Raw genomic sequence first — 43,185 nt, 5'->3', positions numbered from 1 at the left:
CCTTACCCCTTTCCTGTTCCCATCCAGCGAAGCACCCGGCCCCCGGCTCGATCTGTACAAGGCGTTCGTTGCGCTGCTCCATGCGCAGATCGAATTGAACGCCTTCATCAAGCGATCGGCAGACGCTTTCAGCTACGACGACAGCATCCGCTTTGTGCGACAAGGCGAGCAACTGGAAATCGTCGAAGTGGATGCCCAGGCACGGGCCGCATGGCACCGCGATGGCAACAAGCTCGACCGCCTGCACCAGTACTGGCTTTATCGCGGCATGGATGCGCTGATGGCCTCCCCCGAGCTGTTGGCCCTGGTCAGCCCGGCCCATCTGGACGCTAACTTGCAGGCTTTCGCCAAGGCCATGGGTACTTGGCTGCGCCTGCAGGAGGTCCATGGCGTCGCCGAACACCCGCTACGACAAGCTCGCTGAACGATTTGCTTCCTTCGTCGCCCTGACTGCCTCCGTCATATGGCTCGCATGATTGTCAACAGACCCTAGACAACGGTTAAGCTTCCGCCACCGGTGGCAACCTGAGCACCGGCGCCGGGCGAGACGTGAGTACATCTCGCCTGTTACCGTAGGACCCGGCAAGCATCACTCGCCAACTGCACCAATCGCCAACCATACCTAGTGTAGTGATGCGTTCTTGAAGTGACTTATATTCGATCGTAACTTGTTGTCGTTATTGGATTTTGTATGGATTCATTAGCGTGCAACACCACACTAGCTGCGCCGGTTCCCCGTCGAAACGAGGAACCACATGCACTCTTCTACTACCCTGTGCGAGCCCGACTCGCATACCGCGGCTGGTGCTCCGGCCGCCGCGACAGCCCTTCCGGCACCCCTTGCCAACTTTCACGCTCTTCCCGATGACGGGTTCGTGCGCGTGCGCGTCGTCAGCACGCTTTTCGGGGTCAGCATCGCCACCGTGTGGAACTGGACCAAGAACGGCAGCCTGCCGGCCTCGGTCAAGCTCGGCCCTCGGATAACCGGCTCGCGCTCAACCTGTGGCGCCCGCCCGGGCGTGCGGCACCGGCGGACTGGCGGCTGCGCGTCGAACCGTTCCTGGATCTCGTGGCCTACCTGATTCCCTTGGAGGGAGAGCGTGATCGCTTTCTCGACTGGCTTGCTCAGTCGGGACAATCCCCTCATCACCGAGGATCTTTGAACATGGCTGCTTGCGCTGTGCGTGCGCAAGATGGAACTGCTGTCGGCGAAGTGGGCGGAGTTCGACCTGGCGCGCGGCGTGTGGTCGCTGCATCCTTCCCGCACCAAGACGAACCAGTCCATCTACATCCCGATGGCATGGGCTACCACCTCTCCGCTGGTCAATCCAGGGCGAACGCTTGCACGCCCGCGGCCTGCGCCGCCTTCTTGAGGTCTGCGTCCAGCGTCGCGAGCGGCAAACCGGTTCGCAGGGCCAACTCCAGATACGCCGCGTCGTAGGCCGACAGCTTGTAGCGTCGGGCCAAGTGCAGCGTGTCGCCCAAGGCGTGTGCTGCTGTGGCCGTATCCGTTGCGATGTTCAACCGTCCCAGGAGGACGATGAACTCTTGGGAACGGGCCTCGGTGAGCAGTCCTTTGGCTTCGCCCCTGGCGATGACATTGCCAGCCTCCAAAGCCCACAGCGATGGGACTAGCGCCTGCCGTTCCTGCAGTGCATCCAGCACGGTCTCGGCGTAAGCCACATCGGCAGGCTTGCCATCGGCCAGCAGCCAGCACATCGCCACCGAGTTGTCGAGCACGAAACTCATGCCCGGCCTTCGTTGATCAGCGCCTTGAGATCGATCCCCTTGGCAGGCGGTGCCGCGCGCATGAACTGGCGCATTGCCTCGACGGCCGTCACGGCATCCGCTTGCCTGGTACCTTCGGCTGGCACCAGGTCAGCAACCGGTTCGCCGCGCAGGGTGATCGTGTAGCGCTTGCCCGCCTGTACGCCGCGGAGCAACTCCGGTAGCTTGGTCTTGGCCTCATACGAGCCGATTTCAAGATTCATGGCATTCTCCGGTTAGATAAGACTAGTCTATAGACCGGTCCTAGTAGAATCAAGGATGGCGTTTCGTCCGCATAGAATCGGCCTTCAGCCGTTCGCCGAAGGCGGCCCCAGTAATACAACGACCACACGACACGGGTAACCCCCTCCGATAACCCATGAGCGAATACCAATACTACGAATTCGCCGCCATCGACCGGCCACTCAGCCAGGCTGAAATGGCGGAACTGCGCGCCGTCTCCAGCCGGGCGCAGATCTCTCCATCAGGCTTCGTCAACCACTACGAGTGGGGCGACCTGAAGGCCGATCCGGCTGACTGGATGCGGCGCCATTTCGATGCCTTCGTCTACACCGCCTGCTGGTGCAGTTGCCGCCTGGCCCTGCGCGTGCCGCTGGAGGTGTTCCGCCGGGCGGAACTGGAGGCGTTCGTCGTTCGGCACGTACTTGATTTCGACAAGACCAGCGCTCACTGGATCATCCATTGGTCGCTGTACGAAAGTGAAGACTACGACCGCTTCGGCATGGACGACGGCAACGGCTGGATGCAGCGCCTGCTGCCGCTGCGCGACGAGTTGCTGCGCGGCGACCTGCGGCCGCTCTACTTGGGCTGGCTGGCCGGTGCCGGCGAATTGCCCGAGGACGAGGCAGAACCCGAGGTGCCGGCAGGCTTGTCGACCTTGTCCCCGGCGCAGCAGGCGCTGGCCGAGTTCCTGGAGATCGACCCGGACATGCTGACCGCGGCGGCGGCCGGCAGCGTACCGGGGCGGCCAGCCGCGGCAGGGGATGCAGAGGGGGACGATGCGCGTTTCGACGCCTGGCTGCAAACATGGCCGCGCGAGGCGATGCTGGACGTGCTGAAGCGGCTCGCGCAGGGACGGGGGCAGGAGGCCGAGCGCCACGTCAGGGGCCACCACGCCGCTTGGCTGAAGGCGCAACGGCTGCCCGCCGACCCCGGTGCGCGCAGGCGCAGCGTGGCCGAGCTGCGCGAGCTGGCCGAATCACTCTCCTCCGTGCGGCAGGAGCGCGAGGCGCGGCAACGCGCCGAAGAAGAGGCAGCGCGTCGCCGTGAGCGTGAAGAGGACTTGCGACGTCTGATGGCCGAAGCCGATCAGCGTTGGGAGGCCATCGATGCCCAGGCCCGGCGCGGCACGGCCTTGGGCTACGAGTATGCGGTGCGGGCGCTCACGGATCTGGCGGAAGCCTACACACTGACGTCCACCCCGAAGGAATTCGAACGCGCCCTGCGCCGCTTCCTGGTGCCCCACGCGAAGCGGGGTGCCCTGCTGCGCCGCTTGACGGCAGCGGGTTTGTGGTCGGGATGACGGCGGGCGGGGACGATGAGCTTGCCCGCTTGCGCGTCGAAAACGCGCGGCTGGTCGAACTGCTCGAAGCCCATGGCATCGCCTGGCGCCAGCCCGAAGCCGAGCAGCTTGCCGGCGCTCCATTGTCCACGGATGAAAAGGTCGCGCTGTTTCGCCGCTTGTTCCGGGGCCGCAGCGACGTCTATCCCGTGCGTTGGGAAAACAAGGCGGGCAAGAGCGGCTACGCGCCGGCCTGTGCCAACGAATGGCGTGCGGGGGTGTGCGGCAAGCCCCGCGTCAAATGCGCGGATTGCGGTCAGCGCTTGTTCGTCCCGCTGACGGATCGGACGGTCTATGACCACCTCGCCGGCCGCCATGTCATCGGCGTGTATCCGCTGCTGGCCGACGATAGTTGCCACTTTCTCGCGGTGGATTTCGACGCGGCCGAGTGGCGCAACGACGCGCAGGCCTTCGTCCGCACCTGCCAGGATCTGGACGTGCCCGTTGCACTGGAAATTTCGCGCTCGGGTAATGGTGCCCATGCGTGGATATTCTTCTCGTCGAACGTCCCCGCAAGGGATGCGCGGCGGCTCGGCACCGCCCTCATTAGCCACACCTGCGCGCGTACCCGGCAGTTGCAGCTCACGTCCTACGACCGGCTGTTCCCGAATCAGGACAGCCTGCCCAAAGGCGGCTTCGGCAACCTGATCGCCTTGCCGCTGCAAAAAGCGTCACGCGCACACGGTGGCAGCCTGTTCGTCGATGACGCGCTGCGGCCATATGCCGACCAGTGGGCCTTTCTGGCGTCGGTGGCGCCCATGGTGCCGCATGACATCGAGCCGGTGATCCTGTGGGCGACCGGAGGCTCTCACCCGTTGGATGTGACCTTCATTACCGAGGACGATCTGCTGGAGCCATGGAAAGGTCCGGCACCGGCCAGTCCGCGCTTGCCGGGTCCGATGCCGGCCGCGCTGACGGTGACCCTGGCCAATCTGCTCTACTTCGACAAGGCCCAGCTTCCCCAGGCGCTCGCCAACCGCTTGATCCGGCTGGCGGCCTTCCAGAACCCCGAATTCTACAGGGCGCAGGCGATGCGCCTGCCGGTCTGGGACAAGCCCCGGGTGATCGGCTGCGCCGAGAATTTCCCCCGGCACATCGCCCTGCCGCGTGGTTGCCTCGATGCTGCCAGGGCGTTGTTGCGCGAGAACGGCATCCGCTGTGACGTGCGGGACGAGCGAAACGGCGGACAGGTGCTGGAGGTCGGTCTCCCGGCGCCGGGCCGCCCCAAGCCGGGAGTCGCCCCCTCGGGGGGCAGCGAAGGGGCGCCAGCCGCAAGCGTGGGGGCAGTCGTATTCGCCGGCACGCTGCGATCTGATCAGGAGGAGGCTGTTGCCGCGATGCTGCGCCACGATACCGGCATCCTCTGTGCGCCGACCGCCTTCGGCAAGACCGTCACGGCCGCGGCGCTGATCGCCCACCGGGGCGTCAATACGCTGGTGCTGGTGCATCGCACCGAACTGCTCAGGCAGTGGCAGGCGCGGTTGCAGGCCTTTCTGGCGGGTGGGCGCGACATGGTCGGCACCATTGGCGGCGGCAAGAGCCGGCCCACCGGCAGGATCGACATCGCGGTCATGCAGTCCTTGTCCAGGCAGGAAGGCGTGGCGGTGGAGGACTACGGGCACGTCATCGTCGACGAATGCCATCACCTGTCGGCATTTTCCTTCGAGACCATCCTCAAGCGTGTCCGCGCCAGGTACGTGCTGGGCCTGACCGCCACCCCGATCCGGCGTGACGGACGGCAGCCGATCATCTTCATGCAGTGCGGTCCGATCCGACACACGGCGTCAAGGCCTGCGGGTGCCCCACAGATCCTGGAGGTGGTGCCCCGCTACCTGTCGGCTCCAATCAGCCTGGCCGCCGATACCGGCATCCAGGACGTCTTCAAGGAAATCGCCAATGATGGCGATCGCACGAAAGCCATCGCGGATGCGATCGCCGAGGCTTTTGCCCAGGGGCGCAAGATACTGGTGCTGACCGAGCGCACCGAACACCTGAATGCCCTCCATGCCGCCCTGGCGGGACGCATCCAGACGCTGTATGCGCTGCATGGCCGCATGTCTGAGAAGCAACGTGCCGCGCTGACCGCGGAACTGGACGCCATGGGCGCCGCCGTGCCCCGCGTGCTGCTGGCCACCGGCAGACTGGTCGGGGAAGGATTCGACCACCCGCCACTCGACACCCTGGTGCTGGCCATGCCGATCTCGTGGAAGGGCACGCTGCAGCAGTATCAGATCATCTCCAATGGACCAGGACCGGCAGGCGGCGGAAAGATCCGATCCAGCGCTGCCCGAAGCTCGGCATCGATGACGAGCTCCAGCGCGCCGAAGTTCTCCTCCACCCGACTGCGGCCCGTCGCCTTGGGGATGGCGATGACGCCTTCCTGATGGAGCAGCCAGGCCAGCGCCAGTTGGGCGGCGGTGGCTCCCCGCGATGCGGCAAGCGATGCAAGTTCCCGATTGCGCAGCAGCCGCGCCTGCTCCAGCGGCGAGTAGGCCATCACCGGCATGTCGTGGGTCTGGCACCAGGGCAGCAGATCCCATTCGATGCCGCGGCGGGACAGGTTGTAGAGCACCTGATCGACGGCGCAGCGTTCACCTTCCGGCTCGGCGAACAGGGCTTTCATGTCCCGCACGTCCAGGTTGCTGACGCCCCAGTGGCGGATCTTGCCGGCTGCCCGCAGGCGTTCGAAGGCTTCCACTGTTTCATCGAGCGGGATCGAGCCGCTCCAGTGCAGCAGGTACAGATCCAGGCAATCCACGCGGAGCCGCTGCAGGCTGCGTTCGCAGGCGATGGGCATCGAGCGCCGGCCGGCGTTGTGCGGATAGACTTTGCTGACGAGAAAGACCTGGTCACGGCGGCCGCGAATGGCTTCGCCGATCAGGGTCTCGGCGGCGCCTTCGCCGTACATCTCGGCGGTGTCGATCAGCGTCATGCCGAGGCCGATCCCGTGCTGCAGCGAGGCGATCTCGTTGGCCCTGCGCGCCGGGTCTTCGCCCATCATCCAGGTTCCCATGCCCAGCGCGGGGACGTGCTCTCCGGAGGGTAGTGCAATGGTCTTCATGTCATTCATCCCATGATTGTCGGCTTGTCGTCGCATCGTAGATCAGTCGAGCCCGCAGAGGGCGGCCGACAGGCGGTGCGGGCGCTGCCCACGACCCTCCGTTCCGCCCGCGTTACAATCGCAGCCTTCGACCGCCCACCGGGCGGTGTTTTTTGCGAGTTTGCGAGCGTCCCCATGTCCGGAACCCTTTTCATCGTCACCGCGCCGTCCGGCGCCGGCAAGACCACGCTGGTGCACGGCCTGCTGCAGCGCGATGCGCGCGTGCAGCTGTCGATCTCGTACACCACGCGCGCGCCGCGCGCCGGCGAGCAGGACGGGCGGGAGTACCATTTCGTCGATGTGCCGGCTTTCCGCGCCTTGCGCGACCGCGGCGAGTTCCTCGAGTGGGCCGAGGTGCATGGCAACTACTACGCCACCTCCAAGGTCTGGCTGCGCGAGCAGATCGCCGCCGGGCGCGATACCTTGCTGGAGATCGACTGGCAGGGTGCCCAGCAGGTGCGCAAGGTCTTCCCGGAAGCGGTGGGGGTGTTCATCCTGCCGCCGTCGATGGAGGAACTCGAATCCCGCCTGCGCGGGCGCGGCACCGACAGCGACGAGGTCATCAGCCGGCGCCTGCTGGGCGCGCGTGGGGAAATGCGGCATGTGGCGGAATTCGACTACGTTATAATCAACGACGAAATCGATCAGGCGCTGGACGACTTGGTTGCCGTGGTACGCGCCTCGAGGCTGCGCCATTCCAACCAGCGCAAGCGCCATCCCGAATATTTCGACTTTTTGGAACAGGATTGAACATGGCCCGCATCACCGTCGAAGATTGCCTCAAGAGGATCCCCAACCGCTTCCAGCTCACGCTGGCGGCCACTTACCGTGCGCGCCAGCTGACCATCGGCAGCACGCCGCAGATCGAGCTCGACCCGTCCGACAAGGACAAGCCCACCGTGATCGCGCTGCGCGAAGTCGCCGCCGGCAAGGTCGGGCTGGAGATGCTGAACCGCGGCCAGGCCTGAGCCGGGTCGTGAGGGGCTAGACATGGACGAGAGCGAGCGGGGCGCCCCTCAGGAACCTTTCCGCCCGCCGCCGTCGTGCGTGCTGTCGCTCGACTTCCAGGGACTGAAGACCAAGCTGCTGACCTACCTGCGTGCCGAGGACGTGGGTCGCGTGGAAGCAGCCTATCACTTCGCCGCCGATGCCCATGCCGGGCAGTTCCGCGTCAGCGGCGAGCCCTACGTCAGCCATCCGGTCGCGGTGGCCTCGTTGGTGGCCGACTGGCACCTCGATCCGCAGGCGCTGATCGCCGCGCTCCTCCACGACGTGATGGAGGACACCCACATCCCCAAGGCGGAGATCGCCGAACGCTTCGGCAAGGTGTCGGCCGAGCTGGTCGACGGCCTGTCCAAGCTCGACAAGATCGAGTTCCGTTCGCACGAGGAAGCGCAGGCCGAGAACTTCCGCAAGATGCTGCTGGCGATGGCGAGCGACCTGCGCGTCATCCTGATCAAGCTCGCCGACCGCCTGCACAACATGCGCACGCTCGGCCACATGCGCCCGGCCAAGCGCCGCCGCATCGCCAACGAGACGCTCGAGATCTACGCGCCGATCGCCAACCGGCTCGGCCTCAACGACCTGTACCGCGAACTGCAGGAGCTGTCGTTCAGCAACAAGTACCCGCTGCGCTACCAGGTGCTGGCCAAGGCCATCCGCGCGGCGCGCGGCAACCGCCGCGAAGTGGTCGGCAAGGTCAGCACGGCGATCCAGGAGCGGCTGCCGCAATGGGGCATCACGGCCGAGGTCAGCGGCCGCGAGAAGCACCTCTACGGCATCTACCGCAAGATGGTCGAAAAGCACCTGTCGTTTTCACAGGTGCTGGACATCTACGGCTTTCGCGTCATCGTCGGCGAGGTGTCGAGCTGTTACCTCGCGCTGGGCGCGCTGCACTCGATGTACAAGCCGGTGCCGGGCAAGTTCAAGGACTACATCGCGATCCCCAAGGCCAACGGCTACCAGAGCCTGCACACGACGCTGATCGGCCCCTTCGGCACGCCGGTCGAAGTGCAGATCCGCACGCGCGAGATGCACCACATCGCCGAGGCCGGCGTGGCCTCGCACTGGCTGTACAAGGAAGACGAGAAGACGCTGACGGAGCTGCAGCAGAAGACGCATTCCTGGCTGCAGTCCCTGCTCGAGCTGCAATCCGCCTCGGGTGAGGCCACCGAGTTCCTGGAGCACGTCAAGATCGACCTGTTCCCGGGCGAGGTCTATGTGTTCTCGCCCAAGGGCACGATCTTCTCGATGCCCAAGGGCTCGACGCCGGTCGATTTCGCCTACGCGGTGCATACCGACATCGGCAACCGCTGCGTGGCCTGCCGCATCAACGGCGACCTGATGCCGCTGCGCAGCGAGCTGAACAATGGCGACCAGGTCGAGATCATCACCGCCGCCCACGCCAACCCCAACCCGGCCTGGCTGTCGTATGCGCGCACCGGCAAGGCGCGGGCGCAGATCCGCCATTTCATGAAGAACGCCCAGCAGGACGAGTCCGTCGCGCTGGGCGAGCGCCTGCTCAATCAGGCGTTGCGGCCGCATGGCCTGACCCTGGGCCAGATCTCGACTTTTGCCTGGGAGCGCTTCCTGCGCGACCGCGGCGTGCGCCACAAGAAGGAAATCTTCTCCGACCTCGGCCTGGGCAAGCGCCTGCCGGCGATCATCGCGCGCCGCCTGGCGCAGGCGCAGGACATGGAGTCGGGCCGGCCCGACGTGGTCAAGCCGAAGCCGGCGGGCGCGATCACGATCCGCGGCTCCGAAGGCATCGCGGTGCAGCTGGCGCGCTGCTGTCATCCGATCCCGGGCGATCCGATCATCGGCACGCTGCGCAAGGGCCAGGGGCTGGAAGTGCATACCCACGACTGCCCGAGCGTGGCCAAGCTGCGCGGCGACCGCGGGCGCTGGGTGGATGTGGAATGGGAGGCCGGCGACGACCGCCTGTTCGACGTCGGCATCCGCGTGCTGACGCGCAACGCGCGCGGCGTGCTGGCGCGGGTGGCCAGCGCCATCGCCGAGGAAGACTGCAACATCCAGAGCGTGCACATGGACAACGAGCAGGGTGCCTACACCGCGCTCAACTTCACCTTGCAGGTGCGTGACCGCATGCATCTGGCGCGCGTCATGCGCGCGGTGCGAAGGGTGCAGGAAGTGGTGCGCATCGGCCGCGTCAAGGGCGACGGCCGGGCGGTCTGAGTTCTGCGCATGGGGCGGTGCATCGCCGCAGCGGCGCGTTTTGCCGCCGGCTGCTAGAATTGCGGCCACTTCAGAAAAGGGGGCCGACGATGGCGATGTACGAATCCGATCACACCAAGTTCATGCGCGAATGGATGGCCAAGCATCCCGAAGAGCAGGCCGAGCAGAAGAAAGGCCGTGCCCTGTGGTGGGACAAGCCGCAATCGGTCGAGGAGCAGCAGCGCCTGCAGGAAGCGCGCGTGCCGGTGAAGCCCTACTACTACGACGCCAATCACTGAGCCGTCTCCCCTCGATGCCGGGCCGGGCGCCGAACGCATGAGCCTGCCGCGCCGCCTTGCCTTCATCGACGTCGAAAGCACCGGCGCCCATCCGGTACGCGACCGCATCACCGAGATCGCCATCCTCCGCGTCGAGGATGGCGTGCTCGTCGACCGCTGGGAAAGCCTGGTCGACCCGCAGACGCCCATCCCGCCGCTGATCCGGCAGATCACCGGCATCAGCGACGAAATGGTCGCCGGCGCGCCGTGCTTCGACGAACTCGCCGACCAGGTGCAGGCCTTGCTGGCCGGCCACGTGTTCGTCGCTCACAATGCCCGTTTCGATTTCGGTTTCATCAAGAATGCCTTCGCCCGCATCGGGCGCGATTTCGATGCGCCGGTGCTGTGTACCGTCAAGCTGTCGCGGGCGCTGTTTCCCGAGCATCACCGCCATGGGCTGGATGCGCTGATCGAGCGCCACGGCCTGCACTGCGGCGCCCGCCACCGGGCGATGGGCGACACCGAGGCGCTGTGGCAGTTCGTGCAGTTGGCGCAGGCGCGCTTCGAGCCCGAGGTGCTGCAGCACGCGGTCGAGCGCGCGATGAAGGCGCCGGCCTCCCCGCCCGGCCTGCCGGAAGGCTTGCTCGAAGCCTTGCCGGACGAACCCGGTCTCTATTTCCTGCATGCCGAAGCAGAAGCGCCACCGCCCGGACGCATCGACCGCCCGTTGTTCATCGGCCGTGCCGCCAGCCTGCGGGCAAGGGTCAAGGAGCATTTCGCCGGCAGCACGCGCAAGGGCAAGGACGCCGAGCTGCGCGAGCGGACCCGCCGTGTCGAGTGGATAGCGACGGCCGGCGAACTCGGCTCGTTGCTGCTCGAAGCCGAGCTCGTCAAGCGCCTGCGGCCACCGTCGAACCGCCTGCCCGAAGACGGTGGTGAAGCGTTTGCGCTACGTCTGATCGACAATCGCCGGCGCCCGCCGATCTACGAACGGGTGCCGGTCGCCGGCACTGACCCCGCCGCCTGGGCGGGCCTGCATGGCCTGTTCCGCAACAGGCGCGAGGCGGACAACCGCTTGCGCGAGCTGGCCTTGCTCTACCGTCTGTGCCCGCGTCGGCTCGGTCTGGAGCCGGGTACGGCCGGAGCCTGCTCGGCGTTTCAGGCGCGCCGCTGCGCCGGCGTCTGCGCCCGCCGGGAAACGGCGGCGGAACACGACGCCAGGCTGCTGGGGGGCCTGGCCTCGCTCGGCGTCAAGCCCTGGCCATGGCCGGGTGCGGTGGTGGTCGGTGAGCGCGACGCCCATTCGGGGCGCGAGGCCTGGCACGTCCTCGACCAGTGGTGCCACCTCGGCAGCGTGGCGCGGCGCGAGGAATTGCCGACGATAGGGAGGGCGCGCCGCTTCGACATCGACACCTGGCGCCTGCTCGGGCGCTGGTTCGCCGTGCCCGCGCATGTGGCGGCGGTCGAGCCGCTGCCGGCCTGTTAGCCTGGAGTGCAGGCTGCTTTTTTGCGTAGGAGCGGCTTCAGCCGCGAACAACCGCCTTTCGCGGCTGAAGCCGCTCCTACAGGGTGCGGTGTTTCCTGTGGGTGGCTGGTCAAAAAGCAGAGCGTGCTCAATGCGCCGCGGCGTGCCGCAACTGGCTGACCTTGTCCAGCACCAGGCCGCGGCGCCCCTGCGGGCGCACCAGGCCGTCGCGGACGAAGCGCGACAGCACGCGCGAGAAGGTCTCGGGGGTCAGGTTGAGCTGGGCGGCGATGGTCTGCTTGTCGGCGGCGAGATGGATTTCCGCGTGCTCGGCGCCCTGCGGCGCCAACTGGGCCAGATACTGCGCCACGCGCTGGGTGCTGCTGAGCTGGATGCAGAGCTGCATGTGCATCATCATCTCGTAGCTGGCGGCGGCGAGGCGGGTGGTCATGGCCTCGGCGAACGCGGGTTCGGCGGCCATCGCTTCACGCACCAGCGCCACCGGCACCTGCAGCAGCCGGGTATTGCGTCCGGCCTGGGCCATCGCCATGGCCGGGCGTCCCAGCAAGGCGGCTTCCTCGGCGAAGATGTCGCCCGCACCGACGATGCGGATGAGCTTCTCGCTGCCCGAAGGCGCGAGCAGCAGGCATTTCACTTCGCCATCGAGGACCACGTGCATACAGGAGGGAACATCCTGCGCCTGGAGGACGATTTCGCCCCGTTCCGCGCGCACCAGGCGCGAGGCGGAGACCAACTGGTGCAGGCGCGCGCCGCCGAGCAGATCGAAGGGCGCGATCTCGCGCAGGCTGGGGATGCTGGCGGGGGGCTTGGCTCGTGTCATCATCGGCTCCTGCTGACTGCAGCCAAGTCTAGTCAGGGAGGTAGATGCCTCCAAGGCTCGGTGGCGGTGGTGCAGGCGCGCGGCATACCTCCAAAGAGGTATCTGGGTGGCATGCAAGTGTCTGTAAACATTGGATGAAAAATTCGTGGCCCAGCCGATACCCGATACTTGCGGGTATAAAGGGGTAGGCCGGAAATCCGGGCCCGGGACCGGACCCGGCACGGATGGAGAGCCGGAACGCGGCCGGGACCGCAGGAAAAGCACAGCGGGCGTCGGCAGAGGGGACGCCGGAGGGACTGCATGAAATTCGCGATGCCGCGCCTGATCGTCAGGCATTCGATCCTGCTGCTGGTGGCGCTGGCCATGCTCGCGCTCGCGCTGATCAGCCTGGCCGGCATGAGCGCGTCGGCAATGGTCGCCGAGAGCGTGCAGGGCAGTGCCAGTGCGATCAACCACGCCGGCGCGCTGCGGCGGCTGACCCATCGGGCGGCGAGCCTGGTGATCGCGGGAGTGCCGAGCGGGACCTTGTCGCTGCCGCGGGTGGAGGCCGCCATTGCCGACTTCGAGCGCGTGCTGGAACACCCCGAACTGCAGCGCATCGTGCAGCGCGAGCCCGGCGGCCTGTTCGCCGCCACCTATCGCGGTGTCGAATCGGCGTGGCGGCTCAGCGTCAGATCCAGCCTGAAGGGCGTGGCGCAACTGGGGCCGGCGGCATCGGCCGGACAGATCGAGGCCCTGCTCGGCGACGTCGACCGTTTCGTCGACCAGCTCAATACGCTGGTGTTCGTGCTGGAGCAGGATACCGAGGCCCGCATCGGCGACCTGAGCGAGATCCTGGCCGGCGCCATCATCGCCACGCTGGTGGTCATCGCCGCGGCGCTGGTGGTGCTGCGCGCTTCGTTGCTGAAGCCGCTGGGCGGCCTGCTGGCGGCGACGCGGGCGGTCGCGCGCGGCGACTATTCGGCACGCGTGGAGCACGTCGGCCACGACGAGCTCGGCCGCGTGGGCGCGACCTTCAACCTGATGGCGGGCGAAATCTCCCGCCAGTACCAGACCCTGGAACAGCGCGTGGCCGAGAAGACGCTGGAACTGCAGCGCAGCAACCGCGCGCTGGAGCTGCTCTACCATGCCATTGCCCGCCTCTACCAGGCACCGACCGAGCCGGCGGTGTATGAGGCCACGCTGCGCGACATCGACCACGTCGCCGGCCTGAACGGCAGCTTCGCCTGTATCGAGCCCCGCCAGGGCGGGGCGGCAACGGTGATCGCCTCGACCATCGGCCCCTGTGCCGACCGCAGCGCGCGCGGAGACGAGGCCTGCAACGCCTGCCGCGCGCCTTCGACCGCTGGCGAGGCGGTCGAAGGCGAACGCAAGCTGCTGCGCTTTCCGCTGCGCGACCGCGAGCACCACTACGGCATGCTGCGCCTGGCCCTGCCGGCCGACGGCGGACTGGAAGACTGGCAGCGCCAGTTGGTGGAGGCGCTGTCGCGCCACATCGGCATGGCGCTCGGCGCGGCCCGCCGCAGCGAGCAGGAGCGCCTGCTGGCGCTGCAGGAAGAGCGTTCGGTGATCGCCCGCGAACTGCATGATTCGCTCGCGCAGGCGCTGTCCTACATGAAGATCCAGATGAGCCTGCTGCAGCGCGCGCTGGCCGACCCGGCGCGCCTGGCCGACGCGGACACCATCCTGGCCGACCTGCGCAGCGGGGTGAACGACGCCTACCGCCAGTTGCGTGAGCTGCTGGTGTCCTTCCGCCTCGAGCTGTCCGCAGACCTGAGCAGCCTGCTGCGTGCGGCAGTGGCCGAGTACGGCGAACGCTCGGGCATCGACATCGTGCTCGACATCCGCCTGGCCGACTGCAGCCTGACGCCCAACCAGGAAGTGCACGTGCTGCAGATCGTGCGCGAAGCGCTGTCGAACATGCTGCGCCACGCGCTGGCGCGGCATGCGCGCGTGGGCCTGGAGTGCGACGGCGCGGGCTGCGTCACGGTCTCGATCGAGGACGACGGCGTCGGCATCGACGACGGACCGATCGACGGCCGCGACCACCATGGCCTGTCGATCATGCGCGAACGTGCGCGCAGCCTCGGCGGCAACATCGAGATCGGCCGCCGCAGCGAAGGCGGCACCCGCGTCGGTGTCCGCTTCCAGGCTGCCGCCGTCGCGCCGGCTTCCACGCCGTCCGTTGCCATGCCGGCGCCTGCCATTTCGCCCGCGTTCGCGGCCACCGCATTGTTCCAGCAAGGAAACCGCCAATGAACGAACTGCCCGCCGAAACCGTCCTGATCGTCGATGACCATCCCCTGTTCCGCAAGGGGCTCGCCCAGCTGCTGCAGACGGTGCCGGGCTTCCGTCTGGTGGGCGAGGCGGCCGGCGGCGAGGACGGCATCGCGATGGCGCGCGCGCGGCAGCCGGACCTGGTGCTGCTCGATCTCAACATGCGCGACATGAACGGCCTGGAAGTACTGCGCCAGCTGCGCCAGCTGCGGCCGGAGCCGCGAGTGGTGATGATCACCGTGTCCGACCAGGGCGAGGACGTCGTCGCCGCGCTGCGCGGCGGCGCCGACGGCTACCTGCTGAAGGACATGGAGCCCGAGGCGATGCTGGAGGCGCTCGCCGACGTCGCCGCCGGCCGCGTCGTCATTCCGCCGCAGCTCAACCACCTGCTGGCCGCGGCGCTGCGCAGCGAGGCCCGGCCGCAGTCGCCCGACGCAGCCGGACTGACCGAGCAGGAAACGCGCATCCTGGAGAAGATCGCTGCCGGCCTGTCGAACAAGATGATCGGGCGCGAGCTCGACATCGCCGAAGGCACGGTCAAGGTTCACGTCAAGCACATCCTGCGCAAGCTCGACCTGCGCTCGCGCGTCGAAGCCGCGGTGTGGGCGGTGGCGCACCTGCGCACCTGACGGCCGGGCTGCCTCCTGCATTCGCGCCGTTCTTGACGGCGGTCAATGACCGCACTCCGGCTATGGGTTTGAATCGGCGGCATACATATGGCACGCAGTACATAGGGTGCCCGGAGGTTTCGTGCAAACGGCTTCACTTTCCCGTCGGAGTTTTCTGCGTGGCGGCATGCGCGCGGTGGCCCCCGCCGTCCGTCCCCCGTGGGCGCGGGCAGAGGCGGCCTTCCTCGCCGCCTGCACCCGTTGCGACGCCTGTATCGACGCTTGCCCGACAGCCATCCTGCTGCGGGCGGATGGCGGCTTTCCCGGTGTCGACTTTTCCGCCGGTGCCGGCGAATGCACGTTCTGCGGCGAATGCGTGGCGCACTGCGAGCCGCAGGCGCTGGTACGCAGCGCGGAAGGCGGCGCGCCCTGGGCGCTGAAGGCGGGCGTCGGCCGCGGCTGCCTCGCCGAGTCGGGTGTCGAATGCCGCGTCTGCGGCGAAAGCTGCCCGGTGGGGGCCATCCGCTTCCGTCCGCGCCTCGGCGGCGTGGCCTTGCCGCAACTGGACGCCGATGCCTGTACCGGCTGCGGTGCCTGCTTCGCGCCCTGTCCGACGCGGGCGATCGCGATGACGGTGGACAGGGTGGCGAACGAATTTCCGACAGAGAGCGAACGATGAAGATTGCAAGTCTGGTGCTGCGGGCGCTGCCCGCGGATTTTCCGGAAATCAAGGCGGCGCTGGCACGGATCCCGGGGGTCGAGATCCACGGCTCTTCCGAGGAGGTCGGCCGCATCGTGGTCACGGTCGAGGATGGTGAGGGCTGGTCGGTCACCGATTCGATCCTCGCGGTGAACCTCGCGCCCAAGGTGCAGGCGGTGACGCTGGCTTACGAATATACCGATGACGGTCTGGAATTGACGGAGGAATGAAATGAGCATGAATCGGCGTGATTTCATCAAGAGCAATGCGGTCGCCGCGGCCGCAGCGACCGCCGGCATCGGCATTCCGGTGGTCACCCAGGCACAGGGTGCGGCCAGCGCCGGCACCAAGGTGCGTTGGGACAAGGCCGCCTGCCGCTTCTGCGGCACCGGCTGTTCGGTGCTGGTCGGCGTGCAGAACGGCCGCATCGTCGCCACCCAGGGCGACCCGGACTCGCCGGTCAACCGTGGCCTGAACTGCATCAAGGGCTACTTCCTGTCCAAGATCATGTACGGCGAGGACCGCCTGACCCAGCCGCTGCTGCGGATGAAGAACGGCAAGTACGACAAGAACGGCGAGTTCACGCCGGTGTCGTGGGACCAGGCCTTCGACGTCATGGAACAGAAGTGGAAGGCCGCGCTGAAGGAGCACGGCCCGGAGTCGATCGCGATGTTCGGCTCGGGCCAATGGACGATCTGGGAGGGCTACGCCGCCTCCAAGCTGATGAAGGCGGGCTTCCGCAGCAACAACCTCGACCCCAATGCGCGCCACTGCATGGCCTCGGCGGTGGTCGGCTTCATGCGCACCTTCGGCATCGACGAGCCGATGGGCTGCTACGACGACATCGAGAACACCGACAGCTTCGTGCTGTGGGGCTCGAACATGGCCGAGATGCACCCCATCCTGTGGAGCCGCATCACCGACCGCCGCCTGTCCAGGGAAGGCTGCGAAGTCCATGTGCTGTCGACCTTCGAGCACCGCTCCTACGAGCTGGCCGACAACCCGATGATCTTCGTGCCGCAGACCGACCTGGCGATCCTGAACTACATCTGCAACCACATCATCCAGACCAATCGGGTCAACACCGAGTTCGTCAATCGCAACGTCAAGTTCAAGATCGGCGAAGGCGACATCGGCTACGGCTTGCGCCCCAACCATCCGCTCGAGGCCAAGGCCACCAGCAACGGCTATCCGGGCGCCGACGGCAAGCCCAAGGGCGACACCGGCGCGGCGCGCGACTGCAGCTTCGAGGACTTCGCCGCCTTCGTCGCCGAATACACGCTGGAAAAGGTGTCGAAGCTGTCCGGCGTGCCGGAAGACCGCCTGCTCAAGCTCGCCGAGCAGTACGCCGACCCGAACCGCAAGGTGGTCTCGTTCTGGACCATGGGTTTCAACCAGCACACCCGCGGCACCTGGGTGAACAACATGATCTACAACGTCCACCTGCTGGTGGGCAAGATCTCCGAGCCCGGCAACAGCCCGTTCTCGCTCACCGGCCAGCCCTCGGCCTGCGGCACCGCGCGCGAAGTCGGTACTTTCGCCCACCGCCTGCCGGCCGACATGGTCGTCACCAACCCGGCGCATCGCGCGCATACCGAAGAGCTGTGGCAACTGCCGGAAGGCACGATTCCGTCCAAGGTCGGCTATCACGCCGTGGCCCAGAGCCGGGCGCTGAAGGACGGCAAGATCAAGTGTTACTGGACCACGACCACCAACAACATGCAGGCCGGTCCGAACATCAATGACGAGATCTACCCGGGCTGGCGCAATCCGGAAGCCTTCGTCGTGGTGTCGGACGTCTATCCGACCGTCTCCGCGCTGTCGGCGGACCTGATCCTGCCCTGCGCGATGTGGGCCGAGAAGGAAGGCGCTTTCGGCAACGCCGAGCGCCGCACCCAGTTCTGGCGCCAGCAGGTGTCGGCGCCGGGCGAGGCCAAGTCCGACCTGTGGCAGTACATCCAGTTCGCCAAACGCTTCAAGATCGAGGAAGTGTGGCCGGCCGAACTGATCGACAAGAAGCCGGAATACAAGGGCAAGACCCTGTACGACGTGCTCTACGCCAACGGCCAGGTCAACAAGTTCCCGCTGTCCGACGTCGAGAAGGCCAACGCCCACGCGATCCCGGGCTACATGAACGACGAATCGAAGGAGCTCGGCTTCTACCTGCAGAAGGGGCTGTTCGAGGAATACGCCGCCTTCGGCCGCGGCCATGCCCACGACCTCGCCGACTTCGACGTCTATCACAAGACGCGCGGCCTGCGCTGGCCGGTGGTGGACAACAAGGAAACCCTGTGGCGCTTCCGTGAAGGCTACGACCCCTACGTCAAGGCCGGCGAAGGCGTGAAGTTCTACGGCCACAAGGACAACAAGGCCGTCGTCTTCGCGCTGCCCTACCAGGATCCGCCCGAGATGCCGGATGCCGAGTACGACATGTGGCTGTGCACCGGCCGCGTGCTGGAACACTGGCACACCGGCTCGATGACCCGCCGCGTGCCCGAGCTGCACCGCTCGGTGCCCGAAGCCCAGGTCTTCATGCACCCGGACGACGCCCACAAGCGCGGCCTGCAGCGCGGCATGGTGGTCAAGGTCGCATCGCGCCGCGGCGAAATGACGGCCCGCCTCGAAACCCGCGGCCGCAACAAGCCGCCGGTCGGGCTGATCTTCGTGCCCTTCTTCGACGAGGCCAGGCTGGTCAACAAGCTCACGCTCGACGCCACCTGCCCGCTGTCGAAGGAAACCGACTTCAAGAAGTGCGCAGTCAAGGTGATGAAGGCCTGATCCACAGGAGGTGCGAGCGCCGTAGCCCGGCCGGCCGGGGGGTGGTGCCGGGCGCGGGCTCGCAACGACCATGAACGACACTGTAAAATCGACCACGCGTGCCGCAGCAGGCGCGCCGTCGCCACGCCGCCGCTTCCTCAAGGATGCGGCGGGCGTTGCCGGCGGCGCGGGCCTGCTCGCGCTCGGCGCGGGCATCTACGCGAAGCAGGCGTCGGCCTTGCCGGCGACCGCGATCCGCCCCCCCGGCGCGCTCGCCGAAGCCGATTTCCTCGCCGCTTGCGTGCGCTGCGGCCTGTGCGTGCGCGACTGTCCCTACGACACGCTGAAGCTCGCCGAACTCGGCGACGGCGTGGCGACCGGCACACCGTATTTCCTGGCGCGGGACATCCCGTGCGAGATGTGCGAGGACATCCCCTGTGTCGTCGCCTGTCCGAGCGGTGCGCTCGACCGCGCACTCACCGACATCGGCGAGGCGAGGATGGGGCTGGCGGTGCTGATCGACCAGGAGAACTGTCTCAACTTCCTCGGCCTGCGCTGCGACGTGTGCTACCGCGTGTGCCCGGTCATCGACAAGGCGATCACGCTCGAGCGCATGCACAACCCGCGCTCGGACCGCCACGCGATGCTGCTGCCGACGGTGCATTCCGAGCACTGCACCGGCTGCGGCAAGTGCGAGAAATCCTGTGTGCTGCCGGGCGAGTCGGCGATCAAGGTGCTGCCGATCAAGCTCGCGCAGGGCTCAAGGGCCGAGCACTACCTGCGCGGCTGGGAAGAGAAGGACGCCGCCGGCGAATCGCTGATCGGCGAGCAGCTCGAACTGCCGGTGCGCGGCCTGGAAGACAAGGCCTACGGCGACACCCGCGTGCGGCCGGGCGAAGGCCCGCAGGCGCCAGCGGTGCCCGACTATGCGCCTGCCCGTCCGCCGGGCGGCGGCCTCGATTCGGGGTGGAAGCCATGAACGCGCAGACGACGACCGGCCAGACGGCCAGTGCTCGGCCGGAACGCAAGGTTCCGCCCACCAGCGTGCGCGGCGCGGCGATGCGCGGTGTGGTGGCGCGGCCCGGGCACGAGGCGATCGAAGCCAAGGGCTGGCTGCGTGCGCACAAGTGGCTGCTGCTGCGGCGCGCCTCGCAACTGGGCATCCTGGCGCTGTTCCTGGCCGGACCCTGGTTCGGCTGGTGGATCGTCAAGGGCAACCTGTCGTCGAGCCTGACGCTCGGCGTGCTGCCGCTGACCGACCCCTTCCTGATCGCGCAGCAGCTCGCCGCGGGCCAGTGGCCCTACCGCGAGGCGCTGCTGGGGGGCGGCATCGTGCTCGCCTTCTATCTGCTGCTCGGCGGCCGGCTGTTCTGCTCCTGGGTGTGCCCGGTGAATCTCGTCACCGATGCCGCCGCCTGGCTGCGCCGCCGCCTCGGCCTGAAAGGCGGCAAGGCGCCGGCGGGCAGCACCCGCCATTGGCTGTTCGGCTTCGTGCTGGTGATCGCCGCGGTGACCGGTTCGCTGGCCTGGGAGTGGGTGAATCCGGTGTCGATGCTGCATCGCGGGCTGATCTTCGGCTTCGGCCTGGCCTGGGGCATCGTCGGCGGCATCTTCCTGTACGACCTGCTGATCGCGCCGCGCGGCTGGTGCGGCCACCTGTGCCCGCAAGGCGCATTCTATGCCCTGCTGGGGAGGGTTTCCCTCGTCAAGGTGTCGGCGGACAAGCGCCGCGACTGCAACGACTGCATGGACTGCTTCGCGGTCTGCCCCGAACCCCAGGTCATCCGTCCGGCGCTGAAAGGCGTCGGCCAGGACCATCCCCTGATTCTGGATGCCGAGTGCACCACCTGCGGACGCTGCGTGGATGTGTGCGGCAAAGACGTTTTCCGTATTACGACCCGATTCAACAGGAGCGAGTCATGAAGAAAATCACACGCAATCTGGTACTCGCGCTCGTCGCGGCCGTCGGCTTCGGCACGGTGATGCCGTCAGTGGCCACTGCCCAGACGGTCAAGAGCATCCGCGGAGCCGACGTCGCGGAGCCCGAGCCGCAAGTCGGCCACTTCCGCCAATTGCCCGACCAGGCGCCGATCGACCGCGAATACGTACAGCAGCCGCCGCTGATCCCGCACAAGGTCGAAGGCTACGAAGTCACGATGAATTTCAACAAGTGCATGGATTGCCACGCCTGGAGCCGCTACAAGGAAACGAACGCGACCAAGGTCAGCCTGACCCATTTCAAGGACCGTGACGGCGGCGAACTGTCGAACATCTCGCCGCGCCGCTACTTCTGCATGCAGTGCCACGTGCCGCAGACCGACGCCAAGCCGCTGGTCGGCAACAGTTTCCAGCGCGCGGAAGGGCTGCGCTGACGCATCGACCAACGGGGATCGCCATGACCGACAACAACAAGAGCCTGATGCAGCGCATTCGCGGCGCCGGCTGGGCTGCCATCGCGCTGCTCTTCGCCGCTGGCGTGATCTTCTGGGGCGGCTTCAACTGGGCCCTGGAAATGACCAACACGGAGAAGTTCTGCATTTCCTGCCACGAGATGGAGGAAAACGTCTTCAAGGAGTACCGCAACACCATCCATTACCAGAACCGCACCGGCGTGCGCGCGACCTGCCCGGACTGCCACGTGCCGAAGGAATGGGGGCCGAAGATGATCCGCAAGATCAAGGCCTCGCGCGAAGTCTACGGCAAGATCATGGGCACCATCGATACGCCCGAGAAGTTCGCCGCCGAACGCCTGCGCCTGGCGCAGAACGAATGGGGGCGGATGAAGGCGAACAACTCGCAGGAATGCCGCAACTGCCACAACTACGAGTATTTCGACTACTCGGTGCAAGGCCGCCGCTCCAACCAGATGCACCAGACCGGCTTCGCCGCGGGCCAGACCTGCATCGATTGCCACAAGGGCATTGCCCACTCGCTGCCGCCGGTCGATCAGCACATCGGCCTCCCGCACGAAGGCGTGGCACCCGAAGTGCTGCACCCGCCGGTCCGGCAGGGGACGCCTGAATAAGGGGACCCGGCGAGGGCGGCCGGGATCCGGCCGCTCTGGATTCGGCAGGGAAGGGCACCGACAGCCGCTTCCGGCTCGAAGGAACGCAGCGCCATGGCGCTGCGTTTTTTCTTTGGTGCGCCCGGCAGGGCGCACCAACTTGGAGGCGCGTGCGGGGACTGCCGGGGTGCGGCCCGGAATGCCGCGGGGATGGATTCCATTGCCATCGGGGTGACATGGCGTCAAGTTGCGTTTTGCATAATTTGCCCTATGTTCCGCAAAAATGTTGCTCATAAACGACATTTCCGGCATCAAGAACATGTTCGGACGGCGCCATCACGGCCAAAGGCTCCCGGTTTCGTAGTAAAAGCCACGAAAGGCCGACACAGGCCGTTACAAAACAATAAGCCTGCACGTACAGGCCCGGAGGAGGCTCGTGATGACCGAGATAATCGCTGCCGAGGCGAGGTTCGAACACGAACGCATCGCCCATTGCCGTACCGAGATGGATGCCTTGCTGCAGTCGGGTCATCGCATCGAGGCGGATGCGTCGGTGCCGTTCGACATGCATCTGAAGCATTTCCGGCTCGGCATGCTGGAAATTTTCGAAGTGTGCGGCTCCGCGCACATGATGCAGGTGCAGGGCGTCAATGATGGCGCCGCTGTGCTGCTGAACGTGGCCGGCAGCGGCTCGTTGAGGCAGGGGCCGCGCGAGGCGCGTCTGCAGCCCGGGTCGCTGCACCTGCTCGACGACGCCGCTGCGTTCACGCTCCAGCTGCCCGAGGAGTTCTGCCATCTGGTGCTGCGCGTGCCGCGCCCCGCGCTGGAAGGAGTGATGCGCGACTGGCGGCCGCTGACGGTGTCCTGTATGGCGTCCTGTTGCGGTTCGGCGGCAGTGTTCGCCGGCACCCTGCGCGGTATCTTCGGCCAGCGCAAAACCCTGGCGCCCTCCGACTTCAAGACCTGCGCGGACGCCTTGCTCGGCCTGCTGGGCGGCATGCTGGCCAGCTTCGCCCGCCAGGTCGGCGACGAAACCTCGTCGGTCGAGGCCTGGCATCTCGAGCGGGTCAAGGCTTTCGCGCGCGCCCATCTGGCCGATGCCGAACTGGACGTCAAGCTGATCGCCGCCGAGGTCGGCCTGTCGGCGAGCTACATCCACCGCCTCTTCGCTCGCTGCACGATGACGCTGATGCAGTGGATCACCGCCGAGCGGCTCGATGCCTGCCATCGCGAGCTGTCCGCACCGGGCAAGCTCAAGCGGCCGGTCTACCTGATTGCGCAGGAATGGGGCTTCGCCAACCAGGCCCACTTCAGCCGCGCCTTCCGCGCCCGCTTCGGCGTCAGCCCGAGCGACGTCAGGAGCGGGCTGGCGCCCTGCTGCAGCGGCGCCGCGCCGTGCCCCCAGGGTATGGCCACCGATTGCGCAAACATCGGTTCACTTTCCGGCAAGGCACGTGCGCGTAAGGGAATTAGACTCGTGCCAAATTTGTAACGATCCAGTTACAGCCCGGAGTCGGCCGCGGACAGCCAGGCGCCCGACCCGAGGCAGAAGCCGAAGGAGGGTGTCCCGCGCGTGCTCGCCGCCAAGGCAGCGCCACGTCCGCTCGGGGTGGTGTTCTCCCTCTGTTTTCACCCGATGGGTGCCGCCGTTTCGCGGGCGGCTGCCGTGATGCGCCGGCATTGCAGGCGAGGAGACGAAGACATGAAAGTTCCCGGTGTATTTCCTGCCCTGCGGGCGATGCTGGCGGCAGTTTCGCTGCTTGCGGCGAGTGTGGCGAACGCGGCCAACGCCGCGGACGAACAGCCCGCTCGCCACGCCACCTATGTCGGCGAACAGGTCTGCGTGTCCTGTCACCAGGTCGAGGAATCCCACTTCGGCCATACCCTGCATGCCAAGATCTTCCGCCAGAACCCCAGGAACGATGTCGAGCGCCAGGTCTGCGAAGCCTGTCATGGCCCCGGCTCGCTGCACGCCGAGAACATGGCCGTCGAATCGGCCGATCCGGTGGCGCAGGGCGAGGAGGCCTGGGACAAGATCGTCGACAAGTCGCTGATCGTCGGCTTCACCAAGTCCTGGGGCACGCCGCTCGACAAGATGAACGGGCAGTGCCTGAGCTGCCATGAAGGCGGCCAGCGCATGCACTGGCCGGGCTCCGCCCACGATCTGAACAAGCTCGCCTGCAGCGACTGCCACAACCCGATGGCGCGTTTCTCGGGCACCAGCCTGCTGAAGAAGCAGAGCATCACCCAGGTCTGCGAAAGCTGCCATTCGCAGCAGCGCGCCGAGTTCCGCAAGCGTTCGCACATGCCGGTGCCCGAAGGCAAGATGAGCTGCGCCGACTGCCACAACCCGCACGGCACGGTCACCGCGCCGCTGCTCAAGGCCGATTCGGTCAATGACCTCTGCTACAGCTGCCACGCCGAAAAGCGCGGCCCCTTCATCTGGGAGCATGCGCCGGTGCGCGAGGCCTGCACCAACTGCCATACGCCGCACGGCAGCAACCACGACAAGCTGCTGCAGGTCGCCCGTCCCGCGCTGTGCCAGCAGTGCCATGCCAACACCAACCATCCGTCCGTGTTCTACAACGCCGGACAACTGGCCGGCAACGAAACCGGACTCAATTCCCGCGTCATGGGCCGCTCGTGCCAGAACTGCCATACGCAGGTCCACGGCAGCAACCACCCGGCGGGTGCCCGCTTCCAGCGCTGATCGGAGGGATACGACATGAACAACGTCAATGCGAATCGCGCGGCCGTCCGTTCCTCCATGCCGCCGCGGGTGCGGATGCTGAGTGTGCTGGTGGGTGGCGCGCTGGCGCTGATGGCAGCCGAGCGGGTGTGGGCGGATTCGGCAGTCGGTGGTGACACCACGCTGGGCAACGCGCTCAACCTCGCGCCGATCAACCCGGTGACGCATACCGGCGGCCATGACTTCGACGGCATGAATGGCGACCCCCATGCGGCGCGCACGCCGACCGGCCAGCTGTACGACCGGCCCAGGGTGCCGACCGACCGCATCCATGCCACCGATGGCGGCTGGCAATACCTCGGCTTCGTCGAGTTCGGCCTCACCCACGTCTCCGGCGATCACCGCGAGCAGGGCTTCAAGCGCTACAAGGACGTCGGCAATGGCGGCTACCTGAGTGCTTTCGGCGTGTCCGCCGAGAAGGCGGGTTCGGCCCATTATCTCGAAGTGGTCGGCGGCGGCGCCGGCCGCGACGACCAGTTCTACGGCGCCACTTTCGGCCGCTACAACGACTGGCGCGTCAAGGCCTTCTACAACGAAACCCCGCACGTGTTCACGACTTCGTTCCGCTCGCTGTGGGACGGCGCCGGCGGCAAGAACCTGACGCTGAAGCCCGATTCGGGCCTGACGCCCGGCGGCAGCGGCGACCAGGCGGCGGACAACCAGGCCATCACCGCGGCTGCCCAGGCCAACATGAACACCGAGCTCGGGCTGGTGCGCAAGAAGGGCGGCCTGCGCCTCGACATGACCCTCACCGACAAGCTGAAGCTGTTTGCCGGCTATTCGCTGGAAAAGCGCGAAGGATCGCGGCCTTTCGGCTCGGTGTGGGCGGGCGGCGGCGGCCAGATGCCGATGGAGCTGATCGAGCCGATCGACTACGAGACGCACGATTTCGTCGGCGGCCTGTACTACAACGACACCTTGAACAGCTTCAACCTGCAGGCTTCGGCTTCGCTGTTCCGCAACAACGCCGGCACGCTGAACTTCGAGACGCCGTTCCGGGTGAATGCGGCCAACACCGTCGCAGGTGCGACGCCCGGCATGTTCACCAGCGGGCGCTTCGACCTCTATCCGGACAACGAGGCCTACAACATCAAGGGCGAGTACGCGCGCAAGCTGCCGGAGCTGATGAACGGCCGCTTCACCGCGGTGGTGTCGATGGGCTCGTCGCGCCAGGACGACAAGCTGATGCCCTACACGAGCTATTCCGGCCTGAGCCCGAACATTTCGTCGTCGGCCAACTGGGACAGCCGGGATGCGCTCAGCCGCCAGTCGGCGGACGCCCGCATCGACACCCGGCTGATCGACCTCGGGCTGTCGCTGAACCCGACCAATCGGCTGAATCTCAAGGCCAAGGCGCGCTATTACGAAACCCGCAACCATACCGATTATCTGGCGTGCAACCCCAATGCCGAATACGACGACAGGGGCGACGGCACGCCGGGCGGCGTCAGCGCCTTCGGCTGCACCGGCGTGTGGGGGCGGCTGATCAACGACGGCAGCGCGTCGTCCATGTACAACCCGGCCGCGCCGAGCGGCAACGTCGTGATCCGCAGCGTGCCCTACGACTACCGCAAGCTGAACACCGGCCTGTCCGCCGACTGGCGCCTGGACAAGGCCAGCATCAACGCCGCCTACGAGCGTGAAACCTACTCGCGCGACCACCGCGAACGCGACAAGACCTGGGAAGACAAGTACAAGCTCGGCTACGTCAATCGCAGCATCGAGGACACCACGATCCGGCTGTCCTTCGCCCACGACCGCCGCCGCGGCAGCAGCTACCACACGCACCATCCGTATGCGAACTTCCTCAGCGGAGCGCTCGCGCCGATGCCGGAAACCGGCAACGTGCAGTCCTGGGTGCTGCACATGAACAATGGCATGCGCAAGTACGACCTCGCCGACCGTACCCAGAACACGCTCAATGCCCGCCTCAACTACATGCCGCGCGAAGACCTGGACATCGGCCTGTCGGCCCAGTTGAAGGAAATCCGCTACCCGAGTTCGGACTACGGCCGCGACGGCAAGCACCGGCAGAACTGGTTCAACGTCGATGTCGACTGGCAGTACAGCCCGGTCAGCAATTTCTACGCCTTCTATTCCTTCCAGCGCGGCACGCTGGGCCAGACCGGCGTGCCGAGCGGCGGCGGCTCGGGCTGCATCATCGGCGCGAACACCAGCATGGGCGTGATCACGCCGGAGAACGCGGAGGACATCTGCCAGAACCCGAATTCCGGCGCGGTGTTCGTCGCCGCCAATTTCTGGGAACTGGACCACAAGGACCGCAGCGACACGCTGGGCCTGGGCCTGCGCCACGACTTCGGCAGATTCAAGGTCGACTTCAGCTACACCTACGCCAAGGGCAGGACCGAGATGAAGTACTCGCTGCCGGCGAACCTGGCGCCGGCGGCAGCGGCGGCGGCCGGTAGCGGCTTCCCGAACCTGAGCACCAGCCAGAACATCTTCGAGGCCAACCTGCTGATGCCGGTGAACAAGACCGTCACCGCCCGCCTGCTGCTGCGCCACGAATACGGCAAGTACCGCGACTGGCACTACAGTGGCCTGCAGTCCGATCCGGTGGCGGTCAACGCGCCCGGTACCGGGGCGCCGACCGCGGTCATCCTGGACGCCGGGCCGCAGAACTACCGTGCCAGCCTGATCGGCCTGCTGCTGCAGGTCAGGCTGTGAGCCGGAACATCTTTCCAGCCGGTCGAGATCGCCACCACAGCGCGGTACAGGAGGCAAAGTGAGAATGAAACCTTCGAGAATGATCCTGGCGGCGGCCTGCGCAGGCCTGCTGCTCACCGCCGCCACCGCATCCGCCGAGGTGATCGGCGACATCGAGCGCGGCAAGGCGCTGGCGGGCGAGATCTGCGTCGCCTGTCACGGCGCGGACGGCAACAGCCCGGTGCCGATGTTCCCGAAGCTCGCCGGCCAGCACGCCGACTACGCGCTGAAGCAGTTGCAGGAGTTCGCCAGCGGGCGGCGGCAGAGCGACATCATGAAGCCGATCGTCGAAGGTCTGAGCACCCGCGACATGGCCGACGTGGCGGTGTTCTTCGCCGCGCAGCAGCCTTTGCCGGGCCAGGTGGACGATCCGTCGATGCTCGATGCCGGGCGCCGCGTCTTCAACGAGGGCAACCCGGACCAGGGCGTGCCGGCCTGTGCCGGCTGCCACGGCGCGAACGGCATCGGCAATGCGCGCTACCCGCGGCTCGCCGGCCAGTATCCGGCCTACGTGCTCGACCAGATGGCGCAGTTCGCCGACGGCCGCCGCAGCAACGACAAGCGCTTGATGCAGACCATCGCCAGCCGCCTCGGCGAGACCGAGACCCGTGCCGTCGCCGAGTACATCGCCAGCCTGGAGGGCAGCAAATGAGATACGCATTGTCCGCCATGAGCCTGCTGCTCGTGGCCTGTGGCTCGACCGTCGCGCAGACCGGCAGCGCGCCGCGCGCGCCGGGGATCGAATCCAGCGGCTACGTGTGGAACCAGCCCGATCCCGACAAGGACGCCGCGCTCGCGCATCGTCCCGACATCGAAAAGGGCAAGATTGCCTACGAAGTCTGCCAGGGCTGCCACCAGCCCGATGGCGCCGGGCGCGCCGATGCCATCTATCCCAGCCTGGCCGGCCAGCATGCCTCGGTGCTGATCAAGCAGATGATGGACGTGCGCGCGGGCCGCCGCGACAACCCGAAGATGCATCCCTTCGTCGGCGAATGGGTGGTGTCGGTCGAGGACGTGGCCAACATCGCCGCCTATCTCAGCCAGTTGCCGATCTCGCTCGACAACGGCAAGGGCAGCGGCAACCGCCTGGCGCGCGGCCGCGAGCTCTATGACAACGACTGCGCAAGCTGCCACGGCGACAACGGCGAAGGCCGGGCGGCGGAGTTCTATCCGCTGGTGGCGCATCAGCACTATGCCTACCTGTACAAGGAGGCGGTGATGATCCGCGACGGCGAGCGGCGCAACGCCAACCCGAAGATGGTCGTCGTCATCCGCGACTACAGCAACGAGGACCTGAAGGCGGTCAGCGACTACATGTCGAGGCTGGCGCTGCCGGCGGCGGCTGGACGCTAGTTCCGGAACCATCGCGAAAGGATTTGCGCTTCAGGCGGCGCCGCGCGTTCCGTGGCGCCGCTTGTTGTGGTTCAATCCTGCACCATGCTCGAAGTAGATGATCTCGCCTGCCTGAAAGGCGATCGCCTGTTGTTCCGCGGCCTCGCTTTTCGCCTGCAGGCGGGCGAACTGCTGCGCGTCGCCGGCCCCAACGGCGTTGGCAAGACCAGCCTGCTGCGGCTGGTCACCGGACTGGCGCTGGCCGAGGCTGGCGAGGTGCGCTGGCAGGGCTGTCCGATCCGCCGCGATCGCGAAGCTTTCCATCGCGAACTGCTCTATCTCGGCCACGCGCCTTCGATCAACGACTTGCTGAGCCCGCTCGAGAATCTGCGCTTCGCCTGTGCCGCCGCGGGCGACGGCAGCGACGAGGAAGCTTGTACCCAGGCCTTGGTGCGCATCGGCCTGGCGAACCAGCTCGACCTGCCGGCCCGCGTGCTGTCGCAGGGCCAGCGCCGCCGAGTGGGCCTGGCGCGCTTGTTCCTGTCGGCGCGTCGCGCGCTGTGGGTGCTCGACGAGCCTTTCACCGCGCTCGACGTCAAGGCGGTGGCCGATCTGGCGCAGGCCTTGTCGGACCATTGTGCCGGCGGTGGCATGGTGATGCTGACCACGCACCAGGATGCGCCGTTCGCGGTGGCGCCGCGCGTGCTCGACGTCGGAGCCTACGCATGCTGAGCACCTTTCTCGCCGTGCTGCGGCGCGACCTGCTGCTGGCCTGGCGCGGCCGCGCCGACGTGCTGGTCACGCTCGCTTTCTTCGTCATCGTCGTCTGCCTGTTTCCCTTCGGCGTCGGCGCCGAGCCGAACCAGTTGAGGGCGATCGCGCCCGGCGTGCTGTGGGTCGCCGCGCTGCTCGCCTGCCTGCTGTCGCTGCACCGATTGTTCGCGCAGGACCATGCCGACGGAACCCTCGAGCAGCTTCTCCTGTCTAGTGAGCCTGCCGCACTGTGGGTGGCGGCCAAGGTGCTGGCCTTCTGGCTCAGCACCGGCCTGCCGGTGGTGGCGGTGGCGCCCGGTCTGGCGCTGTTGCTTGACCTTGAGCAAGGCGCCTTGCCGGTGCTGGTCTTAAGTTTGGCCCTGGGGACGCCGATCCTGGGTCTGCTCGGCGCCGTCGGTGCCGCGCTGACGCTGGGCCTGCGTGGCGGCGGCATGCTGCTGGCGCTGCTGGTGCTGCCGCTGTTCGTGCCGGTGCTGATCTTCGGTGCCGGCGCGGTCGAGGCGGAGGCCTCGGGCACCGGCGCCGCGGCCCATCTGCTGCTGCTGGGCGGTGGCCTGGCGGGTGCGCTGGCGCTGGCGCCGTGGGCCTGCGCGGCGGCACTGAGGATTTCGACGGATTGACGATGAACCCCGCACCGGCGGCAGCGCGGCCGGTGGAACGTACCAACAACGAGTGCGACGCATGAATTCTCCAGAGCGCAGCCGCAGCCTTTTCCGTTTCGCGGCGCCGCACAACTTCTATCCGCTGGCAGGCCGCCTCGCGCCCTGGTTCGCCACGGCCGCGCTGGTGCTGACCGTGGCCGGGTTGTGGCTCGGCTTCTTCGTCGCTCCCACCGACGCCACCCAGGGCGAGGTCTACCGCGTGATCTTCATCCACGTGCCGGCCGCCTGGATGTCGATGTTCGTTTATCTGGTGATGGCCTTCTGGTCCGCCGTCGGCCTGGTCATGAACACCCGCCTGTCCTTCATCATGAGCCAGGCGCTGGCGCCGACCGGGGCGATGTTCTGTTTCGTCGCGCTGTGGACCGGCGCGCTGTGGGGCAAGCCGACCTGGGGCGCCTACTGGGTGTGGGATGCGCGCCTGACTTCGCAGCTGCTGCTGCTGTTCCTGTACTTCGGCTTCATCGCGCTGACGCGGGCGATCGAGGACCCGCGCCGCGCCGATCGTGCCGGCGCCATCATTGCCCTGGTCGGTGCGGTGAATGTGCCGATCATCTATTTCTCGGTGCAGTGGTGGAACACCCTGCACCAGGGTGCCTCGGTCAGCCTGAACAAGGCGCCGTCGATGGCGACGACCATGCTGCTCGGCATGCTGGTGATGGCGATCGCCGCCTGGATGTACACCATCGCGGTGGTGCTATGGCGGGCACGGTCGATGATTCTCGAACGCGAACGCCACACCGAGTGGGTGGGCGCGGTGCTCGAGCGCGAAGCGCAAGGGGGGCGTGCCTGATGCAGTGGGAGAGCTGGTCCGCGTTCTGGAACATGGGTGGCGCGGCGTATTTCGTCTGGGGCAGCTACGGTGTCACGTTCGCATTGATGGCGCTGGAACTCGTGCTGGTGCTGCGGCGTCGGAAGGACACCATCACACGGTTGCTGCGCTGGCGGCGCGCCGTCGGCAAGGATTCAGCAAGAGGTTCAGCAAAAGAGGGCGGCACGCCGGTGCCCGCCATGGAGTCGGAAACATGAAAGCCCGTAGCAAACGTCTGATGCTGGTCGGTGGTGGGGTGGCCCTGCTGGTCGCCGCCGTCGCCCTGGTGCTGAGCGCCTTCCAGCAGAATCTGGTGTTCTTCCATACGCCCAGCGAAGTGGCCGAGGGCAAGGCGCCGACCGGCAAGACCTTCCGCGTCGGCGGCATGGTCGAGGAAGGCTCGATCCGGCGCGAGGCCGACGGCCTGACCGTCAGTTTCGCCATCACCGACACCGCCAGGGTGATTCCGGTGAGCTACCGCGGCACGCTGCCCGACCTTTTCAAGGAAGGCAAGGGCGCGGTGGTGCAGGGCAAGCTGGAAGCCGATGGCACCTTCCGCGCCACCGAAGTGCTGGCCAAGCACGACGAGAACTACATGCCGCCGGAAGCGGCGCATGCAGTGGAGCAGGCCGCCAAGGCCGCGGAAACGGTGAGCCAGTGACATGATCCCCGAACTCGGACACTTCGCGCTCGTTCTCGCGCTCGTTCTCGCCCTGGTGCAGGCCATCGTGCCGATGATCGGCGCCAGCCGCAACCGCCTGGCATTGATGGCCGTCGGCCGGCCGGCGGCGCAGGGGCAGTTCTTCTTCATCCTGTTCAGCTACACCTGTTTGACCTGGGCCTTCATTCAGAGCGATTTCTCGGTGCAGCTGGCGGCGGCGAATTCGCACAGCGCCACGCCGCTGATGTACAAGATCACCGGCGTGTGGGGCAACCACGAAGGTTCGCTGCTGCTGTGGGCGATGTCGCTGTCGCTGTGGACGGTCGCCGTCACGGTGTTCTCGCGCAACCTGCCCGATGCCTTCGTCGCCCGCGTGCTGGGCGTGCTGGGCTGGGTCAGCACCGGCTTCCTGTCCTTCCTGCTGGTGACCTCGAACCCCTTCGAGCGCCTGCTGCCGGCGGTGGGCGAGGGCCGCGACCTGAACCCGCTGCTGCAGGATCCGGGCATGATCATCCACCCGCCGCTGCTCTACATGGGCTACGTGGGCTTCTCGGTGGCCTTCGCCTTCGCCATCGCCGCGCTGCTGAGCGGCCGGCTCGATGCCGCCTGGGCGCGCTGGTCGCGGCCGTGGACGACGGTGGCCTGGGTGTTCCTGACCGCCGGCATCGCGATCGGCTCGGGCTGGGCCTATTACGAACTGGGCTGGGGCGGCTGGTGGTTCTGGGACCCGGTCGAGAACGCTTCCTTCATGCCCTGGCTGCTCGGCACCGCGCTGATGCACTCGCTGGCGGTCACCGAGAAGCGCGGCGCCTTCCGCAGCTGGACGGTGCTGCTGGCGATCAGTGCGTTCTCGCTGTCGCTGCTCGGCACCTTCATCGTGCGTTCGGGCGTCATCACCAGCGTGCATGCCTTCGCCACCGATCCGAAGCGCGGCCTGTTCATCCTCGCGCTGCTGGTCATCGTCATCGGCGTGTCGCTGCTGCTGTACGCATGGCGGGCGCCGAGGCTCGGCGGCGGCGGCAGCTTCAGCCTGGTGTCGCGCGAGACCTCGCTGCTGGGCAACAACGTATTGCTGTCGGTGGCCTCGGCTTCGGTGCTGCTGGGCACGATGTATCCGCTGTTCCTCGACGCCCTGGGCATGGGCAAGATCTCGGTCGGGCCGCCGTACTTCGAGTCGGTGTTCATTCCGCTGATGACGCCGGTCGTGGTGCTGATGATGTTCGGCCCCTTCCTGCGCTGGAAGGATGACGACCTGGCCAAGGCGGTGCGCAAGGTGGCGCCTGCCTTCATCGCCAGCGTGCTCATCGGCCTGGGCACGGCCTACGCCGTCGACCACGTCACCTGGCGCACCGTGCTCGGCCTGTCGCTGGCGGCCTGGGTGGTGCTGGCCAGCATCCAGTTGCTGGCGGGGCGCATCACCGAGCGCGCCGGTGCCGCGATGGGCGCACGGCTGCGTTCGATCACCGCCGCGTGGTGGGGCATGTGGCTGGCGCACCTGGGCGTCGGCGTGTTCATCATCGGCGTGACCCTGGTCGGCAGCCTGGAATCGCACGTCGACGTCAGGATGCAGAACGGCCAGCACGCCGAGCTTGCCGGCTACACCTTCACCTTCCGCGGCGTACGGGACGCCGACGGCCCCAACTACGATGCGGCGCGCGCGACCATCGACGTCACCCGCGGCGAGCGCGCGATCGCCACGCTGACGCCGGAGAAGCGGCTGTATCTGGCGCAGGGCATGCCGATGACCGAGGCCTCGATCGACATCGGTCCCTTCCGCGACGTCTATGTGTCGCTCGGCGAACAGCTCGAGGACGGCTCCTGGATCGTCAGCGTGTACTACAAGCCCTTCATCAGCTGGATCTGGCTGGGCTGCATCATGATGGGCCTGGGTGGCGTGTTCGCCGCCGCCGACCGCCGTTATCGCCGCCTCGCCGCACGCGAGGCGACGGTGGCGGCCAACCAGCGCGTCGCCTGAGCGGCGCGGAAGTCTCCCGATGAAAGCAAAATTCCTCGTTCCCCTGATCCTGTTCTTCGCCCTCGCGGGTTTCCTCGCCTTCGGCCTCACGCTGAATCCGCGCGAAGTGCCTTCGCCGCTGATCGACAAGCCAGCACCGGCGTTCAGCCTCGCCCGGCTCGACGACCCTGCCCGGCCCTTTGCGCTGGAGGAAATGAAGGGCCAGGTGTGGCTGCTGAACGTGTGGGCGTCGTGGTGCGTCGCCTGCCGGCAGGAACACCCGGTGCTGGTGCGCATGGCGCAGCAGAAGCTCGTCCCGGTCGTCGGCCTCAACTACAAGGAAGTGCGCGGCGACGGCGCGATCAACGCACGCGGCATGGCGCTGGAAGCCGAGACCGCGCTGGCGATCGAGCGTGCGCAGCGCTGGCTCGACGACCATGGCGACCCCTACGTGCTGTCGGTGCTCGACATAGACGGCCGCGTCGGCATCGACTTCGGCGTGTACGGCGTGCCCGAGACTTTCCTGATCGACGGCGAAGGCCGCATCCGCTACAAGCACATCGGCCCGATCACGCCGGAGAGCCTGCAGCAGGTGATCATGCCCAAGATCGAGGAGGTGCGCCGTGCGGGCTGAAATGTTCGTGAAACCTCTCCGCCGGCTGGCCGTTGCCGTGCTGCTGGCGGCGGCATTGCCCGCCGCCGCGCAGCAGGCTGCGATGCCGCCGCAAAGCGCCGGGCCGGGTGCCGCGCCTACCGTGGCGGCCGATCCGCAGCTCGAAGCCGACGTGATGGAACTGTCGCACAAGCTGCGCTGCCTGGTGTGCCAGAATCAGTCGATCGCCGAATCCAACGCGCCGCTCGCGGTCGATCTGCGCGACCAGGTGCGCGAGCAACTCGCCGCCGGCCACAGCAAGAGCGACGTGGTCGATTATCTGGTGGCCCGCTATGGCGATTTCGTGCTCTACGACCCGCCGTTCAAGGCCACGACCCTGCTGCTGTGGGGCGGTCCGGTACTGCTGCTGGTGGGCGGTGCAGGCTGGCTGGCCTGGCGGCTGCGCCGGCGCCAGGGCGAACTTGCCGCCGTGCATGGCCTGAGCGAGGCCGAGCGCCGCCGTGCCCGCGAACTGCTTGCCGGTGATGCGAAGCAGTCCTCATCTGAATCTCCGGAGTCCCGTTCGTGACCGCCTTCATTCTTCTTGCCGGCCTGCTGGTGGCCGGTGCCCTGCTCTGGATCCTGCCGCCGCTGTTCCGCGCCGGCGGCCGCGCACAGCGCGAACAGGCGGAGCAGAGCCAACTGGTGCTGGCCGTGCTGCGCGAACAACTGGCCGAACTGGATGCCGATCTCGCCGCCGGCCGGATCGATGCCGCCACCCACGCAAAGAGCCGGGAGGAAGTCGAGCGGCGGGCGCTGGAAGAAGGCGAGGCTGCGGCCGAGCGGGCCCAGAGCGCCGACACCCGCGCCGAGCGCAGCTGGGCCGTGGCCCTGGCGCTGAGCGTGCCGGTGCTGGCGGTGGCCGGCTACCTGGCTTTCGGTGAGCCGGAGGGGCTGGATCCTGCCAATGTGGTTGAGCAGCAGGGTTTCTCCAAGGAGCAGATCGCCGACATGGTGGGCAAGCTGGAAGCCCGCCTGCAGCAGGAGCCGGACAACGCCGAAGGCTGGATGATGCTGGCCCGTACCTATACGGTGCTGCAGGACTTCCCGAAGGCGGTCGTGGCCTACGAGAAGCTGTCGAAACTGGAGCCGAACGAGCCGGATGTGTATGCCGACTGGGCCGATGTCGTCGCCGCGACGCAAGGCACGGTGGTGGGCGAGCCCGAAGAGCTGGCGGCGAAGGCACTGGCGATCGCGCCTGCACATCCCAAGGCGCTGGCGTTGGCCGGCACGGCCGCTTACCAGAAAGGCGATTACATGGCTGCCGCCGCGCACTGGGAGAAAATCCTGGAGCAGATTCCGCCGGGCGAGGACGTCGCCCGCGGCGTCCGCGCCAGCGTGAACGAGGCGCGGGCCAAGGCGGGCATGCCGCCGCAGGCCGAAGCTGCAGCCGCGCCGGCGGTGGATGGTGGCCGGCTGTCGCTGTCCGGCCGCCTCGAAGTGGACGCGGCGCTGCTCGATCAGTTGAAGCCGGACGACGTGGTGTTCGTGTTCGCCCGCAACGAAGGCGGCGGTCCGCCGCTGGCGGCGCTGCGCTTCAAGGCTGGCGAACTGCCGCGGGATTTCTCGTTCGACGGCGCGGCGATGATGATGGGCAATGATGGACCGCTGGCCGAGCGGGTCGTCGTCGGTGCCCGCGTTTCCAGGAGCGGCAATGCCACCGCGGACAGCGGCGATCTCGAAAGTTCGGCCCTGCCCGTCGCCGCGGATGCCAGCGGAATCATCGTGAAGATCGACCGCGTGCGGCCGTGATTGCTGTCCGGTGGGCAGCACTACTGCCCACCTGGTTGCGTCAGTCCTGGTAGCTGAAGCGCACCCGCTTGACGTTGCACAGCAGTTCGTAGGCGATGGTGCCCGCCGCTGCGGCGACGCGGTTGACCGGCACTTGCCGGCCCCACAGTTCCACCCGGCTGCCGATGCCTGCCGCGGGCAGATCGGTGAGATCCACCGTCAGCATGTCCATCGACACGCGGCCGATCAGGCGGCTCGGCTGGCCGTCGATGGCGACCGGCGTGCCGTCGGGCACGCTGCGCGGATAGCCGTCGGCATAGCCCATCGCCACCAGCCCCACGCGCGTGCGCCTTTCGGCGACGAAACGGCCGCCATAGCCGAGCGCGTCGCCGGCTTCGATCTCGCGTACCGCCATCACCGCGCTTTCCAGCCTCATCACCGGCTGCAGGCCGTTGGCCTCGCCGGGCATCGGATCGGCGCCGTAGAGCAGGATGCCCGGGCGCGCCCAGTCGCGGTGTGCCCGGGGCCAGCCCAGGATGGCTGCGGAGTTGGCCAGGCTGCGGGTGCCGGCCAGGCCCCGGGTGGCGGCTTCGAAGCATTCGAGCTGCTCGGCGGTGGAGACGACCTGCGGCTCGTCGGCGCGGGCGAAGTGCGTCATCAGCGTGATCTCCCGCACCTTGCCGCTCGCCTGCAGCCGTTGCCACGCAGCGGCGACGTCGGCGCCGACGAAGCCGGCGCGGTTCATGCCGCTGTTGACCTTCAGCCAGATATGCAGCGGCATTGCCAGCGGGGTGGTCTCGATCATGCGCAGCTGGGCTTCGTGGTGGACCACCACCCATAGTTCGTGGCGAACGGCATCCGCCAGCTCGAGCGCATCGAACACGCCTTCCAGCAGCAGGATCGGGGCGGTGATGCCGGCTGCGCGCAGCTCCAGCGCTTCGTCGAGGAAGGCCACCGCGAAGCCGTCGGCTTCTCCTGCCAGGGCATGGGCACAGCGCACCGCGCCATGGCCGTAGGCATTGGCCTTGACCACGGCGAGCGCCGACGTGCCATGGCGCGTGCGGGCGAGACGGTAGTTGTGGCGCAGAGCGGCGAGATCGATCAGGGCGCGGGCGGGGCGCATCGTTTCAATCCAGTGGAGGCGGGGCGCACATGGTGCGCCCAACTGCAGCGCGCCGCAATGCGGATGGTCTGCGATGCCTGCCTCAGGCCGGCGACAGGCTCAGGCCTTGTGCGCGTCGCACGGCTTCGCGGCCATAGCGGCGCAGGCCGAGGTCGTCATGGCGGATTGCCGGCTGCCGGCTGGTGATCAAGTCGGCGAGGAGCGCGCCGGCACCGCAGGACATCGTCCACCCCAGGGTGCCGTGGCCGGTGTTGATGAACAGCTCGGGGTAGGGCGTGGCGCCGATGATCGGGGTCGAGTCCGGCGTCATTGGCCGCAGGCCGGTCCAGAACTGCGCGCTGGCGATGTCGCCACCGTGCGGGAACAGGTCGGTCACCACTTTTTCGAGCGTTTCGCGGCGGCGCGGATTCAGGCGCAGGTCGAAACCGCCCAGCTCGGCCATGCCGCCGACGCGGATGCGCTCGTCGAAGCGCGTCACCGCGACCTTGTAGGTTTCATCGAGCACGGTCGATCGTGGGGCAGCATCGGGGTCGGCCAAGGGTAGGGTCAGGGAGTAGCCCTTGACCGGATAGACCGGCAGATCCAGGCCCAGGCCGGCGGCCATCTGGCGCGAATAGCTGCCCAGCGCGAGCACGTAGCGGTCTGCCGCCAGCACCTGGCCGTGCGCGCCGATGCGCACGCCGATCACGCCGCCGCCACCGGTCAGGATTTCGCGGATATCGACGCCGAAGCGGAATTCCACGCCGGCCTTTCGTGCCATGTCGGCGAGCCGGGTGGTGAACAGATGGCAGTCGCCGGTTTCGTCGTTCGGCAGCCGCAGGCCGCCTGCGAGCGGACTGCGGCTGCGGGCGAGCGCCGGTTCGGCGCCGATGAGCTCCGCGGCGCTCAGCAGCTCGAAAGGCACGCCGCATTCCTGCAGCACGGCAATGTCGCGCTGGGCTGCGTCCAGTTGAGCCTGGCTGCGGAACAACTGCAGGGTGCCGAGGCTGCGTTCCTCGTAATGGAGTCCGGTTTCGCTGCGCAGTGTGCGCAGGCAGTCGCGAGCGTACTCGGACAGCCTCATCATGCGTTCCTTGTTGAGCGCATAGCGGTCCGCGCTGCAATTGGTCAGCATCTGCAGCATCCAGCGCAACTGGAACAGGCTGCCGTCGGCACGGATGGCGAGCGGGGCGTGGCGCTGGAGCAGCCATTTGAGCGCCTTCAGCGGAATGCCGGGCGCCGCCCAGGGCGTCGAGTAGCCGGGCGATACCTGGCCGGCGTTGGCGAAGCTGGTTTCGAGCGCGGCGCCGGGCTGGCGTTCCAGCACGGTCACGCGAGCCCCGCGCTGGGCGAGATACCACGCCGTGGTGGTGCCGATGACGCCGCTTCCGAGTACGATCACATGCATGGCTGGCTCCTGCCCGATTGCCGTTGGATGTATGCAGTCTAGGCAAGTTCAAGCAGTGTTTTTCACTTATAAACATGTGATGAATGGTGAAATCAATCATTCATCCTGCTGTTTTTCGGCGAGGGTAGCGAAATGCGCGAGCTCGATCGCGTGGACCGGAAGATCATCGATCTATTGCAGAAGGAAGGGCGGCTGTCGATGACCGAGCTGGCCCAGCGCGTCGGCCTGTCGGCGACACCGTGCACCGAGCGTGTGCGCCGTCTCGAGCGCGAAGGCGTCATCACCGGCTATCACGCCCGTGTCGATCCGCGCGCCCTCGGCAGGCCCTTGCTGGTGTTCGTCGAACTGAAGCTGTCGGCGAAGTCGAACGACACTTTCGACCGCGTGAAGAAGGAACTGGCCTATGTACCGGAGGTGATGGAATGCCATCTGGTGTCGGGTGATTTCGACTACCTGATCAAGGCGCGCATTGCCGAAATGAGCGACTATCGCCGCCTGCTCGGCAACATCCTGCTCAAGCTGCCGTCGGCAGCCGAGTCGCGCAGCTACGTGGTGATGGAAGAGGTGAAGGAAAGCCTTTATCTGCCGCCCGAGCCGTGAGCGGGGTGGCAAGCTGTATCAGAGAAGGATAATGTTTCCCTTCCCAGGGACAGGGCGGCCCTGGATCGATGTGATCGGACGATTCGCCCCGGATACGGAACTGCCATGCGCTGCTCGACGTTTTTGTTTTCCCTTGGTGTATTGGTGCTGTCTGCCTGTGACAAGGCGCCCTTGCCAGAGGCAGAGAAGGCGCCGCCTTTCGTCAGGACGGCGCGAGTGGGGGCGGCGGCCGCGGCCGATCTCGGTCTGTCCGGCACGGTGCGGGCACGGGTGGAGTCGCCGCTGGCTTTCCAGGTCGGCGGGCGCATCGTCCGCCGTGCGGTCGATGCGGGCGAGCAGGTTAGGGCCGGACAGCTGCTGTTTCAGCTCGATACCCATGATCTCGAACAAGGCGTACGCGCGGCCGAAGCCGATCTGGCGGCGGCCGAGACGGCGCTGACCACGGCGGTTGCCGACCTGGCGCGTGCAAGGCAGTTGCGGGAGCGCAGCTTCACCAGCGAGCAGGCCACCGAGCGTTTCGAACTGGCCCGGCGCGAAGCGCAGACACGGCGGGAGGCGGCTGCGGCACACCTGGTGCAGGCGCGCAACGCCCTGGGTTATGCCCGCTTGCAGGCGCCGGCGGCGGGTGTGCTGGTCGATGTGGCGGGCGAGCCCGGCCAGGTCGTCGGCGTCGGCCAGCGCGTGGCGCTGCTGGCGCAGGCAGGCGAACGGGAGCTCGAAGTGCATTTTCCGGCAGGCGTGGCGCCGCCGGCTGAAGGCCTTGCCCTGCTGGACGGGGACATGAGCTTGTCGCTGGTCCTGCGTGAAACGGCCGGCGCGGTCGAACCCCAGGGCCGCACGCTGCGGGCGCGTTACACGGTGCAGGGGGCTCGGAATGAGTTGGTGCTGGGCGCCGTGCTGCGTGCGCGCTTCCATGTCGGACAGCAGACCGAAGGCGGTTTCGTCGTGCCGCTCGCGGCGCTCAATGAGCGTGGCGAGGGCGCGCGCGTCTGGCGCGTGCGCGACGGCATCGTCGAAGCCGTGCCGGTCGATGTGCTGCGCATCGGCGGCGAGCTGGCGCAGGTGCGTGGTGTGCTGGCGACGGGCGATTCCGTGGTGGCGCTGGGCACCCATCTGTTGACCGAAGGCATGAAGGTGCGGGAGCTGGCGCGATGAGCTTCCCCAACCTGTCCGCGCTCGCCGTGCGCGAGCGCTCGGTCACGCTGTTCTTTCTCATCCTGGCGGTGCTGGCGGGGGTCTATGCCTTCCTGTCGCTGGGGCGCGCCGAGGACCCGGCGTTCACCATGCGGGTGCTGGTGGTCAATGCGGTCTGGCCCGGCGCCACGCCGCAGGAGATGCAGGAGCAGGTGGTCGACCGGCTGGAAAAGCGCATCCAGGAGGTCGAGAACATCTATCGCATCATCACCACGGTGCGCCCGGGCATGGCCAACCTGCAGGTCGAGTTCCACGACTACACGCCGGCCGCGCAGGTGCCCGATCTCAAGTACGAAGTGCGCAAGCGCATGCAGGATGAGGCGGCCCGGCTGCCCGCGGGCGCCATCGGGCCGATCGTCAACGAGGATTTCGCCGACACCTATTTCAGCCTGATCGCCCTGACTGCGCCCGGCATGCCGATGCGCGAACTGACGCGGGAGGCCGAGGCGATCCGCGATCGCCTGCAGCACGTGCCCGGGGTGCACAAGGCGCTGGTGCTGGGTGAGCGTGCCGAGCGTGTGTTCCTCGAGTTCGACAATGCGACGCTGGCCAATCTGGGCCTGTCGCCACAAGCGGTGTTCGATGCCATCTCGGCCCACAACCGGCTGCTGCCGGCGGGCAGCATGGAGACCGAGGGGCCGCGCCTGAATCTTCGGCTCGATGCGGATCTGTCCGATCCAGCGCAGCTTGCCGCCGTGCCGCTGCGGGTGGGCGATCGGGTGTTCCGGCTCGGCGACATCGCCAGCGTGCAGCGCGGCTACGAGGATCCGCCGAGCTATCTGGTGCGTTCGCGGGGCGAGGATGCGCTGCTGCTCGGCACGGTCATGAACAAGGGTGAGAACGGCCTGGTGCTGGGCAGGCATCTCGCCGAATTCATCGAAGCCGAGCGGGCACGCCTGCCTTTGGGGCTGTCGCTGGAGGTGCTGACCAACCAGTCGGAAGCCATCGCCAGCGCGGTCAATCTGTTCCAGCTCAAGTTCCTGGTGGCGGTGGCCGTGGTCGTGGCCGTCAGCATGCTGGCCATTGGCTGGCGCGCAGGGTTGGTGGTCGGGATCGCGGTGCCGGTGACGCTGGGCATCACCTTCCTGACCATGAAGCTGATGGGCATCAATCTGGATCGGGTTTCGCTCGGTGCCTTGATCATCGGCCTGGGCCTGCTCGTGGACGATGCGATCATCGCCGTCGAAATGATGCTGGTTAAGATGGAGCAGGGCTGGAGCCGCATGCATGCGGCTGCGCATGCCTGGAACGTGACCGCGGCGCCGATGTTGTTCGGCACCCTGGTCACGGTGGCGGGCTTTCTGCCGATCGGCTTCGCGCGCTCGTCGGTGGGCGAATACGCCGGCAACATCTTCTGGGTGCTGGCAGTGTCCTTGCTGGTGTCGTGGCTGGTGGCGGTGGTGTTCGCGCCTTATCTGGGCGTGAAGATGCTGCCCGAGGTGGCGCACGAGCATCCGCATGGCGATGCGGACGTATATCAGACGCCGATGTTCCGGCGCTTGCGCCGCCTCATCGCCTGGTGCGTCAACTGGCGCAGGACGGTGGTGTTCACGACCGTGCTGCTGCTTGCGGCGGCGGTCGTCGGCATGATCACGCTCGTGCAGAAGCAGTTCTTTCCCAGTTCGGATCGGCCGGAGGTGCTGGTGAGCGTCTATCTGCCGCAAGGCAGCAGCATCGGCAACACCGATGCGGCAGTGCGCAAGCTGGAAGCGATCCTGGCGCCGATGCCCGAAGTGCGAACGCTGTCGAGCTACATCGGTGGCGGGGCGCCGCGCTTCTTTCTGTCTGCCAACCCCGAGCCGCAGGATCCGGCCTTTGCCAAGATCATCGCGGTGACGCAAGGCGTCGAGGCGCGGACCCGGGTGATGGCCGAACTGCAGCGGCGTATCGAAGAAGGCGAATTCCCCGAGGCGCGCGTACGGGTGTCCCGCCTGCTGTTCGGCCCGCCCGTCGTCTGGCCGGTGGCGTTCCGTGTGGTCGGGCCGGAGGCGCAGGCGTTGCGCCGTATCGCCCATCAGGTGCGCGAAGTCATGGCGTCCAACCCGCACGTGGTCGATCCGCATCTGGAATGGGATGAAAGAGTCCCGGTGCTGCACCTCGCCATGGACCAAGCGAGGTTGAGGCTGCTCGGCCTGACGCCGCAGGACGTCTCGCAGCAACTGCAGTTCCAGCTCGATGGCCTGCGCGTGACCCAGGTCCGCCAGGACGTGCGCACGGTGGATGTCGTCGCACGCGGCGCCAGCGGCGGGCAGCGGCTCGATGCCAATAGCCTGTCGGCACTCGAGATCCTCACGCCCGATGGGCGCAAGCTGCCTGCCGGGCAGCTGGGCGGCATCGAAGTCAGGTTCGAGGAGCCGGTGATCAAGCGCTACAACCGCGAGTTCGAGCTGACGGTGCAGGCCGAAATCGAGGGCGCGCAGCCGAACGACGTCACCGAGGCATTGTGGAAATCGCTGGCGCCGCTGCGCGCCGAGCTGCCGCAGGGCTATCGGCTGGATATTTCCGGTGCGGTCGAGCAGTCGGGCAAGGCCAATGCGTCCATCCAGAAGCTGCAGCCGGCGATGGTGGCCTTCATGCTGGTCTTCATCATGCTGCAGATGAGATCCTTTTCCGGCACTTTCATCGTTGTCGCCACTGCGCCGCTGGGCCTGATCGGCGCGGTGCTGGCGCTGCTGTTGTTCAATCAGCCCTTCGGCTTCGTTGCCCTGCTCGGCCTGACCGGGTTGGCGGGCATCCTGATGCGCAACACCCTGATCCTTACCCAGCAGGTTGCCGACAATCTGGAGGCAGGCATGGAAGCGTTCGACAGCGTCGTCGAAGCCGCGGTGCAGCGGGCCCGGCCGGTGATCCTTACCGCGCTGGCGGCAGCCTTCGCTTTCATTCCGCTGACGCTGGACACCTTCTGGGGTCCGCTGGCCTATGTGCTGATTGGCGGAGTGGCGGTGGGAACGGCGATCACGCTGTTGTTCGTGCCGTCGCTTTACGCGCTGTGGTTCAGGCTGTCGGTGGTGTCTGCGGCGTAGTGGCGGCGTGCCAGGGCTGCGTGCTGGGGGGGGGCGGGCGGATTGCTTGTTCATGGACTGGCGCGTTTTCTGTTTCATGGGCTGATCAATATTTCTGTTGATTTTTATCTTGACGGATTGTTTTTGGTGTCTATAATGCCGATCTTTCTCGCGGCGCCTGGGTTTGATTGCTGGGTGTAGCGGGGCTTTAGGCGGTATTGGGGGTGGGGTTTTTCCGGCGTTTTCCGTGCTTTTGTTTTTTTGGGAAGCGGTTCGGGT

40 protein-coding genes and 1 pseudogene are annotated in these 43,185 nt (G+C 67.1%); 35 read left to right on the top strand and 6 right to left on the bottom strand.

Features of this window, described 5'->3' with window-relative positions:
- Nucleotides 1-424, top strand: a 424-nt coding sequence (locus TBU01S_RS17895; RefSeq protein WP_217999657.1) for a hypothetical protein, incomplete at its 5' end; no start/stop codon positions are given.
- A 331-nt stretch (nucleotides 425-755) separates the two neighbouring features.
- Complete coding sequence (locus tag TBU01S_RS25150) at nucleotides 756-1,082, top strand: helix-turn-helix transcriptional regulator (RefSeq protein ID WP_157659194.1); 327 nt, start codon at nucleotides 756-758, stop codon at nucleotides 1,080-1,082.
- Nucleotides 1,083-1,323: 241 nt separating this feature from the next.
- Here TBU01S_RS25150 and TBU01S_RS17885 read toward each other — a convergent pair whose 3' ends face one another.
- Both TBU01S_RS17885 and TBU01S_RS17880 read right to left on the bottom strand, forming a co-directional pair.
- Nucleotides 1,324-1,749, bottom strand: coding sequence for a type II toxin-antitoxin system VapC family toxin (locus TBU01S_RS17885; protein ID WP_068638623.1), 426 nt, complete (start codon nucleotides 1,747-1,749; stop codon nucleotides 1,324-1,326).
- Nucleotides 1,746-1,991, bottom strand: a complete 246-nt coding sequence (locus TBU01S_RS17880; RefSeq protein ID WP_068638621.1) for a type II toxin-antitoxin system Phd/YefM family antitoxin — start codon at nucleotides 1,989-1,991, stop codon at nucleotides 1,746-1,748. Before TBU01S_RS17880 ends, TBU01S_RS17885 begins: the two co-directional genes overlap by 4 nt.
- 155 nt (nucleotides 1,992-2,146) lie before the next feature.
- On the opposite strand from TBU01S_RS17880, the gene TBU01S_RS17875 reads away from it, so the two are divergent.
- Complete coding sequence (locus tag TBU01S_RS17875; protein ID WP_068638619.1) at nucleotides 2,147-3,310, top strand: hypothetical protein; 1,164 nt, start codon at nucleotides 2,147-2,149, stop codon at nucleotides 3,308-3,310.
- 29 nt (nucleotides 3,311-3,339) lie between these two features.
- Nucleotides 3,340-5,733 (top strand): TOTE conflict system archaeo-eukaryotic primase domain-containing protein, encoded by a 2,394-nt coding sequence (locus TBU01S_RS25015; RefSeq protein ID WP_281178468.1) that lies wholly within the window; start codon nucleotides 3,340-3,342, stop codon nucleotides 5,731-5,733.
- On the opposite strand, the pseudogene TBU01S_RS23230 reads toward TBU01S_RS25015, so the two are convergent.
- Nucleotides 5,682-6,347: pseudogene (locus tag TBU01S_RS23230) on the bottom strand (aldo/keto reductase); the annotation flags it as partial. The gene TBU01S_RS25015 and the pseudogene TBU01S_RS23230 overlap by 52 nt on opposite strands.
- 237 nt (nucleotides 6,348-6,584) lie before the next feature.
- On the opposite strand from TBU01S_RS23230, the gene gmk reads away from it, so the two are divergent.
- The 5 genes from gmk to TBU01S_RS17840 all read left to right on the top strand — a co-directional run bounded on the left by gmk (nucleotide 6,585) and on the right by TBU01S_RS17840 (nucleotide 11,387).
- Nucleotides 6,585-7,199 (top strand): guanylate kinase, encoded by a 615-nt coding sequence (gmk, locus tag TBU01S_RS17860; RefSeq protein WP_068638613.1) that lies wholly within the window; start codon nucleotides 6,585-6,587, stop codon nucleotides 7,197-7,199.
- A gap of 2 nt (nucleotides 7,200-7,201) precedes the next feature.
- Nucleotides 7,202-7,417 carry a DNA-directed RNA polymerase subunit omega gene (gene rpoZ, locus TBU01S_RS17855; RefSeq protein WP_004337176.1) on the top strand — a complete coding sequence of 72 codons (216 nt, stop codon included), beginning with the start codon at nucleotides 7,202-7,204 and terminating at the stop codon, nucleotides 7,415-7,417.
- 22 nt (nucleotides 7,418-7,439) lie between these two features.
- Nucleotides 7,440-9,644, top strand: a complete 2,205-nt coding sequence (locus tag TBU01S_RS17850; RefSeq protein WP_068638612.1) for a RelA/SpoT family protein — start codon at nucleotides 7,440-7,442, stop codon at nucleotides 9,642-9,644.
- Between the two features lie 89 nt (nucleotides 9,645-9,733).
- Complete coding sequence (locus TBU01S_RS17845) at nucleotides 9,734-9,922, top strand: DUF3460 family protein (RefSeq protein ID WP_068638611.1); 189 nt, start codon at nucleotides 9,734-9,736, stop codon at nucleotides 9,920-9,922.
- Nucleotides 9,923-9,959: 37 nt separating this feature from the next.
- Nucleotides 9,960-11,387, top strand: a complete 1,428-nt coding sequence (locus TBU01S_RS17840) for a 3'-5' exonuclease family protein (RefSeq protein WP_068638610.1) — start codon at nucleotides 9,960-9,962, stop codon at nucleotides 11,385-11,387.
- Nucleotides 11,388-11,514: 127 nt separating this feature from the next.
- On the opposite strand, the gene TBU01S_RS17835 is transcribed toward TBU01S_RS17840, so the two are convergent.
- A complete protein-coding gene (locus tag TBU01S_RS17835; protein ID WP_245650973.1) occupies nucleotides 11,515-12,210 on the bottom strand; it encodes a Crp/Fnr family transcriptional regulator in 696 nt (231 codons plus the stop codon).
- 297 nt (nucleotides 12,211-12,507) lie between these two features.
- On the opposite strand from TBU01S_RS17835, the gene TBU01S_RS17830 reads away from it, so the two are divergent.
- From TBU01S_RS17830 to ccmI, 23 genes are all read left to right on the top strand, one after another.
- Complete coding sequence (locus TBU01S_RS17830) at nucleotides 12,508-14,466, top strand: histidine kinase (RefSeq protein ID WP_068638608.1); 1,959 nt, start codon at nucleotides 12,508-12,510, stop codon at nucleotides 14,464-14,466.
- The gene (gene narL, locus TBU01S_RS17825) at nucleotides 14,463-15,113 is read left to right on the top strand and encodes a two-component system response regulator NarL (RefSeq protein WP_068638607.1); all 651 of its coding nucleotides are present in this window, start codon (nucleotides 14,463-14,465) and stop codon (nucleotides 15,111-15,113) included. Before TBU01S_RS17830 ends, narL begins: the two co-directional genes overlap by 4 nt.
- Nucleotides 15,114-15,234: 121 nt before the next feature.
- A complete protein-coding gene (gene napF, locus TBU01S_RS17820) occupies nucleotides 15,235-15,771 on the top strand; it encodes a ferredoxin-type protein NapF (protein ID WP_083953699.1) in 537 nt (178 codons plus the stop codon).
- Nucleotides 15,768-16,022, top strand: a complete 255-nt coding sequence (locus TBU01S_RS17815; protein WP_068638605.1) for a chaperone NapD — start codon at nucleotides 15,768-15,770, stop codon at nucleotides 16,020-16,022. The genes napF and TBU01S_RS17815 overlap by 4 nt, the downstream gene beginning before the upstream one ends.
- Before the next feature lies 1 nt (nucleotide 16,023).
- Complete coding sequence (gene napA / locus TBU01S_RS17810; RefSeq protein WP_068638604.1) at nucleotides 16,024-18,570, top strand: nitrate reductase catalytic subunit NapA; 2,547 nt, start codon at nucleotides 16,024-16,026, stop codon at nucleotides 18,568-18,570.
- A gap of 70 nt (nucleotides 18,571-18,640) precedes the next feature.
- Complete coding sequence (napG, locus tag TBU01S_RS17805; RefSeq protein ID WP_068638603.1) at nucleotides 18,641-19,528, top strand: ferredoxin-type protein NapG; 888 nt, start codon at nucleotides 18,641-18,643, stop codon at nucleotides 19,526-19,528.
- Nucleotides 19,525-20,472, top strand: a complete 948-nt coding sequence (gene napH, locus TBU01S_RS17800) for a quinol dehydrogenase ferredoxin subunit NapH (protein ID WP_068638601.1) — start codon at nucleotides 19,525-19,527, stop codon at nucleotides 20,470-20,472. Before napG ends, napH begins: the two co-directional genes overlap by 4 nt.
- The gene (locus TBU01S_RS17795) at nucleotides 20,469-20,921 is read left to right on the top strand and encodes a nitrate reductase cytochrome c-type subunit (RefSeq protein ID WP_068638599.1); all 453 of its coding nucleotides are present in this window, start codon (nucleotides 20,469-20,471) and stop codon (nucleotides 20,919-20,921) included. The genes napH and TBU01S_RS17795 overlap by 4 nt, the downstream gene beginning before the upstream one ends.
- Before the next feature lie 23 nt (nucleotides 20,922-20,944).
- Nucleotides 20,945-21,574 (top strand): NapC/NirT family cytochrome c, encoded by a 630-nt coding sequence (locus TBU01S_RS17790; RefSeq protein ID WP_068638597.1) that lies wholly within the window; start codon nucleotides 20,945-20,947, stop codon nucleotides 21,572-21,574.
- 418 nt (nucleotides 21,575-21,992) lie between these two features.
- On the top strand, nucleotides 21,993-23,045 hold the full coding sequence (locus TBU01S_RS17785) for an AraC family transcriptional regulator (RefSeq protein ID WP_068638595.1): 1,053 nt from the start codon (nucleotides 21,993-21,995) through the stop codon (nucleotides 23,043-23,045).
- 210 nt (nucleotides 23,046-23,255) lie between these two features.
- Complete coding sequence (locus TBU01S_RS17780; protein WP_068638593.1) at nucleotides 23,256-24,263, top strand: DmsE family decaheme c-type cytochrome; 1,008 nt, start codon at nucleotides 23,256-23,258, stop codon at nucleotides 24,261-24,263.
- Between the two features lie 15 nt (nucleotides 24,264-24,278).
- Entirely contained in the window at nucleotides 24,279-26,987 is a 2,709-nt protein-coding gene (locus TBU01S_RS17775; protein WP_068638591.1) for an MtrB/PioB family outer membrane beta-barrel protein, read from the top strand.
- Nucleotides 26,988-27,051: 64 nt separating this feature from the next.
- Complete coding sequence (locus tag TBU01S_RS17770) at nucleotides 27,052-27,678, top strand: c-type cytochrome (protein ID WP_068638589.1); 627 nt, start codon at nucleotides 27,052-27,054, stop codon at nucleotides 27,676-27,678.
- Between the two features lie 17 nt (nucleotides 27,679-27,695).
- Nucleotides 27,696-28,379 (top strand): c-type cytochrome, encoded by a 684-nt coding sequence (locus TBU01S_RS17765; protein ID WP_245650972.1) that lies wholly within the window; start codon nucleotides 27,696-27,698, stop codon nucleotides 28,377-28,379.
- Nucleotides 28,380-28,463: 84 nt separating this feature from the next.
- Complete coding sequence (ccmA, locus tag TBU01S_RS17760) at nucleotides 28,464-29,090, top strand: cytochrome c biogenesis heme-transporting ATPase CcmA (RefSeq protein WP_068638585.1); 627 nt, start codon at nucleotides 28,464-28,466, stop codon at nucleotides 29,088-29,090.
- The gene (gene ccmB, locus TBU01S_RS17755; RefSeq protein WP_068638583.1) at nucleotides 29,084-29,752 is read left to right on the top strand and encodes a heme exporter protein CcmB; all 669 of its coding nucleotides are present in this window, start codon (nucleotides 29,084-29,086) and stop codon (nucleotides 29,750-29,752) included. Before ccmA ends, ccmB begins: the two co-directional genes overlap by 7 nt.
- Nucleotides 29,753-29,813: 61 nt before the next feature.
- On the top strand, nucleotides 29,814-30,584 hold the full coding sequence (ccmC, locus tag TBU01S_RS17750; protein ID WP_068638581.1) for a heme ABC transporter permease CcmC: 771 nt from the start codon (nucleotides 29,814-29,816) through the stop codon (nucleotides 30,582-30,584).
- Nucleotides 30,584-30,820: a heme exporter protein CcmD gene (gene ccmD / locus TBU01S_RS17745; protein WP_068638579.1), complete on the top strand. Its 237-nt coding sequence runs from the start codon at nucleotides 30,584-30,586 to the stop codon at nucleotides 30,818-30,820. The genes ccmC and ccmD overlap by 1 nt, the downstream gene beginning before the upstream one ends.
- A complete protein-coding gene (ccmE, locus tag TBU01S_RS17740; RefSeq protein WP_068638577.1) occupies nucleotides 30,817-31,263 on the top strand; it encodes a cytochrome c maturation protein CcmE in 447 nt (148 codons plus the stop codon). The genes ccmD and ccmE overlap by 4 nt, the downstream gene beginning before the upstream one ends.
- Before the next feature lies 1 nt (nucleotide 31,264).
- Complete coding sequence (locus tag TBU01S_RS17735; RefSeq protein WP_068638575.1) at nucleotides 31,265-33,238, top strand: heme lyase CcmF/NrfE family subunit; 1,974 nt, start codon at nucleotides 31,265-31,267, stop codon at nucleotides 33,236-33,238.
- A gap of 19 nt (nucleotides 33,239-33,257) precedes the next feature.
- Entirely contained in the window at nucleotides 33,258-33,851 is a 594-nt protein-coding gene (locus tag TBU01S_RS17730; RefSeq protein WP_068638573.1) for a DsbE family thiol:disulfide interchange protein, read from the top strand.
- 1 nt (nucleotide 33,852) lies between these two features.
- Complete coding sequence (locus tag TBU01S_RS17725) at nucleotides 33,853-34,398, top strand: cytochrome c-type biogenesis protein (RefSeq protein WP_068638572.1); 546 nt, start codon at nucleotides 33,853-33,855, stop codon at nucleotides 34,396-34,398.
- Nucleotides 34,395-35,621 carry a c-type cytochrome biogenesis protein CcmI gene (gene ccmI, locus TBU01S_RS17720; RefSeq protein ID WP_068638570.1) on the top strand — a complete coding sequence of 409 codons (1,227 nt, stop codon included), beginning with the start codon at nucleotides 34,395-34,397 and terminating at the stop codon, nucleotides 35,619-35,621. Before TBU01S_RS17725 ends, ccmI begins: the two co-directional genes overlap by 4 nt.
- Nucleotides 35,622-35,661: 40 nt before the next feature.
- Here the strand turns inward: ccmI and alr are convergent, their stop codons facing one another.
- Nucleotides 35,662-36,723 carry an alanine racemase gene (alr, locus tag TBU01S_RS17715; protein ID WP_068638568.1) on the bottom strand — a complete coding sequence of 354 codons (1,062 nt, stop codon included), beginning with the start codon at nucleotides 36,721-36,723 and terminating at the stop codon, nucleotides 35,662-35,664.
- 82 nt (nucleotides 36,724-36,805) lie between these two features.
- On the bottom strand, nucleotides 36,806-38,110 hold the full coding sequence (locus TBU01S_RS17710; protein ID WP_068638565.1) for a D-amino acid dehydrogenase: 1,305 nt from the start codon (nucleotides 38,108-38,110) through the stop codon (nucleotides 36,806-36,808).
- A gap of 132 nt (nucleotides 38,111-38,242) precedes the next feature.
- Here TBU01S_RS17710 and TBU01S_RS17705 point away from each other — a divergent pair, with 132 nt between their 5' ends.
- The 3 genes from TBU01S_RS17705 (at nucleotide 38,243) to TBU01S_RS17695 (ending at nucleotide 42,927) form a co-directional block, all read left to right on the top strand.
- Nucleotides 38,243-38,710 (top strand): Lrp/AsnC ligand binding domain-containing protein, encoded by a 468-nt coding sequence (locus TBU01S_RS17705; RefSeq protein WP_068638563.1) that lies wholly within the window; start codon nucleotides 38,243-38,245, stop codon nucleotides 38,708-38,710.
- Nucleotides 38,711-38,854: 144 nt separating this feature from the next.
- The gene (locus TBU01S_RS17700) at nucleotides 38,855-39,865 is read left to right on the top strand and encodes an efflux RND transporter periplasmic adaptor subunit (protein ID WP_245650971.1); all 1,011 of its coding nucleotides are present in this window, start codon (nucleotides 38,855-38,857) and stop codon (nucleotides 39,863-39,865) included.
- Nucleotides 39,862-42,927, top strand: a complete 3,066-nt coding sequence (locus TBU01S_RS17695; protein WP_068638559.1) for an efflux RND transporter permease subunit — start codon at nucleotides 39,862-39,864, stop codon at nucleotides 42,925-42,927. The genes TBU01S_RS17700 and TBU01S_RS17695 overlap by 4 nt, the downstream gene beginning before the upstream one ends.
- Nucleotides 42,928-43,185 lie beyond the last annotated feature (258 nt).

This window comes from Thauera butanivorans NBRC 103042, assembly GCF_001591165.1.
Lineage (GTDB): Bacteria > Pseudomonadota > Gammaproteobacteria > Burkholderiales > Rhodocyclaceae > Thauera > Thauera butanivorans.
Note: the sequence above shows the minus strand (reverse complement) of the source record. Positions and strands in the feature narration are given on the sequence as shown.

Bases quoted from the DNA above. Each gene is read 5' to 3' on its own strand.
- TBU01S_RS17840 (WP_068638610.1), top strand. From the start codon at position 9,960: ATGAGCCTGCCGCGCCGCCTTGCCTTCATCGACGTCGAAAGCACCGGC.
- TBU01S_RS17780 (WP_068638593.1), top strand. From the start codon at position 23,256: ATGAAAGTTCCCGGTGTATTTCCTGCCCTGCGGGCGATGCTGGCGGCA.
- TBU01S_RS17770 (WP_068638589.1), top strand. From the start codon at position 27,052: ATGAAACCTTCGAGAATGATCCTGGCGGCGGCCTGCGCAGGCCTGCTG.
- TBU01S_RS17765 (WP_245650972.1), top strand. From the start codon at position 27,696: ATGAGCCTGCTGCTCGTGGCCTGTGGCTCGACCGTCGCGCAGACCGGC.
- napG (WP_068638603.1), top strand. From the start codon at position 18,641: ATGAACGACACTGTAAAATCGACCACGCGTGCCGCAGCAGGCGCGCCG.
- TBU01S_RS17710 (WP_068638565.1), bottom strand. From the start codon at position 38,110: ATGCATGTGATCGTACTCGGAAGCGGCGTCATCGGCACCACCACGGCG.
- TBU01S_RS25150 (WP_157659194.1), top strand. From the start codon at position 756: ATGCACTCTTCTACTACCCTGTGCGAGCCCGACTCGCATACCGCGGCT.
- TBU01S_RS17725 (WP_068638572.1), top strand. From the start codon at position 33,853: ATGTTCGTGAAACCTCTCCGCCGGCTGGCCGTTGCCGTGCTGCTGGCG.
- TBU01S_RS17875 (WP_068638619.1), top strand. From the start codon at position 2,147: ATGAGCGAATACCAATACTACGAATTCGCCGCCATCGACCGGCCACTC.
- alr (WP_068638568.1), bottom strand. From the start codon at position 36,723: ATGCGCCCCGCCCGCGCCCTGATCGATCTCGCCGCTCTGCGCCACAAC.
- TBU01S_RS17880 (WP_068638621.1), bottom strand. From the start codon at position 1,991: ATGAATCTTGAAATCGGCTCGTATGAGGCCAAGACCAAGCTACCGGAG.
- narL (WP_068638607.1), top strand. From the start codon at position 14,463: ATGAACGAACTGCCCGCCGAAACCGTCCTGATCGTCGATGACCATCCC.
- TBU01S_RS17845 (WP_068638611.1), top strand. From the start codon at position 9,734: ATGGCGATGTACGAATCCGATCACACCAAGTTCATGCGCGAATGGATG.
- TBU01S_RS17730 (WP_068638573.1), top strand. From the start codon at position 33,258: ATGAAAGCAAAATTCCTCGTTCCCCTGATCCTGTTCTTCGCCCTCGCG.
- ccmA (WP_068638585.1), top strand. From the start codon at position 28,464: ATGCTCGAAGTAGATGATCTCGCCTGCCTGAAAGGCGATCGCCTGTTG.
- TBU01S_RS17795 (WP_068638599.1), top strand. From the start codon at position 20,469: ATGAAGAAAATCACACGCAATCTGGTACTCGCGCTCGTCGCGGCCGTC.
- napH (WP_068638601.1), top strand. From the start codon at position 19,525: ATGAACGCGCAGACGACGACCGGCCAGACGGCCAGTGCTCGGCCGGAA.
- TBU01S_RS17830 (WP_068638608.1), top strand. From the start codon at position 12,508: ATGAAATTCGCGATGCCGCGCCTGATCGTCAGGCATTCGATCCTGCTG.
- ccmC (WP_068638581.1), top strand. From the start codon at position 29,814: ATGAATTCTCCAGAGCGCAGCCGCAGCCTTTTCCGTTTCGCGGCGCCG.
- ccmE (WP_068638577.1), top strand. From the start codon at position 30,817: ATGAAAGCCCGTAGCAAACGTCTGATGCTGGTCGGTGGTGGGGTGGCC.
- TBU01S_RS17885 (WP_068638623.1), bottom strand. From the start codon at position 1,749: ATGAGTTTCGTGCTCGACAACTCGGTGGCGATGTGCTGGCTGCTGGCC.
- TBU01S_RS17705 (WP_068638563.1), top strand. From the start codon at position 38,243: ATGCGCGAGCTCGATCGCGTGGACCGGAAGATCATCGATCTATTGCAG.
- TBU01S_RS17815 (WP_068638605.1), top strand. From the start codon at position 15,768: ATGAAGATTGCAAGTCTGGTGCTGCGGGCGCTGCCCGCGGATTTTCCG.
- TBU01S_RS17790 (WP_068638597.1), top strand. From the start codon at position 20,945: ATGACCGACAACAACAAGAGCCTGATGCAGCGCATTCGCGGCGCCGGC.
- TBU01S_RS17695 (WP_068638559.1), top strand. From the start codon at position 39,862: ATGAGCTTCCCCAACCTGTCCGCGCTCGCCGTGCGCGAGCGCTCGGTC.
- napA (WP_068638604.1), top strand. From the start codon at position 16,024: ATGAGCATGAATCGGCGTGATTTCATCAAGAGCAATGCGGTCGCCGCG.
- ccmB (WP_068638583.1), top strand. From the start codon at position 29,084: ATGCTGAGCACCTTTCTCGCCGTGCTGCGGCGCGACCTGCTGCTGGCC.
- ccmD (WP_068638579.1), top strand. From the start codon at position 30,584: ATGCAGTGGGAGAGCTGGTCCGCGTTCTGGAACATGGGTGGCGCGGCG.
- TBU01S_RS17850 (WP_068638612.1), top strand. From the start codon at position 7,440: ATGGACGAGAGCGAGCGGGGCGCCCCTCAGGAACCTTTCCGCCCGCCG.
- gmk (WP_068638613.1), top strand. From the start codon at position 6,585: ATGTCCGGAACCCTTTTCATCGTCACCGCGCCGTCCGGCGCCGGCAAG.
- rpoZ (WP_004337176.1), top strand. From the start codon at position 7,202: ATGGCCCGCATCACCGTCGAAGATTGCCTCAAGAGGATCCCCAACCGC.
- TBU01S_RS17785 (WP_068638595.1), top strand. From the start codon at position 21,993: ATGACCGAGATAATCGCTGCCGAGGCGAGGTTCGAACACGAACGCATC.
- TBU01S_RS17775 (WP_068638591.1), top strand. From the start codon at position 24,279: ATGAACAACGTCAATGCGAATCGCGCGGCCGTCCGTTCCTCCATGCCG.
- TBU01S_RS17735 (WP_068638575.1), top strand. From the start codon at position 31,265: ATGATCCCCGAACTCGGACACTTCGCGCTCGTTCTCGCGCTCGTTCTC.
- TBU01S_RS17835 (WP_245650973.1), bottom strand. From the start codon at position 12,210: ATGATGACACGAGCCAAGCCCCCCGCCAGCATCCCCAGCCTGCGCGAG.